The 57,671-nt window shown below is 44.8% G+C and carries 57 protein-coding genes and 1 riboswitch (2 of these 58 running past the window's edge); of the genes, 34 read left to right on the top strand and 23 right to left on the bottom strand.

All coding sequences use genetic code 11. The features are described from left to right. Positions 1-330, bottom strand: partial view of a hypothetical protein gene (locus ACSFXN_RS02300; RefSeq protein WP_437148591.1) — the 5' end (the start) only. Its footprint begins 351 nt before the window's first position; only the first 330 of its 681 coding nucleotides appear in the window; the start codon lies at positions 328-330; its stop codon lies beyond the left edge, outside the window. Positions 331-474: 144 nt separating this feature from the next. Here ACSFXN_RS02300 and ACSFXN_RS02295 point away from each other — a divergent pair, with 144 nt between their 5' ends. After that, on the top strand, positions 475-846 hold the full coding sequence (locus ACSFXN_RS02295; RefSeq protein ID WP_437148590.1) for a VOC family protein: 372 nt from the start codon (positions 475-477) through the stop codon (positions 844-846). Positions 847-1,103: 257 nt separating this feature from the next. Here the strand turns inward: ACSFXN_RS02295 and ACSFXN_RS02290 are convergent, their stop codons facing one another. Further along, entirely contained in the window at positions 1,104-1,748 is a 645-nt protein-coding gene (locus ACSFXN_RS02290; RefSeq protein ID WP_437148589.1) for a hypothetical protein, read from the bottom strand. 1 nt (position 1,749) lies between these two features. Further along, a complete protein-coding gene (locus ACSFXN_RS02285) occupies positions 1,750-2,577 on the bottom strand; it encodes an ABC transporter ATP-binding protein (RefSeq protein ID WP_437148588.1) in 828 nt (275 codons plus the stop codon). Between the two features lie 193 nt (positions 2,578-2,770). On the opposite strand from ACSFXN_RS02285, the gene ACSFXN_RS02280 reads away from it, so the two are divergent. Both ACSFXN_RS02280 and ACSFXN_RS02275 read left to right on the top strand, forming a co-directional pair. Further along, positions 2,771-3,748 carry an ABC transporter substrate-binding protein gene (locus ACSFXN_RS02280; RefSeq protein WP_437148587.1) on the top strand — a complete coding sequence of 326 codons (978 nt, stop codon included), beginning with the start codon at positions 2,771-2,773 and terminating at the stop codon, positions 3,746-3,748. Beyond that, a complete protein-coding gene (locus ACSFXN_RS02275) occupies positions 3,748-5,709 on the top strand; it encodes an iron ABC transporter permease (RefSeq protein WP_437148586.1) in 1,962 nt (653 codons plus the stop codon). The genes ACSFXN_RS02280 and ACSFXN_RS02275 overlap by 1 nt, the downstream gene beginning before the upstream one ends. Positions 5,710-5,846: 137 nt before the next feature. On the opposite strand, the gene hmpA (ACSFXN_RS02270) is transcribed toward ACSFXN_RS02275, so the two are convergent. Beyond that, complete coding sequence (hmpA, locus tag ACSFXN_RS02270; protein ID WP_437148585.1) at positions 5,847-7,028, bottom strand: NO-inducible flavohemoprotein; 1,182 nt, start codon at positions 7,026-7,028, stop codon at positions 5,847-5,849. Positions 7,029-7,189: 161 nt separating this feature from the next. Continuing rightward, positions 7,190-8,410: an NO-inducible flavohemoprotein gene (gene hmpA / locus ACSFXN_RS02265; RefSeq protein ID WP_437148584.1), complete on the bottom strand. Its 1,221-nt coding sequence runs from the start codon at positions 8,408-8,410 to the stop codon at positions 7,190-7,192. Between the two features lie 83 nt (positions 8,411-8,493). On the opposite strand from hmpA (ACSFXN_RS02265), the gene ACSFXN_RS02260 reads away from it, so the two are divergent. Then, a complete protein-coding gene (locus ACSFXN_RS02260) occupies positions 8,494-8,928 on the top strand; it encodes an RrF2 family transcriptional regulator (protein ID WP_437148583.1) in 435 nt (144 codons plus the stop codon). A 33-nt stretch (positions 8,929-8,961) separates the two neighbouring features. Here the strand turns inward: ACSFXN_RS02260 and ACSFXN_RS02255 are convergent, their stop codons facing one another. From ACSFXN_RS02255 to ACSFXN_RS02245, 3 genes are all read right to left on the bottom strand, one after another. Next, positions 8,962-9,384 (bottom strand): pyridoxamine 5'-phosphate oxidase family protein, encoded by a 423-nt coding sequence (locus tag ACSFXN_RS02255; RefSeq protein WP_437148582.1) that lies wholly within the window; start codon positions 9,382-9,384, stop codon positions 8,962-8,964. Between the two features lie 421 nt (positions 9,385-9,805). Further along, positions 9,806-10,699, bottom strand: a complete 894-nt coding sequence (locus tag ACSFXN_RS02250) for an EamA family transporter (protein WP_437148581.1) — start codon at positions 10,697-10,699, stop codon at positions 9,806-9,808. Positions 10,700-10,796: 97 nt separating this feature from the next. Beyond that, positions 10,797-11,027 carry a hypothetical protein gene (locus ACSFXN_RS02245; protein WP_437148580.1) on the bottom strand — a complete coding sequence of 77 codons (231 nt, stop codon included), beginning with the start codon at positions 11,025-11,027 and terminating at the stop codon, positions 10,797-10,799. Between the two features lie 181 nt (positions 11,028-11,208). Between ACSFXN_RS02245 and ACSFXN_RS02240 the strand changes: the two genes are divergently transcribed. After that, a complete protein-coding gene (locus tag ACSFXN_RS02240; RefSeq protein WP_437148579.1) occupies positions 11,209-12,228 on the top strand; it encodes an STAS domain-containing protein in 1,020 nt (339 codons plus the stop codon). Positions 12,229-12,733: 505 nt separating this feature from the next. On the opposite strand, the gene pepT is transcribed toward ACSFXN_RS02240, so the two are convergent. Then, positions 12,734-13,957, bottom strand: coding sequence for a peptidase T (gene pepT, locus ACSFXN_RS02235; protein ID WP_437148578.1), 1,224 nt, complete (start codon positions 13,955-13,957; stop codon positions 12,734-12,736). 240 nt (positions 13,958-14,197) lie between these two features. Beyond that, entirely contained in the window at positions 14,198-14,839 is a 642-nt protein-coding gene (locus tag ACSFXN_RS02230; protein ID WP_437148577.1) for a glycerol-3-phosphate acyltransferase, read from the bottom strand. Between the two features lie 131 nt (positions 14,840-14,970). Further along, positions 14,971-15,086: riboswitch (SAM riboswitch) on the top strand. Positions 15,087-15,189: 103 nt separating this feature from the next. On the opposite strand from ACSFXN_RS02230, the gene ACSFXN_RS02225 reads away from it, so the two are divergent. The 15 genes from ACSFXN_RS02225 to ACSFXN_RS02155 all read left to right on the top strand — a co-directional run bounded on the left by ACSFXN_RS02225 (position 15,190) and on the right by ACSFXN_RS02155 (position 29,150). Further along, on the top strand, positions 15,190-16,479 hold the full coding sequence (locus ACSFXN_RS02225) for an O-acetylhomoserine aminocarboxypropyltransferase/cysteine synthase family protein (protein WP_437148576.1): 1,290 nt from the start codon (positions 15,190-15,192) through the stop codon (positions 16,477-16,479). A gap of 12 nt (positions 16,480-16,491) precedes the next feature. Further along, on the top strand, positions 16,492-17,505 hold the full coding sequence (gene metX, locus ACSFXN_RS02220; protein WP_437148575.1) for a homoserine O-acetyltransferase MetX: 1,014 nt from the start codon (positions 16,492-16,494) through the stop codon (positions 17,503-17,505). 474 nt (positions 17,506-17,979) lie between these two features. Continuing rightward, on the top strand, positions 17,980-18,720 hold the full coding sequence (locus tag ACSFXN_RS02215; protein ID WP_437148574.1) for an SAF domain-containing protein: 741 nt from the start codon (positions 17,980-17,982) through the stop codon (positions 18,718-18,720). Between the two features lie 44 nt (positions 18,721-18,764). Beyond that, complete coding sequence (locus tag ACSFXN_RS02210; protein ID WP_437148573.1) at positions 18,765-19,904, top strand: AAA family ATPase; 1,140 nt, start codon at positions 18,765-18,767, stop codon at positions 19,902-19,904. Positions 19,905-19,931: 27 nt separating this feature from the next. After that, complete coding sequence (locus ACSFXN_RS02205) at positions 19,932-21,296, top strand: CpaF family protein (RefSeq protein WP_437148572.1); 1,365 nt, start codon at positions 19,932-19,934, stop codon at positions 21,294-21,296. Continuing rightward, positions 21,287-22,216 carry a type II secretion system F family protein gene (locus ACSFXN_RS02200; RefSeq protein ID WP_437148571.1) on the top strand — a complete coding sequence of 310 codons (930 nt, stop codon included), beginning with the start codon at positions 21,287-21,289 and terminating at the stop codon, positions 22,214-22,216. Before ACSFXN_RS02205 ends, ACSFXN_RS02200 begins: the two co-directional genes overlap by 10 nt. Positions 22,217-22,225: 9 nt before the next feature. Next, positions 22,226-23,164, top strand: coding sequence for a type II secretion system F family protein (locus ACSFXN_RS02195; protein ID WP_437148570.1), 939 nt, complete (start codon positions 22,226-22,228; stop codon positions 23,162-23,164). 18 nt (positions 23,165-23,182) lie between these two features. Beyond that, positions 23,183-23,404 carry a hypothetical protein gene (locus ACSFXN_RS02190; protein ID WP_301855376.1) on the top strand — a complete coding sequence of 74 codons (222 nt, stop codon included), beginning with the start codon at positions 23,183-23,185 and terminating at the stop codon, positions 23,402-23,404. Positions 23,405-23,500: 96 nt separating this feature from the next. Continuing rightward, positions 23,501-24,904: a VWA domain-containing protein gene (locus ACSFXN_RS02185; RefSeq protein WP_437148569.1), complete on the top strand. Its 1,404-nt coding sequence runs from the start codon at positions 23,501-23,503 to the stop codon at positions 24,902-24,904. 84 nt (positions 24,905-24,988) lie between these two features. Then, positions 24,989-25,372 (top strand): TadE/TadG family type IV pilus assembly protein, encoded by a 384-nt coding sequence (locus ACSFXN_RS02180; protein ID WP_301855374.1) that lies wholly within the window; start codon positions 24,989-24,991, stop codon positions 25,370-25,372. Next, positions 25,369-26,148, top strand: a complete 780-nt coding sequence (locus tag ACSFXN_RS02175; protein ID WP_437148568.1) for a pilus assembly protein TadG-related protein — start codon at positions 25,369-25,371, stop codon at positions 26,146-26,148. The genes ACSFXN_RS02180 and ACSFXN_RS02175 overlap by 4 nt, the downstream gene beginning before the upstream one ends. Positions 26,149-26,157: 9 nt before the next feature. Next, complete coding sequence (locus ACSFXN_RS02170; RefSeq protein ID WP_437148567.1) at positions 26,158-26,346, top strand: hypothetical protein; 189 nt, start codon at positions 26,158-26,160, stop codon at positions 26,344-26,346. 18 nt (positions 26,347-26,364) lie between these two features. After that, the gene (locus ACSFXN_RS02165; RefSeq protein WP_437148566.1) at positions 26,365-27,090 is read left to right on the top strand and encodes a hypothetical protein; all 726 of its coding nucleotides are present in this window, start codon (positions 26,365-26,367) and stop codon (positions 27,088-27,090) included. A gap of 20 nt (positions 27,091-27,110) precedes the next feature. Further along, positions 27,111-28,322 (top strand): hypothetical protein, encoded by a 1,212-nt coding sequence (locus ACSFXN_RS02160; protein WP_437148565.1) that lies wholly within the window; start codon positions 27,111-27,113, stop codon positions 28,320-28,322. Between the two features lie 42 nt (positions 28,323-28,364). Then, a complete protein-coding gene (locus tag ACSFXN_RS02155) occupies positions 28,365-29,150 on the top strand; it encodes a hypothetical protein (protein ID WP_437148564.1) in 786 nt (261 codons plus the stop codon). Positions 29,151-29,197: 47 nt separating this feature from the next. On the opposite strand, the gene ACSFXN_RS02150 is transcribed toward ACSFXN_RS02155, so the two are convergent. Then, positions 29,198-29,428: a helix-turn-helix domain-containing protein gene (locus ACSFXN_RS02150; protein ID WP_300990241.1), complete on the bottom strand. Its 231-nt coding sequence runs from the start codon at positions 29,426-29,428 to the stop codon at positions 29,198-29,200. Positions 29,429-29,538: 110 nt separating this feature from the next. Between ACSFXN_RS02150 and ACSFXN_RS02145 the strand changes: the two genes are divergently transcribed. The 3 genes from ACSFXN_RS02145 (at position 29,539) to ACSFXN_RS02135 (ending at position 33,516) form a co-directional block, all read left to right on the top strand. Continuing rightward, the gene (locus ACSFXN_RS02145) at positions 29,539-30,444 is read left to right on the top strand and encodes a DMT family transporter (protein ID WP_437148563.1); all 906 of its coding nucleotides are present in this window, start codon (positions 29,539-29,541) and stop codon (positions 30,442-30,444) included. 80 nt (positions 30,445-30,524) lie between these two features. Beyond that, entirely contained in the window at positions 30,525-31,214 is a 690-nt protein-coding gene (locus tag ACSFXN_RS02140; RefSeq protein ID WP_437148562.1) for a response regulator transcription factor, read from the top strand. Between the two features lie 142 nt (positions 31,215-31,356). Then, on the top strand, positions 31,357-33,516 hold the full coding sequence (locus ACSFXN_RS02135) for a sensor histidine kinase (RefSeq protein WP_437148561.1): 2,160 nt from the start codon (positions 31,357-31,359) through the stop codon (positions 33,514-33,516). Between the two features lie 124 nt (positions 33,517-33,640). On the opposite strand, the gene ACSFXN_RS02130 is transcribed toward ACSFXN_RS02135, so the two are convergent. The 5 genes from ACSFXN_RS02130 to ACSFXN_RS02110 form a co-directional block, all read right to left on the bottom strand. Then, positions 33,641-34,276 (bottom strand): response regulator transcription factor, encoded by a 636-nt coding sequence (locus ACSFXN_RS02130; RefSeq protein ID WP_437148560.1) that lies wholly within the window; start codon positions 34,274-34,276, stop codon positions 33,641-33,643. Next, entirely contained in the window at positions 34,254-35,297 is a 1,044-nt protein-coding gene (locus ACSFXN_RS02125) for a sensor histidine kinase (protein ID WP_437148559.1), read from the bottom strand. The genes ACSFXN_RS02130 and ACSFXN_RS02125 overlap by 23 nt, the downstream gene beginning before the upstream one ends. Next, complete coding sequence (gene liaF / locus ACSFXN_RS02120) at positions 35,294-35,992, bottom strand: cell wall-active antibiotics response protein LiaF (protein ID WP_437148558.1); 699 nt, start codon at positions 35,990-35,992, stop codon at positions 35,294-35,296. The genes ACSFXN_RS02125 and liaF overlap by 4 nt, the downstream gene beginning before the upstream one ends. Before the next feature lie 65 nt (positions 35,993-36,057). Next, positions 36,058-36,696: a PspA/IM30 family protein gene (locus ACSFXN_RS02115; protein WP_437148557.1), complete on the bottom strand. Its 639-nt coding sequence runs from the start codon at positions 36,694-36,696 to the stop codon at positions 36,058-36,060. Between the two features lie 12 nt (positions 36,697-36,708). Beyond that, positions 36,709-37,050 carry an ABC transporter permease gene (locus ACSFXN_RS02110; RefSeq protein WP_437148556.1) on the bottom strand — a complete coding sequence of 114 codons (342 nt, stop codon included), beginning with the start codon at positions 37,048-37,050 and terminating at the stop codon, positions 36,709-36,711. Positions 37,051-37,224: 174 nt separating this feature from the next. On the opposite strand from ACSFXN_RS02110, the gene ACSFXN_RS02105 reads away from it, so the two are divergent. From ACSFXN_RS02105 to trhO, 5 genes are all read left to right on the top strand, one after another. Then, on the top strand, positions 37,225-38,310 hold the full coding sequence (locus tag ACSFXN_RS02105) for a metallophosphoesterase (RefSeq protein WP_437148555.1): 1,086 nt from the start codon (positions 37,225-37,227) through the stop codon (positions 38,308-38,310). 13 nt (positions 38,311-38,323) lie between these two features. Further along, the gene (locus ACSFXN_RS02100) at positions 38,324-38,941 is read left to right on the top strand and encodes a DedA family protein (protein WP_437148554.1); all 618 of its coding nucleotides are present in this window, start codon (positions 38,324-38,326) and stop codon (positions 38,939-38,941) included. Positions 38,942-39,070: 129 nt separating this feature from the next. Further along, complete coding sequence (locus ACSFXN_RS02095) at positions 39,071-40,021, top strand: 2-hydroxyacid dehydrogenase (RefSeq protein ID WP_437149148.1); 951 nt, start codon at positions 39,071-39,073, stop codon at positions 40,019-40,021. Between the two features lie 11 nt (positions 40,022-40,032). Further along, positions 40,033-40,446 carry a VOC family protein gene (locus ACSFXN_RS02090; RefSeq protein WP_437148553.1) on the top strand — a complete coding sequence of 138 codons (414 nt, stop codon included), beginning with the start codon at positions 40,033-40,035 and terminating at the stop codon, positions 40,444-40,446. Positions 40,447-40,762: 316 nt separating this feature from the next. Continuing rightward, positions 40,763-41,725, top strand: coding sequence for an oxygen-dependent tRNA uridine(34) hydroxylase TrhO (gene trhO, locus ACSFXN_RS02085; RefSeq protein WP_300990229.1), 963 nt, complete (start codon positions 40,763-40,765; stop codon positions 41,723-41,725). Between the two features lie 60 nt (positions 41,726-41,785). Here the strand turns inward: trhO and ACSFXN_RS02080 are convergent, their stop codons facing one another. From ACSFXN_RS02080 to ACSFXN_RS02055, 6 genes are all read right to left on the bottom strand, one after another. Beyond that, positions 41,786-43,312, bottom strand: a complete 1,527-nt coding sequence (locus ACSFXN_RS02080) for a tripartite tricarboxylate transporter permease (RefSeq protein ID WP_437148552.1) — start codon at positions 43,310-43,312, stop codon at positions 41,786-41,788. Positions 43,313-43,330: 18 nt separating this feature from the next. Then, positions 43,331-43,780, bottom strand: a complete 450-nt coding sequence (locus tag ACSFXN_RS02075; RefSeq protein ID WP_437148551.1) for a tripartite tricarboxylate transporter TctB family protein — start codon at positions 43,778-43,780, stop codon at positions 43,331-43,333. 50 nt (positions 43,781-43,830) lie between these two features. Then, positions 43,831-44,841, bottom strand: a complete 1,011-nt coding sequence (locus tag ACSFXN_RS02070; RefSeq protein ID WP_437148550.1) for a tripartite tricarboxylate transporter substrate binding protein — start codon at positions 44,839-44,841, stop codon at positions 43,831-43,833. A gap of 137 nt (positions 44,842-44,978) precedes the next feature. Next, complete coding sequence (locus ACSFXN_RS02065) at positions 44,979-45,656, bottom strand: response regulator (protein WP_437148549.1); 678 nt, start codon at positions 45,654-45,656, stop codon at positions 44,979-44,981. Further along, positions 45,649-47,256, bottom strand: a complete 1,608-nt coding sequence (locus tag ACSFXN_RS02060) for an ATP-binding protein (protein ID WP_437149147.1) — start codon at positions 47,254-47,256, stop codon at positions 45,649-45,651. Before ACSFXN_RS02060 ends, ACSFXN_RS02065 begins: the two co-directional genes overlap by 8 nt. A gap of 249 nt (positions 47,257-47,505) precedes the next feature. Continuing rightward, positions 47,506-48,447, bottom strand: a complete 942-nt coding sequence (locus tag ACSFXN_RS02055; RefSeq protein WP_437148548.1) for a MerR family transcriptional regulator — start codon at positions 48,445-48,447, stop codon at positions 47,506-47,508. 253 nt (positions 48,448-48,700) lie between these two features. Between ACSFXN_RS02055 and ACSFXN_RS02050 the strand changes: the two genes are divergently transcribed. Genes ACSFXN_RS02050 through ACSFXN_RS02040 form a run of 3 tightly spaced genes read left to right on the top strand, consistent with a single transcriptional unit; the run spans position 48,701 to position 52,583 of the window. After that, positions 48,701-50,182: an aldehyde dehydrogenase family protein gene (locus ACSFXN_RS02050; RefSeq protein WP_437148547.1), complete on the top strand. Its 1,482-nt coding sequence runs from the start codon at positions 48,701-48,703 to the stop codon at positions 50,180-50,182. Positions 50,183-50,202: 20 nt separating this feature from the next. Further along, positions 50,203-51,369 carry a saccharopine dehydrogenase family protein gene (locus tag ACSFXN_RS02045; protein ID WP_437148546.1) on the top strand — a complete coding sequence of 389 codons (1,167 nt, stop codon included), beginning with the start codon at positions 50,203-50,205 and terminating at the stop codon, positions 51,367-51,369. A 20-nt stretch (positions 51,370-51,389) separates the two neighbouring features. Further along, positions 51,390-52,583 carry an acyl-CoA dehydrogenase family protein gene (locus tag ACSFXN_RS02040; protein ID WP_437148545.1) on the top strand — a complete coding sequence of 398 codons (1,194 nt, stop codon included), beginning with the start codon at positions 51,390-51,392 and terminating at the stop codon, positions 52,581-52,583. Between the two features lie 432 nt (positions 52,584-53,015). Here the strand turns inward: ACSFXN_RS02040 and ACSFXN_RS02035 are convergent, their stop codons facing one another. Beyond that, positions 53,016-53,930: a diacylglycerol/lipid kinase family protein gene (locus tag ACSFXN_RS02035; protein ID WP_437148544.1), complete on the bottom strand. Its 915-nt coding sequence runs from the start codon at positions 53,928-53,930 to the stop codon at positions 53,016-53,018. Between the two features lie 106 nt (positions 53,931-54,036). Here ACSFXN_RS02035 and ACSFXN_RS02030 point away from each other — a divergent pair, with 106 nt between their 5' ends. The 3 genes from ACSFXN_RS02030 to ACSFXN_RS02020 form a co-directional block, all read left to right on the top strand. Further along, on the top strand, positions 54,037-55,233 hold the full coding sequence (locus ACSFXN_RS02030; protein ID WP_437148543.1) for an alanyl-tRNA editing protein: 1,197 nt from the start codon (positions 54,037-54,039) through the stop codon (positions 55,231-55,233). 59 nt (positions 55,234-55,292) lie between these two features. Continuing rightward, positions 55,293-57,440: a beta-propeller domain-containing protein gene (locus ACSFXN_RS02025; RefSeq protein WP_437148542.1), complete on the top strand. Its 2,148-nt coding sequence runs from the start codon at positions 55,293-55,295 to the stop codon at positions 57,438-57,440. A 164-nt stretch (positions 57,441-57,604) separates the two neighbouring features. Beyond that, positions 57,605-57,671: the 5' end (the start) of a zinc-dependent alcohol dehydrogenase gene (locus tag ACSFXN_RS02020; protein WP_437148541.1), read on the top strand. The gene runs 1,073 nt beyond the window's last position; only the first 67 of its 1,140 coding nucleotides appear in the window; its start codon is at positions 57,605-57,607; its stop codon lies beyond the right edge, outside the window.

The following is a 57,671-nucleotide window of genomic DNA, read 5'->3' as shown; positions in this document are numbered from 1 at the left end:
TTCCCCGGGAACAGAGGTAAAGAAGTGTGAGTCAACATGGGTTTGAAGCAAATTAAATCCATAATTGTGAATGCGGCTGAATTGAAGGTCTTTCCACGAACAAGCAAAATAGCCATTATAATTAGTGAGCAAATCAAATTGTGCTGAAATGAACAGTGCATATTGGCGGAAAAAATAAGAAACTGCCACACCGTTATTTCGGGTGCCGCTCCATTGTTTGATTTCGTTGATCCATTCTTTAAAATCGGGAGAGAGGGGGTGTGCAGGAGGGCGGTCTACTGCGATGGATTGTGATGCTAATGTATATTTAAGCTGAGCAGGAAACTCCATATGCGACGACTCCTTTATTTTTCATGCTACGGGAAAAAGGAACATTTGGAAAGTGATAAGAAAAACTTATGGAAATACATAAAAACAATCATCTTTTCTTTACTTTATAAATTAGCTAAGCTGAAAGCAAGAAGGGGTGATGAGATGAAATTCACAATCGGAAAAATTGACCATGTACAAGTTGCGGCACCCAAAGGCAAAGAAAAAGAGGCTTTCAATTTTTATGCTGGGGTACTCGGGATGAAAGAAGTGGAAAAGCCGGATTCCTTGAAAGGAAGAGGTGGGGCCTGGTTTGAATTTGGAGCATATCAGCTTCATGTCGGGGTAGAAGAACCTTTTTCGCCAGCTAAAAAAGCGCATCCAGCTTTTAAAGTGAAGGGGTTTGAAGAGCTGCAGCAACACTTGGCTGCTGAAGGGATTGAAGTGAAAAATGACGACAGCATTCCAGGAGTCCAACGCTTTTTCATTTCCGATCCATTTGGCAACCGGCTGGAATTTTTGAAAAGCAGTCTTTAAAGTATAAATGGTTATTTAATTTGAACTAAAGAATAATCCTTTGCTACACCGCTTCGGTCGCTTTGGACATGGCTTCCGCAAGGAGCTAGGAAGACCACCTGTCTTTTTCCTTCGATATGGAGCAAAACAGCTGCGCTGGCGGCATGCAAAACTGTTTTGCGAAATATATACAGCTAAAATAATTAGTTCAACTTATATGGTGAATAGTGGTTCAGCTATTTAAAACTGCACAAAAACGCCCCGCAGCTGCGGAGCGTTTATTTTTTTACGGGGCAATAAGGGCATTTGCCAGTGTCGGGCAACTCTTTATACAAACAGCATGTGATGCGTTTATAATCAGCTTTTGCCTCGCTATAACTGCGTCCGCCCAAAAATTGATGAAAAAACGATTTGCGCATCTCCGGTTGCCAAATATCAGCATCCAACAAAACCTGCACGTCCCGTTCAGCTTGTTCCGATTCCAGCATGCCATACATCCAGATGGCATATCCCCAGATATTTTCCCAAAGAATCAGCTTGGAGACATGCCCGGCTTTCCGGACCGCTTCAACGACGGGGAACGCGTAAACCTTCAAAACCTTTTCCAAATCGCCTTCACTGCGATCTCGGACAAAGCGCTCATCCAGCTCGAATGCAATGCCGCTTTCGGTTTTTACCAATTGGGCCGCTTCAAGCGGACCGTCCCACATTTTGCCATGCGCTAATAAGTACAATTGAGCTGTTATAAAAAAACCGAAGCGCCGCATGAAGATAGACGTTGCTACTGCTTCAGAAGGTGCTCCGGTTTGTAATTGAATGCCGGTAATCAGTTCAGAAAAGCGATGACCAATGCTTTCTTGCAATGTCATGAAACCACGTGTTTGTTTGTGGACTTTCACTTGGAAAAGCTCCAATTCCTTCATCTTAAGAACCACTTAGTGATTCCCGGATTTCTGGAACAATACAGCGTCCTCTGCCGAATGGCACGCAATGCGGCGTCCCGAATAGCGGATCTTTGGAAACTTGGCATTCCATTCCAAAAACAGCGCGAACAAGATCACAATTGATGACTTTTTCAGGCGTTCCTTGGCCAAAAACAGCGCCATCTTTAATGGCAATGATGTTATGGGCATATCGAGATGCTAGATTTAAATCATGCAGCACCATGATGATGGTGCGGCCTTGCACTTCATTCAATTCGAATAATAAATCCAGTATTTCAATTTGATGCGTCATATCCAGGTAAGTCGTCGGTTCATCCAAAAGAATGATGTCCGTGTCCTGGGCGAGTGTCATGGCAATCCATGCCCGCTGCCGCTGTCCGCCTGACAATTCATCGACAGGCTTGTCGCGGAATTCATCGACACGTGTCGCTTTCATGGCTGCTTCCACTTTCTCAGTATCTTCTGCGGTCCAGCGCTTGAGCCAAGACTGGTGCGGATAACGCCCTTGTTTTACGAGGTCATGGACAGTCAAGCCTTCCGGAGAAACCGGAGACTGGGGCAGGATGCCCATTTTCTTTGCCACTTCACGTGAAGACATGCGATGGACTTCTTTTCCTTCTAATAATATAGAACCTTCTTGAGGTTTAAGTAAACGCGCAATAGAGCGAAGCAGCGTTGATTTGCCGCAGCCGTTGCTGCCGACAAACACCGAAATTTCGCCGCGCGGAATGGATAAGTTCAGATTTTCAAATAATAAGTGATCGTTATACCCAATTGACAAGTCGTTTGTTTGGACAGCCGTCGCCATTGTGTAATTCCTCCGCATCTTTTTCCATAAGTCCAACTGATACAATTTCTCATTACCGCTACTATATCATAATTTCATGATAAATGAGAACGGTTTTCAATTTATTTTCCAAAAATCCTTTACAATATAGCGAACAAGAACTAGAATTGAATTTATTGAGAATCATTATCAAATGGCTAGGAGGCTTACATATATGAAACGAAAATGGATGTTATTATTAACGGCGATCCTGCTGGTTCTGGCAGCTTGTTCTTCGGCTGAGGAAGATGCAGCAACTGAAAAAGAAACGGCTGGCAATCCTGTTACAATCACAGGGACGAACGGAGAAGTGACGCTGGATGCGCCTGCTAAAAAAGTAGTCGTACTGGAATGGACATACGCGGAAGATTTATTGGCTGTAGGTGTCCAGCCAGCTGGGATGGCGGATATTGCGGATTATGGCAATTACGTCAATATTGAACCGCAATTGGATGAAACGGTCGTGGACGTCGGTGGCCGTCAAGAACCGAATCTGGAAGCAATCGCAGCAATCGAACCGGATCTGATTATAGGGGTAAGTTTCCGCCATGATGCCATGCTTGCGGAATTGGAGACCATTGCGCCAACAGTCATCTTTAATCCATATCCGGAAGATGAAAGCATTGATTTGTATCAGGAAATGGAAACAACATTTAAGGAAATCGCAAAAGCGGTGGATAAAACAGCCGAAGCGGAACAAGTTCTGGCTGATCTGGAAAAAGAATATAAGGAAAGCGCGTCGGCTATCGAAGCGGCAAACTTGAAAACGAAAGACGTTATTTTAACGCTGGCTTATACTGGCCCGCAAGCTCCGGAAATCCGGGTATTTACGCCCAATTCAATGGCTTCAATCATATTGGAGCGCATCGGTTTGAACAATGTCCATCAGCCGGATCAGTTTGAAGTATTCGGATCGAGCACATTCAATGTAGAGGGATTGGTCAAGTATGAAAATGCCAATTACTTATATACGGTTCCTGATGAAGACAATATTTACGAAAACCAGCTGAAAGGCAACCCGGTCTGGGAAAACTTGGCGTTCGTAAAAGAAGACCGCACATATGACTTGGGTGCGGATACCTGGTTATACGGCGGACCGTTAAGTGCTAAAACGTTGATGGACCAAATTACAACTGTGATGGTGAATAAATAATGCCCGGAAAATTAAAACAGAAGTCCTTTGTCTCGCTGACAGGGGGCTTTTTCCTGCTTCTTGCGCTGTCGGTTATCCACTTGACACAAGGGCAGGCGGATTACACAATTTCAGAACTTTTGACTGGCGTCTGGACGGAAGGGCGCATCCAGGATATCGTCACGTCTCTGCGTTTGCCTCGCTTAGTAATCGGCATGATTGCCGGTGGAGCGCTTGCAGTGTCGGGTGCTGTCCTGCAGACATTGACGAATAATCCGCTTGCTTCACCGGGAACGCTTGGAATCAATGCCGGAGCCTTTTTCTTTGTTGTGATTTCGACTATTTTCTTTCCAGGCGCTTTGGGGGATTTCCCGTTTATCACCGCCTTGCTTGGGGCCGTTCTGTCATCCGTATTGGTAGTAGGGCTGGCCGGCAAAGCTATGGAGCCGGTGCGTGTGGCTTTAACAGGAATGATCATCTCGCTATTGTTTTCTTCTTTGACCGGCGCATTGCAGCTGCTGTTCGAAAATGAAACAAACGGCTTATTCTTGTGGGGTTCAGGGACGCTGGTCCAGTTGAACTGGGAAGGGGTCCAGTTTGCTGCTCCCGTGGTGCTGATGCTGTTTATCGGCGCGTTGCTGCTGGCGAAGCCGATGGATATATTATCGCTGGGCGAAGATATTGCTTCTTCGCTTGGCCAGAATGTCCAAGCAGTAAAACTCATTGCTTGGGGAGTAGCGATTGTTCTATCCGCAGCTGTTGTCAGCGTGGTCGGACCGATTGGTTTTATCGGGTTGATGGCTCCGCATATCGTCCGCATGATGGGCATACGCGGCCATCTGCAAGTTTTCATCCATTCGTTCTTATGGGGCAGCGTTATGCTGATCGGAGCGGATGTACTCGGGCGCTTGATCCAGCCGGGGCAGGAAGTGCCTGTTGGAGCCATGACCGCGCTTGTCGGAGGCCCTTGGCTTTTGTACCTGGCCTGGAAGACGGCAAAATCACTGAAGCGCGGAGACCGTCAAGTGGGCGGGACGACAAAACCGATCCGTTTAAGTGTATTAACCCCTATTTTAATCGTCATTATTGCAGTTGTTATGATTTTGGCTCTCAGCTTTAACGGAGCTGCCTGGAATTTTGCCTGGCTGGAACCGGTTGTCTGGAACTTCCGGGTGCCGCGGGTGCTGACTTCTTTCATCGTGGGAGTCATGTTGGCTATAACGGGGGTGATTTTGCAGGGAGTGCTTCGAAATCCTTTAGCAGATGCCAGTGTTCTCGGAGTCACTTCAATGGCTGGGGCAGGGGCGATGCTGCTGCTTGTCATTTTCCCAGCCATACCGGCAGCCTATCTGCCGCTCGGCGCTACACTTGGCGCTGCTTTGGCACTTGGCACTATCCTGGTCACGGCTTGGAAAAATAACTTCCAGCCGATGCTGGTCGCTTTAATGGGAATTGCCATTTCCGCTTTCGGTTCAGCCGCGACTCAAGTGTTCGTTGTCAAAGCGAAACTGGCTGTAGCAAGTGCACTTGTCTGGCTATCAGGCAGCACATACGCCAAAGGCTGGGACGATGTGCAATTTGCCTTGCTGCTGTTTGCGCTATTTATTTGGCCCGCGATTTACATTACCCGCAGTTTGGATACCCTGACATTCGGAGATGACGTTGCGGCAGGCCTTGGCTTGGATATCCGGTCAACGCGCGTGTGGGCGCTGGTTATCGGCGTAGCCATATCAACGGCAGCCGTATCGATTGTCGGCACCATCGGCTTTATCGGATTGGTGGCTCCGCATATAGCGCGCCGGCTTGTCGGTTTCCGCCATTTGCCGCTGATGCTGTCATCCGGTTTGATCGGCGGCTTGCTGCTCGTTACAGCTGATTTTATCGGCCGCATCCTGATTGCCCCAAAAGACATTCCAAGCGGCTTGATTGTCGCATTGATCGGAACGCCGTATCTACTGTATTTATTGCGGAAAATGAAATAGATGAAAGAAAGGACCTGCCAATGCGGCAGGTCCTTTCTTTTGGAGCATATAAAATTTCTAAGAGCGTTCAGGTAAGTTCTATGATCACTCATGCAAAAAAGCTGTCCGCTACTAAAAGCGGACAGCTTTTTAATTTCTTATACGGTTTGCAATGCGACAGCAGGGCCGAAGAATTCAAAGTGGATTTGTTCTTCAGTCATGCCAAGGGCACGCAATTCCTGGATCATCTGTTCCATGAAAGGCACAGGACCACAGACGTAAACGTCGCCGGTCACATCGATCATTTCTTTTAATACATCCCGAGTAATATAGCCGTTCGGCTGGTCGGAATACAATGTTTTATAAGCTGCATTTTCCATGCTAGCTGTATATTTTTGAATGTCCTGATCGAAAGCGTGCAATGATTCATTACGGGCCGCATGCAGGAAAGCAGTCGGGCGATCTGGAGTAAGCGTTGCAACTGTTTCAAACATGCTCATCATTGGCGTGATGCCGCCGCCGCCACTGACGAAGGCAATCGGAGATTTTTTATTGGCATCCAGAACGAATTCGCCTGCCGGAGCGCTGACTTCGATCTTGTCGCCGACATTAACTTCTTCATGAAGGTAAACAGAGACGCGGCCGTTCGGGTCGTTGTCCGCTTCCCGTTTAACGGAAATACGGAATTCATCTGATTGTGCGGCTTGGGATAAGCTGTATTGGCGGTTGAATAAGTATTTTTCACCTGGAATTGCCAGGCGCACTGAAATGTATTGGCCAGGCTGGTAAGTTGGAACGTTTGATCCGTCCGCCGGTTTTAGATAAAACGAAGTGATGTTATCACTTTCTTTTACTTTACGGGCTATCACGAAATCTTTGAAGAATTTCCAGCCATTTTCCTGACTTTCGGCTTTCGCATACATTTCATCTTCAACACCGATGAAAGCATCTGCGATCACGCCATAAGCCTCTGCCCATGCGCTGATGATGTCATCTGTTGCAGCATCACCCAGCACTTCTTTGATGGCTTTCAATAGGTATTCTCCGACAATCGGATAATGCTCAGGTTTAACGCCGAGACTCACGTGTTTGTTGGCAATCTGCACCACTGCCGGAAGAATGGCTTCCAGGTTGTCAATGTGGACTGCTGCCGCATAAACGGTATTGGCCAGTGCTGCTTGCTGGCGTCCTTTTTTCAGGTTGGCATGATTAAAAATATTTAAAAGTTCAGGATGCGCTTCGAATAAGTTTTTATAAAATACAGTAGTAATCGCTGTTCCATGTTCTGCTAAAACCGGTACTGTGGATTTAATAATTGATCTTGTTTGTTCTGATAACATAGTCAATCTCTCCTTTTGTTTTCTATAAATCAACTATATTCCAGAAAACATTTTAAAGATATATTTAAAATACATCTTTAAAATTTAGACACAAATTGCATTCACAGAACAGCTGCAAAAGGCCCACGATTGCATCGAGGGCCTTAGGAAGAAAGTAGGTGTTATTGCTGGATGGTGCGTTCTTCTAAATCCATTGCTGGACCAAAGAATTCATAATGGATCTGCTCATCTTGCATTCCAATATTGCGCAGCTCGCGGATCATGCTGACCATAAAAGGAACCGGGCCGCATACATAAGCATCACCGGAAGGGTCGACAAATTCTTCAAGCATTTCCCGGGTGATAAAGCCATTTTCCTCATCCGAATAAACGGTCTTGTAAGAGGCATTTTCCATGCGTTCTGCAAAATGGCGGATGTCTTCTTCAAAGGCATGCTGGTAGCGATTGCGGGCCCCGTGCAAGAAAACGGTCGGACGTTCAGGTGTAGAAGTTGCCACTGTTTCAAACATACTCATCATTGGAGTAATGCCGACACCTCCACTAATAAAGGCGACGGGAGTAGTTTTGGCGGCATCCAGCACGAATACTCCTGCAGGTGCACTAACTTCAAGCCGGTCGCCTTCTTTAATTTGCTTATGAAGAAAAATGGACACAATGCCGTTGGGATCATTGTCTGCTTCACGTTTAACGGAAATCCGAAACTCATCCGGCTTGGATGCCTGGGACAAACTGTACTGGCGGATCATCATATATTCTTCACCTGGTATGGAAACCCGTACTGAAATATACTGGCCTGGAATATAAGTGGGCACGTGTGAACCATCAGCCGGCTTTAAATAGAACGAAGTGATAATTTCGCTTTCTTTTACTTTGCGGTCGACGATAAAATCCTTAAAGTAGTTCCAGCCATTTTCCTGCTCTGCAGTATGTTGATACATGCTTTTCTCAACGCTGATAAAAGCGTCTGCTATGACGCCATAAGCATCCGACCAAGCTTGAATAATTTCGTTTGTTGCTGCATCTCCAAGCACTTCCTTCATGGCAATCAGTAAATGAGCGCCGACAATCGGATAATGTTCCGGCTTCACGCCTAAACTCACGTGTTTATGGGCAATCTGGATAACGGCTGGCATAATTTCTTCCAAATCATCAATATGCACTGCCGCTGCATAAACCGTTTTCGCTAAAGCAGTCTGCTGCCGGCCCTGTGCCTGGTTGGCATGGTTGAAGATATTCAGCAATTCTGGATGCTCTTCGAAAAGCCGTTTGTAGAATCTGGTGGTAATCGCCACGCCATGTTCTTCCAAAACCGGTGCGGTCGATTTGACAATCATTTTTGCTTCATTTGATAGCATAATGCAACTGCTCCTTTCATTTTGCATGCCATTAATCCAAAGCTTCGGTCTCAATTGCTTTTCCAAAAATCGGTTCACCAGTATAATGAAATTGCAGGGAAGGTGAAATAATGAGACTGACAATGTACACCGACTACTCATTGCGTGTATTGATATACTTGGCTTCGAAAGAAGAAAACAAGCTTTCGACCATCCAGGAAATTTCAGACGCTTATAACATATCGAAAAACCATTTGATGAAAGTAACATTTGAGCTGGGCAAGGCCGGCTTTATCCATACCGTCAGAGGACGGGGAGGCGGCATACGCCTGGCAGATATCCCCCAGAACATTAATATTGGTACTGTAGTCCGGCGTATGGAAGATGATTTCCATTTAGTTGAATGTTTCGACATGGAGCATAACCGCTGTCCGATTGCACCTGTCTGCGGACTCCGCGGTGTGCTGGGAAAAGCATTGCATGCTTATCTCGCGGTTCTTGATGAATATACTTTAGAAGACTTGTTGTTCAATAAAGAAGGACTTCAGGCAATATTGCAAACATAAAAAACGGCTCAAGTAAATGAGCCGTTTTTTGTTTTACAATTGAAGTGTTTGCGGCTCTTGGCCTTTTTTATTGATAAGTCGAGCACGGGTTGGCTGGATAGCTAAAATGACCAAATCGGGATCATCCGGTCCTGTGAACCAGCCTTCTAAATGTTCGTTCCAAACTTTATCAATGATGCTTTGATCATCATGTACGCCGATTGTTCCTTCGATTTCCAGGAAGGCATCGCCTACGCCTTGGCCCTCATAGCCTAATAGGATATGTGCATTTGGATTAGCTTCCAATTCATCAACTTTTTGCGTTTGTTTGTGTGACGCTGTGTATAAAGTGAATTCGTCATGGAAAAACGTCATGTAGCGGGAATGCGGCTTATTGCCTTGCACCGTCGATAAAATGCCTACATGGCTTTCTTCTAAAATCTTCAAAGCGTTTTGCTTCAATTCTTCCTGATTCATCCTCTTCACTCCTTTGATAGTTAACTGCTCCCTTTATATATTCCTGTTTAAACCCAAGCTAAACATAAAGTGAAACTTCAATCCGTGGGGGTTCACCCCACGGATTGTTAGTTGAACCAATCGGACTTTTAAGGCCAGTCGGTTTCCGCTTGAAAAGCGGGAGCCATACTGGGCGTTAAAGCGGGATAAAGTGAAACTTCAATCCGTGGGGGTTCACCCCACGGATTGTTAGTTGAACCAATCGGACTTTTAAGGCCAGTCGGTTTCCGCTTGAAAAGCGGGAGCCATACTGGGCGTTAAAGCGGGATAAAGTGAAACTTCAATCCGTGGGGGTTCACCCCACGGATTGTTAGTTGAACCAATCGGACTTTTACGGCTACTAAAAAAGAATGAAAAAAAGGCCCACCAAAGAGGCGGACCTTTAAACGGGTTCTATAATTTTAGGGTTGCGGCTGAATATACTTGGCAGCACCATGCCGAACAGAATAACAAAGATGCCGACAATTTGAAGAACCGTCAATGTTTCATTTAAGACAAGGACCGAGGCAAAAACAGCAACCGGCAATTCCATGGCACTTAAAATTGAAGCCAGACCGGATCCAACATGCGGTACAGCGATCGAGAAGAAGCAAATCGGCATGACGATACCGAAGAATCCAAGCAACAGGCCGTATACCCAGAGGCCTTCATCAAAGAGTTTGCCATTCCACACCACTTCAGGTGTTTGGAAAAAGGCGACAACAATGGCAGCGACAAAAGAGACATAAAACAAGCGGGTAGTAGTATCCATGCCTTCGACTTTTATGCCGTTGACAAACATAAAAGCAGAAAAACAGAAAGCCGCTCCGATTCCCCAAGCCCATCCTTGCCAAGGAATGCTGCTGAGGTCTGCATCAATCACTCCTGCAGCCAATATAGTCCCGCCGAATAATAAAACAAGTGAGATGGCTTCAGTTCGTTTCAGCCATCTGCGGTGTACGATGCAATCCAAAAACATGCCGATCCAAGTAAATTGAAACAGCAATACGACTGCCAGTGACGCTGGCAAGTATACCAAAGACTGTCCGTAAACCATACCGGTGGCAGCGGTAAATGAACCGGACATTACTAAAACTTTCCAACCGTGCAAGCGGGGAATTCTCCGTTTTGTAATTAAAAGCAAAAGAGCTGCTAAGGCAAATCCGACAAAGTATTGGCTGGTTACCGCTTCTGCGGCTGTAAAACCGTTTTCCATTGCTACTTTGATAATAGTGGAAAGAATGCCATAACAACTGGCTGCTACTACTACCATAAACGGGTAAATCATATTTTTCATATTTAGGTCACTCCTGTTCCAACATGAATCATAACATAAAAAAAACAGCTTGGCGGCAGCCATGCTGTTCTTCAGAAAAGTAGGTTTATTCTGCTGATTAATCAGGATAGATTTCTTCGCTTGCCGAGTTGTCTTTGGTAGAACGTTTATTTTCTTCATCTTCCATATTTTGCTTCAAATCTTCCAATGGAATTGCATCGACAGTCTGTTCTTCTTTAAACATTTCATGCATTGTTTCTTTGTCTGTTTTAATCTGTTCCGGATTGTCCATGGGGCGACTATCTCTTGTTTCGCGATTTTCTTCGTTAAAAGGTTTTTTGTCTGACACAAGGAGCACCTCTTTCTTTTTGTATGGTTATTTTTGTATTCCTTTAATTATCGAATCTCAAACCTGAAGATGTAACCACAATCTTGTATCATAGAAAGAGTGATTACATAAGACTGCAGATTATTAAGTGAAAAAAGAGGATTATGGTAAAATAAATTTCAATAGTGGGAGGAGTTGCAATATGGAAACTAAACCATCAATAAATGTAGGCGGACTAGAATTTGCATGGGATTTGGATGAAGGCAGATTCTTATTCGAAGGCCAGGATGCTGTGCTGTTTTGGACGGCCAGTGCGATGAAAACATTTTTTGATTCAATAGAAGAAATATCAGGAGAAGACGCAGCAAACGTAGTGATGGAGTCCACCGGGTTCCGCCAAGGTTTGATAGTGGGCGACTATTTCACGAGCATGAAAAATGTCAGTATCTCAGAAGCGGCAAACTTAATAACAAATACATATGCTTCTGCAGGATGGGGAAAAGCCGAGATTCAGAAAATGAATGAATCGGAAAGCACGCTCCAAGTCAATTTGAGAAATAGCTGGGAACATAAAATCAATGTAGCTCAAGGGAAAAAGCAGGGAGGCAGTTACCTGGCAGCCCATTACGCTGGAATCTTCACGTCGCTTTTCGGGCGCAATGTTTGGTATCATGTCATTCACCATCAAATTGAAGGCTACCCTGAAACGATTATTGAATATTTTCCTTCAGAAAAAAACGTTGAAGAAAATATTCATCGGCTGGCTCGCTTGAAAGAAGCAGAGCAGATCAATCAGCTTGAAAAACTGGTCGAGAAAAAAACGGCAGAACTGAATGCATTAATTCAGGAAATCTCTTCGCCGATTATTCCAGTGCTCGAAGATATCGTCGTTGTGCCGCTTCTCGGAACTTATGATGAAGCGCGTGCAGAAGAATTATTGGTAAAAACCCTGCAAAATTTACCGACTTATAAAGCAAAATATTTGCTGTTGGACTTAACAGGATTGAACGATAATTTCACACAGCACGCCGCGAGTTTAATTGAGAAATTAGGGTCCACGGCATCTCTGATCGGAACTTATACGGTCTTGGTGGGCATTTCCCCGCAAATGAGCATGGTCATTACCGAGTCGGGCATCAATTTATCAAAATTCAACTGCTTCCAAACTTTGCAGCACGGCATCCACTATGCGCTTGCGCAAAATGGCCGCAGCATCATCTAAATATGAAAAGTGACAGCGTCTCTTAAGCGTTGAAGCTTGTTGAGAAAGTTGAAATTCGTATTAGGTATCAGCCCTTAACCGATATTCCGTCAACCAGCTGCGCTTGCCGCGGGCGAGCGCCAAGCCGCTTCGTCGCATGCGCTCCTGTTTCTGCATCGCTGCGCTAGCTTCGAAACATGAAAGGGCGTTGCAGGGTCTTGGCTGTCTCGCTATCCCGCAGGCGTCTCCGCCGGTTGGCTCCATATCTGAAGAGCAGGAACAAACATTAGAAAGCTTTCCAAAACCATCACACTTTTAGAGAGTCTCTAAAAGTGGTGAAAGAGAGCTGAATGCAGCGGAAGGTGGGCGACTCCAGCGGAAATAACATGAGCTGAAGACCCTGGACTGAGCAAAGCGAGGGAAGCGGCTGAAGCCATGTCCGCGGAAAGCGTCCCGCCTGGAGCGAAATGAGAAAAGACTGCCGAGAGTTTCTCGACAGCCTGAAAAAATAAGCGCCCGCGGGCGCTTATTTTTGTTCCATCGATTTCGCGATTTCTATAATGACTTGTGTAGCTTTTTCCATGTTCTGCACAGAGATGAACTCGTACTGGCCATGATAGTTTTCACCGCCAGTAAAAATATTAGGTGTCGGCAAGCCCATATAAGATAATTGGGAACCGTCTGTACCACCTCTGACAGGCACGATGTTCGGTTCAATCTCAAGTGTCTTCATAGCTGTTTCGGCTGCATCGACAATTTCCATTGCTGGTTCAATTTTCTCACGCATATTGTAATATTGATCTTCAATCTCAAGTTTAATGGCTTCATTGCCATACTGCTCTTGCAGCTTAGCGGCCACGTTTTTCATATGGCTCTTTTTCGCTTCGAAAGCCTCTTTGTCAAAATCGCGAATGATATAGGAGAGAACCGCTTGATCAACATTTCCATTAAAACTGTTCAAGTGGATAAACCCTTCGTAGCCTTCGGTCAATTCAGGTACCTCATTTTTCGGCATTTCTTCCTGGAAGCGGATAGCGACCGTTTGGGCATTGATCATTTTATCTTTGGCTGAACCGGGATGAACGCTTTTCCCTTGGACCGTCAGTTTGGCAGCAGCTGCGTTAAAGCTTTCATACTGCAGTTCGCCAAGAGGCCCGCCGTCCATTGTATAAGCAAAGTCAGCTGCGAAACGCTCTACATCAAACTTATGTGGTCCGAGGCCAATTTCTTCGTCTGGTGTAAAAGCTACACGGATTTTTCCATGCTTAATTTCAGGATGTTGAACCAAGTATTCCATGGCGGTCATAATTTCGGCAACACCCGCTTTATTGTCGGCACCAAGCAAAGTGGTGCCGTCAGTAGTAATCAAAGTATGGCCAACATAATTCTTCAAGTCAGGAAAGTCGGCGACTGCCATAGTAACGGAAGAACTCAATTGAATGTCGCTGCCATCGTAATTGTCGATGCGCTGCGGATTGACGTTTTTTCCTGTGAAATCCGTAGCGGTGTCGACATGCGCCAGAAAGCCGACAACGGGAATTTCTTTTTCTGTGTTGGCAGGCAAGGTGCCGAACAAATAACCGAACTCGTCCATGCTGACATCTTCCAAACCGATTTCCTTCATTTCGTTTTCGAGTTCATGCAACAAATCCCATTGCCCCGGCGTAGAAGGTGTTTCAGTGCTCTCAGCATCCGATTGTGTATCAATTTTTGCATAGCGGACAAGGCGCTCAATCAGCTTTTCAAACATATACAGTTCCCCCTAAGTATGTAATCACTTTATTTTAGCATGAAAATAGGGAATTTTGGCAATACGCCCAAATGCTGCGCATTCGGCTCGGAGGAAAAATGAAATACGACCAGCAACGGATAAAATACGAACAGTAGCAGACGAAATACGACCAGCAAAGATAAAAATACGACCAGCAAGACAAAAAATACGATTCTAGACAATAAAAAAGACAGCGGATCCGCTGCCTATGCCGGCTTCTTAAGCAGAGCCGGCAGGTTTTTTCCGGAAAACAGAAGAAACTTTGTTTTCTGTTCCGTTTTTAATGCGCGTGATGTTCTCGAGATGCTTCCAGACTGCCATAGCAAACAAAGCGAAGGCGGTGACTAAAGGCCATATGCCTTCGGCCGGCCAAAAGGCAATGGCAAAAAACATGCCATATAATACGAGAACCCCGACCACTAAATAGCCGGTAGCCAGTGCTGCCAGCACCAGCAGCAGACCGCCGGCAAGGCCAAGCTTCCAATCAAGGGCCAGCATGGCGCCGATAACTGAAGCTGTTCCTTTTCCGCCATCAAAGTTCATATAGAACGGGAAGTTATGGCCGAAAACGACAGCGGCCGCTGCGAGAAATAGCAGCATCCAAACCATTTCATCCGGCAGAGAAGCGCCGCTTAGCAAAAAGCGGAATCCCATAACAACAGCTGCTCCTTTAAAAATATCAAGAACAGCAACAAGCGCCCCGTATTTCCAGCCGAGAACAATAGCTGCGTTTGAAGCCCCTGAATTTTTGACGCCTTTATTTTTGACGTTTACGCCGGACAGCAGCTGGGCAATAACAGAACCATGAAGACAACCGATAAAATAACCTGAAAAGAGTGCAAGTGCAATCCATAGAATCATTATTGTTCACCTCTATACAGTAAACGTATTCAATAAGTCATAGGTTTCAAAATCTTTTGAAAAAATGCGCTTGACAAATTTCTCTGTTTTATTCTATACTACTCAACATGATGGAAAACTAAATCTGAATACTCTTATCAAGAGAGGCGGAGGGAATAGGCCCTATGATGCCCGGCAACCAACAAGCAATGCTTGGAAAGGTGCTAAGTCCTACAGATCCGGCAAGACGGGATCTGGCAGATGAGAGGAGGCAATCCGTATATCACGGCCCTCTTCTTAATTGAAGGGGGCTTTTTTCTGTTCCTCCTCAACCATGGTTTCCATCAAAAAAACCTTAGGAGGAAAACAAAATGACAAACTTTAAACCAGAAACGCTTTTATTGCACGGAGGACAACAACCGGATCCAGTTACTGGAGCAAGAGGTGTAGCCATCCATAAAACGACTTCTTATGTGTTTAAAAATACGGAGCACGCCCAAAATCTATTCGGTTTAAAAGAAACAGGAAATATTTATTCACGCATTATGAACCCGACGGTTGATGTTTTCGAACAGCGCGTGGCGCTTCTTGAAGGCGGAACAGCTGCTGTAGCCTTGGCTTCAGGAATGGCAGCTATTGCATTTTCTGTTTTGAACGTAGCAGAAGCGGGCGATGAAATTGTTGCGGACGCCAATTTATACGGAGGTACATACAGTCTCTTCGCCAACACATTGCCGCGGTATGGCATCAACGTCAAATTTGTTGACGGTACAAATCCTGAAAACTTCCGTGAAGCCATTACTGATAAGACAAAAGCGATTTTTGGAGAAATTATTGGAAATCCAAGTTTGAATGTTCTGGATGTAGAAGCAGTGGCCGCAATTGCCCACGAAAATCAGATTCCTTTATTGATCGATAACACATTCGCATCGCCATATGGCAGCAATCCAATTGAGTTTGGTGCTGACGTCGTTATCCATTCTGCAACAAAATGGATTGGCGGACACGGAACAACTATCGGAGGGGTTGTTGTAGATGGCGGTAAATTCAACTGGAATAATCCAAAGTTCCCGAGCTATACACAACCGGATGAAAGCTACCATGGAATCCGCTACGGCATCGATGTGGAAGGTGCGTCTTTCGCGACGAAACTGCGCGTTCAATTGTTGCGTGATTTCGGTCCATCACTCAGCGCCGAAAGTGCCCATGCCTTTTTACAGGGATTGGAAACCTTGCACTTGCGCATTCCACGCCACAACAGCAATGCCCGTATTGTAGCGGAATACTTAAAAGCTCATCCTCAAGTCGAATGGGTCAATTACATTGGATTTGAAGACCACCCATCTCATCAATTGGCACAAAAGTACTTAAAAGACGGATACGGTTCAATTGTCAATTTTGGTGTCAAAGGCGGACGGGAAGCAGGGCGCAAAGTGATTGACAGCGTTGTGTTATGGTCTCATGTGGCAAATGTTGGAGATGCGAAATCGCTGATTATTCACCCGGCTTCGACAACGCATCAGCAATTGAAGAAAGAAGAACTGGAATCATCAGGTGTTACGGAAGAATTGATCCGTTTATCGATAGGGTTGGAAAATCCAGAAGACTTAATCGCCGACCTTGAACAAGCAATTCAGGCAGCGGTACTCGAGAACGTATAGGAGGGAACGGAAATGACGACAGTATCCATAGGAACACTTCCCCTGGAGTCGACGGAAGTCTTGCATAACGTAGAACTTGCCTACGAACGGTGCGGCAAAAAAGATGCTCCTGTGATTCTCGTCTGCCATGCTTTAACAGGCGATCAATTTGCAGTCGGCAATGCTGAAAATCCGGGCTGGTGGTCAGGATTGATCGGACCAGGGAAAGCCGTGGATACAAACGTTTTTCAAGTCATTACATTTAATGTGTTGGGTGGCTGCAATGGATCAACCGGTCCATTGTCCCTCAATCCGGAAACGGGTCAGCCATACCGGGCTTCGTTTCCAAATCTTACAATCCGCGATATGGTCCGGGCGGAGCATGCGGCGTTAAAGGAATTGGGTATCTCTCATTTGACCGCGGTCCTAGGAGGATCGCTGGGAGGGATGAAAGCACTTGAATGGGGGCATTTGTACCCGGATTTTGTTGATGCCATTCTTCCGCTTGCTGTGACCCCTGCTTACAGTGATTATGGTGTGGCTTTCAATTGGATTGGCATTCAGGCAATAGAAAATGATGCGCTCTTTAAAGATGGAAATTATACGGATTCCTCCGAGCTGAAAGGCTTTGAATTGGCGCGCATGGCCGCCATGGTCACTTACCGGAGCGGCAATCTATTCGATCAGCGGTTCCGCCGCTGTTCCAATGACAGCCGTTTTGAAGTGGAGTCCTATCTCGATTATCAAGGGAAAAAATTGGCCAGGCGTTTTGATGCCAATAGCTACTTGACCTTACTGAAAGCGATGAATACCCATGATGTATCTAAAGAAAGAATAGAAGTAGAAATCTTTTCCTTGTCATTTACAAAAGATTTGCTGTACCCAAGCGAGCAATTGATTCCTTGGCTTCAAGGCTTGCCGAATGCATCCTGGGAAATCATTGAAACGAATTTCGGGCATGATGGCTTCCTTGTTGAATTTGAGAAATGGAGTGGCCATATCCGAAAGAAATTGAATAATTTAGTAGTTCCCCAACTCATGCGATAAGCATGAGTTTTTTTATTTTCTCATGAAATTGGAAAGCCTTCAGACCTATGTAATTCTCTCTATTTAAACAATATTGAAATCAAGATTTTAAATTTTGAAAATAATCAAAAATGAATAAAAAGAACCGATTGGAAAGAATGAAGGATGATAAATTGGTTTCAATAAATACCTATTTAAGGTTATTAAGTCCTAGAATTACCGTATGAAGAATAGGTTTTATTTGAAAAAAAGCGTATAAGGTATTTAGGCTCAAGAGACTTTAGAATTACTAAATCTCATTTTATTTGCTGTATTATTTTGACAAGTCTTTTAAAATAATGGTAAGCATAAGTAGGGAATTTCAATATGAATAAAAAGTGAACTAAATTCTTCTCTTATTAAGAACCAAAATTTTTATGCATCATCATCAGTTTTTTATTTCTCTACTATAAAAGCAGAAAAGAATTAATAGGCTTATGCCGAGGGAGTGCCAACATGATCGAGTCTAAGAGAAAAGCAATTATCTTTTTCCTGCTTGCTGCAATTTTAGCAGGAACAGCCGGGTTTTTAACTTTGCAAAAAGTTAAAGCGCTGAACAATGACCTGGGGACCATGGTGAACGTTTATGCAGCAAGCGGAGACATTGCCTCACGGAGTGTGATAACGCCAAAAGACATTACCGTGGAAGAAATCCCTAAAAAGTTCGTAACGGAAGAGCATATTGTCAATACGGATGATTTAGAAAACAAAGTATCAGTAATACCTTTGTCTGCTGGTGATTTAATAACAAAAAATATGTTGAAACAAGCTTCAGCCGTTATGGAAGAAAACAACCGTCTCATTACTTTGATGGCTTCCGAACGAGTGTTTTTTGATGAACAGCTTGAAGCATTGGACCGCGTGGATATTATTGTTTCCTTGAAGGACAAAGATGAAAATAAAACCGAGATTTTCATGAAAGACGTGAAAGTTGCCAGAGTGGCAAACGACAATAAAAAGTTTGGAGGAGTGCAAGTAGAAGTAGCACTCGATCAAGCTCCAAAATTAATACATATGCAAAATTACGCAGACAGTGTGCGAATCATAAAAGCAAATGTCGGCAATGGAAAAGCTGCTGCCCCGCAAGTAAAGAAACAAAAACCTAAAGCTGAAGAAAAACCTAAAGCCAAAGAAAAATCTAAAGCTGAAGAAAAGCCTAAAGCTGCAGAAAAAAAGGAAGCAGATAAGAAAGAATAGGATGGCGCCGTTGAAACGCCTACAGAGAGCTGAGGGAACTTAAAATGAAACAATCCAATTTACTGATAGTAGGACAACAAAACGAGCTGTTTGCATCGCTTACTAGGCAATTTGGAGAAGAGTTTGACTATACCTGGTTAGACCCGAGCCACTTAAGATCCGAATTGAAAAACGTCGAACCCTCGATGGTTCTTCAACTTCATGACCCCGGCCATGATTTGGAAACGCATGCTTATTTACAGCAAGAACTGAACAATGTCCCAGTGGTATTCGTACACGAAAGCCATGATTTTCAGTTGTTCCGTGATTTAGTCAGAGCAGGAGCAATTGATTATTTTGTTATCCCGGAAGACTTGAATGGATTGGAAAACCAAATTTCCATCATGCTGGCCCGTTTGCAAACAACGCCTGAAAAAGAAAAGCAACTGAGCTTTAGAAGAGGCAGCGGCCAAGTCTTCGCTTTCTACAGCGGCAAAGGCGGAAGCGGAAAAACTTTATTAAGCACAGCTTTTGCCCAGACTTTGAAGTTCGAATCCACTGCTCAAGTACTATACATAGATCTCAACTTGCAATATGGCGGCGGAGAATCTTATTTGGGAGTCGAAACAACCCGCAATATTTTGGATCTGGAGCCGGTTATTAAAGAAATGACTGAGCAGCATTTACGCAATGTCACTGAAAAAGAACCTTTGTCAAAAATGGAACTTCTCATCAGTCCATGCGATGCGGAACTTGCCGAATACATAACAGAAGATTTTGTCACCAGGCTTTTACGAGTTTGCCGAAGAGCATACGATTTTATCATTGTTGATTTGCCAGTCAATATGGATGAACGGACATATACGGCACTCATCGAAGCGGATCGCATTTATTACACCACTTTGCTCGACACTCCATCCATCCGGGTTTTTAAACATACAGAAGAATTGTTTCAGAAGTTAGGCATTCCTACCACTGACCGACTGGAATTGGTAGTGAACGAGGTAGGAAGAGAAAATGAGTTAAGCAAAAAAGATATTGAGCGGTTTATCGAGTATCCGGTTGCTGCTGAAATCAGACGTGATATAAAAGGAGTGCAAGCAGCCATTAACAAAGGAGAGACCCTCCGCAAAATGCCAAAAGAGAAAAAACTGACCCCGGCCGCTAAAGACATAAGGAAATGGGTCGTTTCAATGTTAAAATAATCGTTTTTTTAGGAAGGAAGGAAAGCGATGTCGCTCTTTCAAAGAAAAAGAACCGAATCGGCAGCAGCGGTCAGCGACACTATTTCAACGCAGACTTCACAATTTTTAACTCCATTTTTGGAGGAGCTGCTGGAACATTATAAAAACCGGCTGCTGGCCGAAACCAATTTGGAACCTCTTATTGCAGCTGAAGAAATTGATCGACGCATCTCGATTGAACGGTTGATCAGCCAATTTATGCTTGAGGAAAAAGTGGTTATTTCCAAAATGGACAGAGAGACGCTGCTGACTCGCCTAATTGATGAAACAGTCGGTTTTGGACCGATTGAGCAATTATTAAAAGATCCTTCGATTACAGAGATTCTGGTGAATGGACCGAAAGAGATTCATATTGAGCGGAACGGACGGCTGGAAGCTTCACATGTAACTTTTAAAAACGAAGAGCATGTCCGCCACATTGTGGATCGGGTCATTGCGCCTCTTGGGCGGCGAATTGATGAAAGTTCGCCAATGGTCGATGCAAGGCTTCCGGATGGCAGCCGGGTCAATGCAGTCATTCCGCCAATCAGTTTGAATGGAACGCTTTTGTCCATTCGGAAATTCCGAAAAGAACCTTTCGAAATGGAAGATTTGCTGCGGCTAGCTTCTTTAGATGAGCGCATGGCAGAGTTTCTTCAAGCGCTTGTGAAAGCAAAACTGAATATCTTGATTTCAGGCGGAACGGGCAGTGGGAAAACCACATTGCTGAATGCAGTAGCTAAGGCTATTCCGATAAATGAACGTGTCATCACCATTGAAGATTCTGCAGAACTTCGATTGAACCGTGGAAGCGTCGTGGGTATGGAAGCCCGCCCTGCGAATGTGGAAGGGCAGGGAGAAATCAGTATCCGCCAATTGGTGCGGAACTCACTCCGGATGCGCCCGGATCGTATTATTGTTGGTGAGGTGCGCGGTGCTGAAGCCTTTGATATGCTGCAGGCGATGAATACCGGCCATGAAGGCTCGCTTACGACTGTCCACTCGAATTCCCCGGTCGATGCCGTCAGCCGGGTGGAAGGAATGGTCATCATGGCGGGAATGGACTTGCCAAGTGAGATTATCCGTGAATACATCGTCGGAGCTTTGGATTTTATTATTCAGGCAGACCGGCTGGGAGATGGCCAGCGGAAAATCGTCAACATTTCAGAAGTTTATGTAGATAAAGACAAAGGTGTGAAAATCAGGGACGTCTTTATTTTTAAACGCACGGGAACCGGAAAAAATGGAGAAGTGCAGGGGTACTTTACGCCGACAGGCTATATCCCGCAATGCTTGAACCATTTGAAGATGTTTGGCATTGAACTCGATGAGTCCATCTTCAATATGCGCGAGGAGGTGGCGCAATGGACTTAAGCATTGCTGTTTTATACGGTGCCGCAGTTCTGGCGCTGCTGTTCGGCGGTTATTTGTTTCTTGATTACCGACGGAACAAGCAGGAATGGAAGAAAAAGCTGAAAACTTGGTATCCGGAGGAAAAGCGCAAAAGTGCGATCAGTGTCTGGGGCGACCGTTTTGATGAATCGGATGCATCGCAAGGGCTAACCAGAAAGCTGAAGAGCGCCAATGTCAATTTGCTCGCTTCCGAGTATATCGGTATGCACGCACTTGGAATTTTGATGTTTTATGTCGTATTCAATATGATTTTCAATATGGCGCCATTGCCGAGTCTCCTTCTGACCGCAGGTATACTGGCAGGAAGCCATTTTCTGTTGTTTTATATCCGGAAGAATAAATACGAAGATCGCCTGAATGGGCAATTAAGTGAAGTTTGCCGTTTGCTGGCGAATGCTGCAAGGTCAGGAATGACCATAACGCAAGGAATCGATATGGTGGCCAGGGAAGTCAACGAGCCGGCAAAAGATGAATTCAAACGCTTGTCAAATGAACTGAAACTTGGGGTGCCTTTTGAAACTGCTCTGCGCGCGGTCCAGAAGCGAAACGATTCAAGGGATTTCCAATTGTTTATTGCGACACTGTTAATACAAAAAAGAACGGGCGGAAACTTGGCAACGACACTTGAGACAATGTCGAATACCTTGGAGGACCGTAAGATACTGCACCAGACTATCCAGACTATGACGTCTGAGCAGCGCTATATTTCACTCATTGTCCCGGCGATGCCGATTTTTATCTTATTGTTCATGAACAATATTATAGAAGGCTTTACCGATCCGCTGACAACGCCCATCGGCATTATTTTAATGATTGCTTTCGGACTCGGAATCATCTTATCGTTTTTCCTGATACGTCAAATTACAAATATTAAAGTGTAGGTGAAGGGTTTGGATGCTCTCATAATTTTTATCATCATCGCCTTTTGGTTCATGGTGGTGCTTGGAATCAGGAACTGGTCAGTTTATATACAGGAAAAACGTGATGTGCTGGTTCATGTTTCAGAACTTACCAGCATTGATGCTTTTAATAAAAAGAAGAAAAAGCGAAAGCAGAAAGCGAGCTTATTTCAACGAATGACCGGTTATGCAGATGAATTTGCAGAGCTTGGCCAGCGCATCAATTTTTTTAGTGAAAACATTGAAGTAGCTGATTGGCTGAAAAAGTCCGGTAATCCTTATAATCTCACATTATCCCGCTTTCAGGGGCTGAAAATCCTGTTGTTTGTAATCGGTTTTTTTGCGGCGATGCTGTTTTTCATCATCGGCTTCCCGTTTTCTAAATATGGTTTGGTATTTTTACCGCTGCTCGGCTATTTCACGCCGATTTACATCGTTAGACGCCAAGCAAAAATGCGGCAAGAGAAACTGAGCCGTGACCTCCCGGATTTCCTCGATACAATCAGCACCAGTATCCAGGCGGGTGTCAGCATGGACCAGGCATTAAGGGAGGTGATCCGCTTTTTCGACGGTCCGCTCCAGGAAGAATTTATGCGCTTCATGCAAGAAATAGACTTAGGCGTGCAGCGTGAAACGGCTTATCGAAATTTGCTGGAACGAAACGACAACGAAGAATTCCAACAGCTGATCAAATCCTTGCTGCAAGGCATGAAGTTGGGTGTTCCGATTGCAACGACATTTAAAATCCAGGCAGAAGACATGCGTCAACTGCGTCAAGAACGCGTCAAGGAACTGGCAGCCAAAGCTTCGCCAAAAGTGACGCTCGTTACGACCTTTGTCGTTGCGCCGGTTTCAATCATGATGATTGCCGGTTTGATGTTATTGAACATGATTTATGGTGAAAATAGTATATTCAATATTTTGGACTAAAAATTAGGAGGAATTGACATGAAAAAGAAATTAAACGAACTTAGCTTGCAAATGGTGTCTTCAGTACAAACGAAAGTAGCGAACGAAAGAGGATCTCAAACTTTGGAATGGATCGGCATTGCAGCGGTCATCGTTATTGTAGTGGGTGTCGTTTCCCAAGCTTTCTCGGGCGGCGGATTCGGAGATACATTGGTTACTAAATTTGAAGGCTTTATCAACAAAATCGGCGGAGGGGCTTAATGCCTCCCTGCTTTTATTGGTGTAGCGGCACATTCCAGGACAGATAAACAGAACTTTTTCTTGGAAAAAGGATAAGCATCAAGAAAGGAGCATACGATGAAATTAGTCAAATTCATGGCGGCATCGTTGCTTGCAATGGGATTAGCAGCCTGTCAGCAAGATGAACCGGAAGAACCAGGGTCAACTGGCGAGCAAACTGAAGCGGAAAACAGTAAAGAGAAATCTGTAAAGCCGGCAGAAGAAACAAATAAAAAACAAGCGGCAGAGGCAGCTATCCAAAAGCTGGAATTGATTGCGCTGCCAGAAACAGATGAAGATTTGATTCAACAGCCTGTTGGAAAAATAGGTCATCTGGATTTAGCAGGAGGCGATGAAAAAGAAATCGAACCGGCTTTCTTGGAAGCCTTCGGAGATGTACCTCCATTAACTGAAGTTGCAACCGATGAAGAAATGGATTTGTATTTTAACTATCTGTATTCCTTAGTGGCACATGATTTTCAAAACCCTCAAGATGTGCTGGATCAATTGGAATTCGCATTGTCTGGGACGCCCGAGGCAGATGAACGCTTTGCCTTCAAAGAGAACTACAATGTTGAAATCATCTTGGATGCCAGCGGTTCCATGGCCAATTACGTAGGCGGTGAAACCCGGATGGAGCTTGCAAAAGATTCAATCCGAAAATTTATGGCTGAAGTTCCAGAAGAAGCAAATGTTTCCCTTCGCATCTACGGACATGAAGGTACAGGATCTGAAGCGGATAAAGCGGCTTCTTGTGCAGCTGTAGAAGAAATCTACGAACGTGGCACTTATGAAAAAGAAAAGTTTGAAAAAGCTTTGAATGCTTTTGAACCGGCTGGATGGACGCCGGTAGCAGGCGCATTAGAGTCGGCCAAAGAAAGTTTTGCCGGCTTGGATAGCAAGACAAATACCAATCTGATTTATATGGTCAGTGACGGCATTGAAACATGTGGTGGAAATCCTGTTGCAACAGCGAAAACGCTGGCAGCAAGCGATATATCCCCCATCATTAATGTGATTGGCTTTAATGCAGATGCTGAAGCGCAGCAGCAATTGAAAGATGTTGCGGAAGCGGCAAATGGAATATTTTCGAACGTAACTGACGGCAAAGAACTGAGCGAACAATTCGAACAGTCAGAAGAGGTTCTAAGAAATTGGGAGAATTGGAAAATGGATTCAGAACTGGATGTCTTAAAAGCCAGCAATGCCAGTTGGCTTGCCATTCAAAAATTCGAAAACCATTGGAGTTCCGCTTCTCAAAAGCAAGAATTGGCACTAAGCAGAGGCGTCCGGTATCTACAGCAAGCCGGTTACATTACTTGGGATCAAGTAGATTATCTGGAGAAAAAAATCTTTGCAATCAGCGATTTGGCGAATGCCTCAAGAACACCTCTCGTCACGGAGTTGAATGAAGTGAAAGAAAAAGGTTTGAGTGAAATGCGCAAGCAAATAGAAGAGAAGTATCCTGATGAAGCAGCATAACAGTAAAAGGGGACTCCCCTTTTTCCAGCTTATTTATGCTAAATAAGTTGGAAAAGCGGGAGTCTATCAGCAGAGGTGATGGCGATGAAAAAGATGATGAATGAAGAAGGCTCAGCGACAATTGAATTTTTAGGAGTTGTCCCGCTGATTTTTACGACGATGATGATTGCCTGGCAGTTCATCGCTGGGTTTCATGGCTTAATGATTGCAGAATCCGCTGCAAGTGAAGCCGCTAAAGTCTATTCAGTAACTGCGGATGCCGGGGAAGCAACTGCCGCGGCGCAAAACATAGTGGACGCCGGCGGCAGTTACATCAGCTTTGCAGGCGCACCTATTTCAGGAACCAATGAATTTACAGCGGCAGTCAATGTTAAGATTGATTTTGTGTTTTTGCCGGCTAAGCTGTTCGCTGGAGGAAAGCCTACTTTTTCGTACAGCGCTGATACATCAGGCAAGGTGATCAAATGAAGAAAATTCGCATCCGTCTAAAAAACGAACAAGGCAATGTCGCACTTTTCGTTTTGGGCTTAATCAGTATTATGATTGTCCTGTTTTTGCTGATCTTGAATCTGGCAGGAGCGTTGATCGCGAAAGAACAAGCAGTATCTACTTCTCAGCAGGCAGCACTTGCGGCTACAGCCACTCTTTACGAAGAACTTCCGGGATTCATTCTTTCATACGAGAAAGACTTAAAAAAGTTCATTGAAGAAGAGGAGGCAGCAAAAGAAAAAGAAGAGGCAGCACAAGAAGAAGCGTCGCCTGAAGAACCCGCTGAACCGGAATTACCTGAAGCACCTGTCGAAGAAAAGAAAGAAAAAAGCATTGATGAGTTGATCGATGAAGAATCCGAGAAACTATCAGGCGAGATGGCAGATTATACACTCAATGAAATCCGCAATGAAGCGATTGACCGCATTTTGGCCAAAGAACTGGACAAAGGGCTTGGAAACGGCATGATGAAGGAAAAAATGAGTCTTGAACTGGAATTTGATTGGATCAAATCCATGAAGGAAAGTGCGAGGAATGCAATTTTAGCAAATGGCGGGGAACTCGATGGCGCTGTTATGACCGTCTTTGAAGACGGCCAAATTGTTGTGGAATCTTCCCGCGAAGTAGGCGCAATTGGCTATAACGGATTTTTTGCCGGCATCAAGGAAAGTTTGTTTAAATCTTCGAAAGGCCCGGAAGTGAAGTTTGTTCAAAAGTTACCCGGTTGGGAAGGGAGAACTTATTCCCTGGAATAGAGGTTTACTATGAAGAAAGAGAAAAAATGGCGCAGGATTTATTTTATATTAATGATTTTCTTTTACGGAATTTTTGTTCCTGTCACGATAGCAGAATGGCTATTTGCAGAAGGAAGCTTTCCATTTACAGCATTTGCTGTAGGACTGGCACTGCCCTATATGAGAAAGAACCATTTGCTTCAGCTTCAGAAACAATAAAAGGACGGAGGTTATTTTATGGAACGGCCAATCCGGTCAGCATTGACTTTTTTCGGACAGAAATACGAACGGATTCTGCTGCTTGTAATCTTTATTCAATTACCGATTATATTGATTCAGTTTTTTGCCTCCAATTATATTTTGGCAGCTACCCCGGCATTCGGTTCTCTTTTTACAATTGCAGACGTCTATAATGCATATATTGTCTTTACATTATTTTTGTTTGCTCTCGTGCCATTCGTTTATTTTTGGCATTACGAAGAAATGGGCCAGGAACAGCCCTTAAGGCTAGCATTTTTTCAATTCGCTTTAAAAGGCTTCCACTTTTTCTTATTTTCTACAGTGGCCGGTGCATTGATTATTATTGGCTTTAGTTTATTCGTGGTACCGGGCGTCATTCTGCTGGGAATATTTTCGATGACACCGATCATAGCTGTCATAGAAGGACAGTCGGTTTGGGCATCAATAAAAGAGAGTGTTCGGATTTTTAAAACCCAGCATTGGAAGATTATACTGCTGATTGCAGTTTTCGGCTTTGCTGAATTAATCGGATCTTATATGCTTCAATTGATTATTTTAGATATAACTACATCTTTTCTGGCAATAGCAGTTTGCCATATTTTCTTGAATACCATTTTCCTGCCTTTGTTTTACTTGATACTGGCTTCATTTACGGTGAAATGGAAAGAAGATTTAAGTTTGTTGACGATTGAAAACAACAACGACTTTGCAGTTTCGAAATAAGTAAAAAAGGAGGGGAAGTTATGGAGCTGTTAATGAAGAGGATAGTTATTTCTACAGTGATTTTATTGATCATCGGACAATCTTTCTTCTTTTCGGTCGCATCTGCAGTTCAACCCTGGACTGGAAATACATGGACAGGTGATACATGGACTGGCGATACATGGGAAGGAACGCCTTGGGAAGGGAAAAGTTGGACCGGAGATACGTGGGAAGGCGAGAGCTGGGAAGGTGACGGCACGAGCGGCGACGGAACTTCGGGCGAAGGCACAAACGGCGACGGAACTTCCGGCGAAGGCACAAACGGCGACGGAACTTCCGGCGATGGCACGAGCGGCGACGGAACTTCCGGCGATGGCACGAGCGGCGACGGGACTTCCGGCGACGGCACGAGCGGCGACGGAACTTCAGGCGACGGCACGAGCGGTGACGGAACAGCCGGAGACAGCACGAACGGTGATGGCACTTCAGGCGACGGCACTTCCGGCGATGCCACAAATGCCAACGGAGCAACTTCTTCAGGTCCTGATGGATTTGAAGTGTTCAACTATGTAGCTAAAGACGTAATTCTTGGCCAAGTGAGTTTGGCTGGAGATTCATTGACTTCAAGCAGCGGAGAAATGGGCCGGGGCTCCGCATTCTTCTTATCAGGACTTTTATTGAATGGTTTAAAACTCGGAATCGACAGCCCAATATTGGACGGAATATCTGATGCCAACGATGCAGCGGCAAATAGTTTCACAGCTGCCCAGTCCATCAATACAATACAAAGCGCGAGAAACGCTTCCCAAGCTTCCACAGTCGGGGGGGCAATGAGTGGGGCGGCTACCGCAGGCTCGACAGCGATGGGAGCCTTGGGAAAACTGAATGTAGTAGCAGCAGCAGGTGGTGCTGTACTAGGTGGAATTGAAACATATAATGAAACCTTCGGTGAAGGAGGGGCAATTGATACGCTAAATAGTTCAACTGCCAGCGGTGCAGAAAAGACTGCCGAAGTTTCTGATGCGACGGCCAGTCTGGGATCTACTTTGATGAGTGCGGGTGTAGTTGCCGCTGCGATACCCGGCGGCCAAGCCATTGGAGCTGGAATAGTTGTTGCAGGTGCCGCATTATGGGGAGCTTCAAAACTTACTGGCTACGTTGCAAGAAATTGGGGTGGCATTAAGAGTACTGCTTCGAAAGCTACTGACGCCATCGCTAAAGGATGGAATTCTTTTACTGGATTGTTCGGCTAATGCTATTATTTAGTAAGACTGTTTAAAAGGAGAGATTCATCGATGAATGACCAGACTACTCAGCTGCTCCTGAAAAAAGTTAAGAAGCATAAAAAATGGACAGAAGGCATATTTGTAAATCCGATTTATTGGATGGTGAACGGCAAGCCTTATTACATGGCTGGATTCACCAAAAACAATGCGTCTGTTGCAACTGCTTATGTAACCCCTGGTGAAGAAGACCGGGACGAAGCGCTGGAAGCACAACGCCATTTAGCTCTTTTCGGTGATTTGAGCAATAATATTTTCAATATTGGCATGGATTATTTGAAAATAAATGCCGCTTATTTTACAAAACCTTTAAGCATCCCTGTTTCTACATCGGATCCAGCTGTTTTAGAAGGAAGAGAAGCTTTTGCGGAGCTATGGAAAATACAGCAAAACTTGACTTCATTAATAAAAGACTACAAGAACTATTATGAAAATGACGTATTAGTCCGCAAGGAAATCGTTGAAGCAGACGTCATGAAGACACAGGAAGCAGCAAACCTGCTGACCTTGTATCAGTACTTGAATTTACAGCTGCTCCTGGAAAAAAATGCTGAAATCAAAGCTTTTGCTTCTTTTCTTAAAAAATCTGAAGGCTGGAATGGTCTTGGGCAAGAACCGCAGAAGTTTGTTCTAGGAATCACCGATAACGCAGAAAAAATGCGCAAGAACCTGAACGGCTTGAATGTGATTGCAGATCAAGACTTCGAAAACATGAAAAAGCTGAATTACGATAAAATGATCGAAGACAATAAGAAAATCATCGAAGGCCAACGGCAATATATCCGCTATCCAAAATAAGAAACAAAAAAGCATCTTAGCCTGAAAATCGGCTAAGATGCTTTTTCTTAATCTTCGTCTTGAATATCCACATCGTCCGGAATAGGGATGGCACGCCATTCTTCAAGAGCTTGTTTAGCTAACTCAAGCTGCTGGAAATGCGTTTCGAACTGTGAGGTATTGATCAAGTACTGTTCTCCGTCATTGACTGCGCGAATACGGCCTTCAAGCACGTAACTCATCACTTGTTCTTCAGGCATTGATAGAAAAACGGCAGTTTCCGGGATTGTCATATACATATGATCATCTCCTCTCTTTTCTTTTATTATAATTGATGGAACAGGCTATCTCAAACTATAAAATTCATGATAAGGTTTACTACATTGATAAAATACAGGGAGTGTTTAATGTGAATTATTGGCCATATATTTGGGTTTTGCTAGGAGCGATGCTGTGGGGAACAACTGGGACCGCCCAAAGTTTCCTTGACGGGACTGCGCATCCTTTGACGATTGGGGCTCTGCGGTTGAGCATTGGAGGATTTACGCTTTTGGCATTTGTTTTATGGACGAAAAAGTTAATGTTCCGGTCGATTCCTTGGAAAGCGGTCTTTTTATCAGCAGCCACGATGGCCCTGTTTCAGCCATTGTTTTTTTCTTCGGTCCAATTGACAGGTATCGCGATCGGTACAGTTGTAGCTATTGGCAGTGCGCCGGTTTTTTCAGGCATTCTTGAATGGGCTGTATTAAGAAAAAAACCGGACCGTGTTTGGGCCATGGCGACCGGCTTGGCAATTGTCGGCTGCTTGCTGTTGTTTGCCGACAAGGACGCACCGGCGGTCAATCCTATGGGCATTTTGCTGGCGCTTAGCGCTGGCTTGTCGTTCGCCGCCTATGCGCTTATCAGCAAAAAAGTCTTGGAAAGAATGGATGCCGTTCCTTCAGTGGCTGTGATTTTCTCGTTAAGCGCTTTGTATTTGATGCCGTTCTTATTCTTTTTTGATTTGTCATACATAGCGGCACCTGAGAACTTAGGGGTTATTTTATACCTCGGCCTAGGAGCTACGAGTCTTTCGTATATTTTGTTCTCAAGCGGATTAAAAATCATTCCTTCTTCTTCTGCAGTGACGCTGTCACTTGCTGAACCGATGACAGCAGCGCTTTTAGGCGTTTTCATTGTCGGTGAAGTGCTTACAGGAATCGCTTGGCTAGGCGTTTTGCTGCTTTTGGGCGGAATTCTGGTGTTAACATTCGGCAGAAAAAAGAGCTATCCGAACAGCAAAGCTGCCTCTATGGAAAAAACACCTCTTTCTTAAGAAATTCTTCATATTTTTGATAAGCTCGGCTTAAGAATTTCCATTTACAATTAGGTTCATAGAGGGAAGAGGTGCAAGAAATGAGGCATACAGTGCTGGTGACAGACGATGACCAGGATATCCGGGACGGTATTGAAATATATTTGAAAAACGAAGGCTATAAAGTACTGAAAGCGGCGAATGGCCTTGAAGCAATGGAATTGCTTGAAGAAAATGAAGTGCATGTCATGATTCTCGATATTATGATGCCGAAAATGGATGGAATTTCGGCAACTTTTAAAATTAGGGAAACACGCAATATTCCGATCATCATGCTAAGCGCGAAAGTGGAGGATTCCGATAAAATCCATGGCCTGTCAGTAGGAGCGGACGATTATGTGACAAAGCCGTTCCACCCGATGGAGCTGGTTGCCCGTGTGAAATCACAACTAAGACGCTACGTCACTCTTGGCAATTACCAAGATAAGGCTCAGCATATTGAAATAGAAGGTCTTGTGCTGAATACAGAAGCGAAGGACGTGTCGCTTCACGGAGAGCCAATCAAACTGACGCCGATTGAATTTAAAATAACGGAATTATTGATGGCTAATGCCGGGCGCGTGTTTTCCATCCATGAGATTTATGAACGTGTCTGGAACGAACCTGCTTATAACGCTGAAAATATCGTGGCGGTACATATACGCAAGATTCGCGAAAAAATCGAGGCAGACCCAAAAAATCCGAGGTATGTAAAGGTGGTATGGGGCATTGGCTACAAAATGGAAAAATGATATATGGTCGGTAGTTGCGATTGTCTGTGCTTTGTTCAGCCTGCTCTACTGCTTTACCTTTATCTTTGAATTTTTTATAACTTCGCCGGTTGCTGAATTGCTGGCTTCTCTCAGAACCTTATCGAGAGGGGATGCTTAATCAGTGAAGAAATGGCTATGGCTATTCATTGCTTCATTTATCATAATTGGCTGTTTTAGCATTTTGGAACTGGGTTCGAAGTATTTTGGGAAATCCTATTTGGACACGGTTGATTTCGAGACGGATTTCGTTTATTTTACCGATCGTCTTATTGCCTTGGAATTGGATCCACTGATCGATGAGACTGCTGTACCGGTCACTTCATCGGAAATAGAGGAATACCGCAGCCGGAATGGTACATTAGCAGACCAACTCTTCAGTATCCGCAATCAGTATGAATCGGATATTGAGGAAGCCATTTCTGCTGGCAATAAAGATTTAGAAGAGGCACTTACTCAAGAACGGGAAAAGAAAGTGGAGGAAATTCGGAATAACTTCTCCGATGATGAAGCGGTTGTTCGAAAAATACTGATGGAACGGAAAGAGTCGATCGAACAAATAAGCCGGGATTCAGGAAACGAGAAAACGGATTTTTTAAAAGACACCGCGTATTACGTATACGAACTTACTAATCTTGAAACCGAAGAGACGTTTACAAAAGGGCAGCTGAAAGAGCAGCCGTATTTCGAAAAAACATATTCGAAAGATAATCCGTTGAGTTCGACAGGAGAGTATTCGGTAAATACGAATTCGGCATTTTTTAATACCGAATCGTCTGCTCTTCCGAATTCGAGTGCTGATTTCGTTGGGACCATACAGATTGATCGATCTTTGCTGGCGTCTTCGGGACAAGGTGTGAATTTCATGCAATTTACAGTTGTGAAGAGCATATTATACGCATTCGGCGCTTTGGTGATTGCTGGAATTGTCGTTCTGTGGACACATCTTCGATTTGAGCTGGAATGGTTCATTAAAACGCCCTTCTATGTAAAATGGTCGCGTTTGACAATGGATAGCCGCTTTCTGCTGGCTGCCATCTCTATTGTATTTGCGCTTTTTGCCAGTTCGGAGCTGTTCTGGACAATGGCAAATACTTGGACCGATAACTATATTGGTTACGGATTCGATTTGGCTTGGAAGTTGATTGCGGCGCTCGGTTTAACGGCTTTAAGCTTGCTGCAGATCATTTGGCTGTTCGCCTATTACAGAAAAGGGCAAGTGTTCAAATATGAATTCCAGCAAAGCTTTATGCTGCGCAGCATCCAAAATGCACGTCAGGCTTTTTTGAATAAATCCATCGGCATCCAGACTCTTATGTTGTTGATTGTCGTCTTTTTCTGGGGAGCAGGGACACTGTTGCTGTTCATATACCCACAGATGGTTATTTTATGGCTGCCCGCTTCGGCATTGCTTGGACTTCCAGCTGTTTTGGTTATGCTGAACCGATTCGGCTATCTGAATGTACTGATGCTGGAAACAGAAGCGATGGCAAGCGGCCGGCTAAACCAAGAACTGCCGATTCGCGGCAAATCCCCGCTCGCACAGCACGCCAGACAATTAAACCGCCTGAAAGAAGGCGTCAAAATGTCCATGTTTGAGCAAGCCAAAAGCGAACGGCTGAAAACGGAATTGATCACCAATGTCAGCCATGATTTGCGCACACCGCTGACCTCGATCATCACGTACACGGATTTGATGAAAACACCCAATTTATCGGATGAGGAACGGCTGGCATACGCGGAAATCCTAGACCGTAAGTCACAACGCCTGAAAACATTGATCGAAGATCTGTTTGAGGTTTCAAAGATGGCCAGCGGCAATATAGAGCTTCAGCGCACACGAATAGATTTGAACCAATTGCTGCAGCAAGCGCTCGCTGAACATGCGGAAGACATCGGGCTTTCAGGGTTGGATTTCCGGGTAACCAATCCGAACAAGCCCGTTCATGTGCACGTCGATGGCCAAAAATGGTGGCGTGTTTTTGATAATCTGATTTTGAATGCCATCAAGTATGCATTGCCAGGCACTCGCGTTTATTTATCATTGAGTGAATCCGATGGACAGGCTGAATTCGTCATCAAGAACATTACCCGCTATGAACTCGGTGAAAATACCGATGAACTGTTCGAACGCTTTAAAAGAGGAGACGCATCACGGCAAACTGAAGGCTCTGGCCTTGGCCTTGCGATAGCCCAATCCATTGTCGATCTGCACGGTGGAGTGATGAAAATTGAAGTGGACGGCGACTTGTTTAAAGTGATGGTTTCGATTCATACTATATAAATAAAAACGAGGCTGTCCCGAAAGTCGATTTCACTGACTTTGAGGACAGCCTCTTTCAATTATACTTAGTGCATCAAGTGGCAATTGTAAAAGATTCGACTTAATATAAACAAAAAACCTCCCCTCACTGTGGAGGAGAGACGAGTTTATGCTGGAAGGCGTAGATGACGGCTTGTGTGCGGTCATGGACTTCCAACTTCGATAGCAGATTGCTGACATGGGTTTTGACGGTTTTCAAGGCGATAAACAGCTCATCTGCAATTTCCTGGTTGGTGTAGCCGTTTGCCAGCAGCAGCAAAATTTCCATTTCGCGGTCTGTCAGGTCTTCATGCAAGACATGGTCATGGCGCATCTGCTTCATCATTTTGCTCATCACTTCAGGTTCCAGTACAGACGTGCCGTTCATTGTTTCCCGAATTGACTCTGCGATGCGGGACGCCTTGGACGTTTTCAATATGTAACTGACCGCTCCTGCTTTTAATGCCGGATAGACTTTGTCGTCATCCAAAAAACTGGTAACAATCATGATTTTCGCTTCTGGCCATTGCCGGATAATGGCATCGGTTGCTTCCGCTCCGTTCATGCCCGGCATGACCATGTCCATCAGAATGACATCCGGGCGAAGGTCGAGCGCCATTTTTACCGCTTCTTCGCCGTTCACTGCTTCACCGACGACTTCCATGTCGCTTTGCGACTGCAAGTAAGCAGAGACGCCGATGCGTACCATTTCGTGGTCATCAACCAATAAGATTCGTATCATCGGAAACCATCCTTTCGATAGGGACTTTTACTTCTACGATTGTGCCTTCTGAAGGCACTGAAACAATTTTGCTGGTAGCACCGATTTCGATGGCTCTTTCTTCAATATGCTTTAGCCCATAGGAAGTTGACTTGGACTGTTCGCTTTCAAAACCGACTCCGTTGTCCTGGATGCGTAAAATAGCAAAGTCATCACGTTCAATAAATAAAATATGAACTTCGGTCGCTTTGGAATGGCGCAGCGTATTCGACAGTGTTTCTTGGGCAATGCGGAATAAGTGGTCTTCAGCCCCTTTTGGCAAATGAACTTCTTCCAACTTATGCTCAATGGTGAAATATACTTTTTCCTTTAACTCAGAGACCAGTTCAAACAACCCTTGGCGCAGACTTTTGTCATGGAGTGCAGCAGGGCGCAGATGCAGGAGCAAGGCACGCATTTCAAGCTGGGCTTGCTGCACCATTTTTTCAGTTTGCAATAGACCGGGAGATGCCCCTTCTTGTTCGGTCATCGAAGACAGCAGCATCGAAGCCGCAAAGAGCTGCTGGGAAACCGAATCGTGGAGCTCGCGCGCCAGGCGCTGGCGTTCCATGATCAGCCGTTCCTGGATGATCTGGTCTTGGGTTTCTGCCCGTTCATTGGAAATGCGCGCTAAGCTTTTGCGCTGGGATTCCAATAGCTTCTGCAATTTCAAAATTGAAGCGGATAAATGATTCGGCAAAGTTTTCATATGGGCCGCTTCAATGACGGTCTGGTCTTCGTTGCGGAGGAGGGCCTGGAAAATATCGTCGAGTTCCTGCACTTTCGAGCGCGTTAACGATTCAGACCACCAGGCGATTCCGGAAGACAAAGCGAGCATCAAGACGAAAAGCCAAATACCAAAAGGAAGACCGGCCACAAAATCTTCCCACAGGACTGACCATGTGCGTTCGGTGGGGAGCCCCAGAAGCACAATCAAAATACCGAAAATGATGATTGCAAATAAGCCCACGAAAAACAGGCCGCGCGGAAGAATCTGTTTCATCGGCGAATCACCTCGACATCTCCCATCCAAGTTGAAAGAGATATGATCAATTCGGTTTTATTGTAATCGTCTTGGCTGTACCCGTCTTCTGCATGAATGGTGCCGTTCCAGATGCGCTTTTTTTCGCCGCTGAAAAACTGGGCGTCGCCAAGAAGCGTCGTGTAATAAATGCGTACAGGAATTTCATAAGGCAAAACAATTTTGACTTTGCCAAATCCTTGCCGGATGGAAATTAAGGAAGTCTTTTTCGGTAAGACGGTCTGCGTTGCATCCACAAGCAAATCGCCGACAAATCCTTGTACATGGATGTCTTTCCATTCATAAGCTTCAATTGGGGTGCTTTGGGCAGAGAGGAATTTGTTTTGGATCAGGCCTTTATCGACCGCTCCTTGAATCGGGACACTTTGCTGCCATTCATCACCTTTCCAAAGGCGGATGAGTAAATAAACCGCTATTGAAAAGATCAGCAGCCGCAAGCTCCACATTGATAAGACGGAGATGCCAATCAGGATTATTCCAGTCCAGATGTAAGATTTTCGCGTTTTCGCACTTTTATTAATTGCATAGTAAATCAGTCCGATACCAAGAAGAACCAAAAATACACTGCCGTTTCCGAAAAAAGCAGCTTCCACGAAGATGAGAAGTAAAGCGCTCAGAATGATCAACGCCTGTTTGTTAGTAGTGAACTGTTGCATCGCAGTTTTGCCTCCTTCTTTGTATCGGAAAAGTGAGAAGAAGGAATCCTTCTTCTCATGTTAGTTTACCCAATTTCCTTTTGTTGTGCGCTGTTTTTTTCTAAAGCTTCCAGCCGGCGTTCCATTGCAGAGCGTTCATGTTCCTGTTCAACTTTTGAACCCAGTGTTTGGATGTAGGACGCCATGTCGTCATAAGACCCGAGACGCTCTGCTGCAAGTTCCGGATTTAAGACTTTGTCCATCTGGTGATGGGCACGCGTTGCATTTTCTTTGCCCATCAATTGAAGCTGGCGTACTTTCATGTCTTTTACTTTATGTTTCATTTCCTCATAGCGCTGCTCCAGCCCGTTTAATTCGGCCAGATTTTCTTCGATTGTCCGGTTTAACTGGGCTGTACGGTTGGAGTAAGCCGCCACTTCCATTTCAGCAAATGCTGACAAGTCGCTTTCACCTGAATTCTGCGCCAGTTGGAGCTGTGACTGCCGTTTTTCAAGCATGGATAGCGCTTCAGCTAATTCTTTTTCCAGCTTGCTGTTCAACTTAGCTTGGCGCTCCACCCATTTCCCTGTTTCCTCCGTTTGCTTTTCAGCTTCCACGATATAACGGTTCAAGACGGCCAGTGGATTTTTTTCTTCTTTCTTTGATACCAGTGTATCTACGTCTGTTGCTACTGTGAATTTAAACCGTTCCCATAAAGATGCCATTTGTATTCCTCCTTATTTTGTAAGTTTGTCCCATTGTCTTTCGAAATTTGTGAACGGATCATCTTTTTTCGTGACAGTGACGGGGCGGTCATTCCAGTTGCGGTAAATCCACCATAATCCGGCAGCTGCTGCGACACCAATCAATGCCGGTACGTTGGAGATGGCTGACAGTACGCCCACGGCTCCAACAAATCCCCACCAGATTTTTGCTGCTGTCGATGTGCTTTTCAAGTAAAAATGCACACCCATGTAGAGAATCAAACCAGAGACTGCCAATCCCATGATGGCACTGAGATTGGATAGTACGATGATGCCGGCGACGATGCCCAGTGTAATCATCCAAAACTTATTCAATTTAATTCCTCCTCTCAATTTGTATCTTCATCTTATCAAGTGCTGAATCTTTTCAATACGGTCCCTGACTGCATCTTTTACTAAGACTTGAGGCGTAGTTTCGTTTAGGTAAGGTGGATTGAAATGTAAAATGCTATAATGTCTTTTATATAGTATGAAGAAGGGGGCTGCTCAATGAGAATAATCACTTACAGCATTACGGCATTAAGTATTTATCTGGCCATTGTCACTTATCTGGGCTGGAACGTATATGTATGGTTTGAATCATGGGCAGAATGGATTTATCCGGTGCTATTCGGCGTCATCTGGTTTATCCTTGCTTTCAGCTTTTTCATCGGGCGTCTGGGGCATAGATGGCTGGCATTTTCAGTGATTGGCGCTTATTGGTTCGCTTTCCTGGAATACGGCATTATTTTCTTTCCAATTGCGAACATAGTCAGCCTATTTGTGGAATGGGATCAAGAAGCTCTTATTCTTGGAAATGCAGTGGCGATCATTTTTGCTTTGATTTTTATTGCTGGTACATTTCTGGCTTATAGCCCGGTTGTCCGTGAATTGGAGATAACTGTCGACGGTCCTGTTTCAGAACCTCTTCATATAGTAGTAGGGTCGGATTTTCATCTGGGTGTATTATCAGGCAGACGGCATCTTAAGCGTTTTGTCACAAGATCCAATAAATTAGAGCCGGATGCCGTCTTGCTTGCCGGAGATTTAGTGGACGATGACCCGGTATGGTATGCACGTTACGGAATGAAAGAAGAGATGGAGAAACTGGAAGCTGAATTAGGCGTCTATGGCGTTTTGGGGAACCATGAGTATTACGGCAAAAAAATCCCTCTGCTGGTAAAGCTAATGGAAAGTTCCGGTGTGAATATTCTGCGGGATGAAACCATTTTGGTTGGAAATCGTTTCTATTTAACAGGGCGTGAAGACCGGACAAACGGCAAGCGCCATGCATTGGAATTATTGAAACCAGGAACTGAATTGCCGTGGATTATCCTGGACCATACCCCATCCGATTTAAAGACGCCGGTAGACTTGCGGGCAGATTTACATATATCCGGCCATACCCATAAAGGGCAAATGTGGCCGAACCGTTTTATAACGAAAAAAGTATTTGAACTGGATTATGGCCATCGCTTGACAGAAAAAACCCATTTCCTTGTGTCATCGGGTTTTGGATTTTGGGGACCAGCCATCCGTATTGGAAGCCGCTCAGAATTATGGTCGATCAAGATGAAATTTGAGCAAACAAACTAAGAGGAGCAATTAAATGGAACAGTGGATTACAACAATTATGTCTGACTATGGTTACATCGGAATCTTTTTACTTATTATGCTGGAGAACGTGTTTCCGCCAATTCCGTCCGAAGTGATTTTGACATTAGGCGGATTTATGACAACAACGACGGATATGACCATTCCGGGAGTGATTCTGGCTTCTACTGCCGGTTCAGTATCGGGTGCGTTAATATTATATGGAATTGGACTCCTTTTGGACGTCGAGCGCTTAGAGAAAATTGTGGAGAAATATGGCCGCATACTACGCATCAAAAAAGCCGATATCCACCGTGCTGATGCCTGGTTTGACCGCTACGGCATCTGGACCATCTTTTTCGGCCGGCTGATTCCACTGGTCCGCAGTTTAATCTCAATTCCAGCAGGGATGGCCAATACGAAATTTTGGCTGTTCCTGACATTCACTACACTGGGAACCCTTCTATGGAATACGGTCCTTGTCTTTGTAGGGGAAGCAGTAGGAGAAAACCGCGATCAGATTATGGAGCAGCTCGATATTTATTCGAACGTGGTCTATGCTTTGATTGCACTGGGCGGAATTGCAGCTATTTGGTTTTATGTTAAGAAAATCAGAACACGCGAAATAGATTGAATCTAATGTGGAAAAACTGCCGGTTGTTTGCCGGCAGTTTTTTTTATTGTTATAATTGTTTGATAATGGAAAAATGCTAGCACCTGTTAAGGCATAGAGGTACATACAATGGAATTGGAGAGGATCGGCATGAAACCAATCGTTTACATTACACAGAAGTTGCCTGATGAAGTTGTAGCAGGCTTACAGCAATCCTATGAAGTACGGATGTGGGAAGATGCGGAAACATCCGCTCCGCGTGAGGAATTATTAAAACAAGTGAAAGACGCGCAAGCGCTTTGGACGATGCTGCCGGATCAAATCGATGAGGAAGTCTTCGAAGCCGCCCCGAATTTGAAAATCGTCACAAATCTGGCGGTGGGCTACAACAACATCGATTTGGAAGCCGCCCATAAACATAAGGTGTTTGTCACGAATACGCCGGATGTATTGACCGAAACAACAGCAGATTTAACGTTTGCACTGCTGTTGGCAACGGCACGGCGCATCGTGGAAGCAGATAGAACAGTGCGATCGGGTGAATGGAAATCTTGGAGCCCGATGGGGATGACCGGCCAGAATGTCGGTGGAGCAACACTTGGAATTATCGGCATGGGGCGAATAGGAGAAGCGGTGGCGAGGCGTGCTCAAGGTTTCGGCATGAACGTACTTTACCACAACCGGACACGCCGAAGCCTGGAGGATGTAAAATATGCGGCATTGGATGATCTTCTGAAAGAGTCGGATTTTGTGGTGATTTTAACGCCGCTTACAGAGGAAACAAAAGGCATGATCGGTGAACGGGAATTGTCACTGATGAAAGAATCTGCTTGTCTGATCAATGTGGCACGTGGCGGGATTGTAGATGAAGCCGCTTTATACGAAGCGTTAAAAGCGAATAAGCTATGGGGAGCGGGTTTGGATGTTTTTGAACAAGAACCGGTTCCGACGGACCATCCGCTGCTTAGTTTGCCGAATGTGACGGTATTGCCTCATATCGGCAGTGCTACTGTCCAGACGCGGCTCGCGATGATGGCAATGAATGCAGAAGCCATTGCATCGTGTTTTGAAGGGCGCTCTGTAAAAAATCGAGTATGTTAGGGGATGTTTAAATGAAAGGTTCGATTACACCATATCTTACATTTTATGGCCAAGCAGGCGAAGCTTCATCTTTTTATGAGGAGGTTTTTGGCTTAGAAAGAATAGGAAGCCAAACATACGGGGATTCCGGCTTTCCAAGCCCGGATCATGCCAAAGACTATCTTCTGCATTGCCTTTTGCAAAAAGGCGATTTCCGGTTAATGATGGCTGATTCTGTAGAGGAACAACCGGAACTGCCCCGTTCAGGCCTGGCGCTTGTCGTGGAGTGTGAAAGCGAAGAAGAAGCCACAACTATTTTCAGTAAACTGTCTGAAGGCGGGCAAGTGATCATGGAACTTCAAGACACTTTCTGGGGGGCCAAATACGGAAAAGTGAAAGACCAATACGGATTTGTCTGGGATCTCAACGTGGAAAAAGAAAAGTGAAGGCGATCAAGAAAGACCCGAAAGGCATAAGTCGAACCGGCGGAGCGGCGCTCTTTGCCGCACAGCCGGGTTGGCTTATGACCCCGAGGGTCTGATCGCCGCAACTGGACAAAAGAAAAGTGAAGGTGCCGATCCATTCTCCGACAAGTGCTGGAGGACATGGCATAATAGCCTAATTATAAAAGACAGCTGTTCTGCACAGCTGTTTTTTCAATTCTGCAAAAGTTGAATTTTACCGGTTTTTATTGTAAAATGATTTAGGTTTTTGAAGTCTTTGGGGCTTATGAAACAAATTGAAGAATAGGGGGTATGATTCATGCAAAATCATACACACAATGTTTTACTTTATTATTTATATACACCAATCGAAGATCCTGAGGCTTTCGCAGCTGAACATTTGGCAGCTTGCAAGGAAATCGGGCTTAAAGGCCGTATCCTTGTTTCCCATGAAGGAATTAACGGTACATGTTCAGGCACGATCGAACAAACAGAAGCATACATGGAGATGGTGAAAAGCGATCCGCGTTTTTCAGAAATCGTCTTCAAAATTGATGCAGCAGACGGCCATGCATTCAAAAAAATGCACGTGCGCGCAAAAAAAGAAATCGTTCACTTGGGCCTCGAAGATGACATCGACCCGAACGAATTGACTGGAACTTACTTAGAGCCTGCAGAATTCTATAAACGCATGCAGGATCAAGATACAATCGTGCTTGATGCACGCAACGACTATGAATATGACTTGGGCCATTTCCGCGGCGCAGTGCGTCCGGATATCGAAAACTTCCGTGATCTTCCGGAATGGGTCCGTGAAAATAAAGAAATGTTCGAAGGTAAGAAAATTTTAACTTACTGCACAGGCGGAATCCGCTGTGAAAAATTTTCGGGCTGGCTGAAAAAAGAAGGCTTTGAAGATGTAGCACAATTGCACGGCGGCATCGTGACTTACGGAAAAGATCCGGAAGTCCGCGGCGAACTTTGGGACGGACAGCTTTACGTGTTTGATGAGCGCATTGCGGTTCCTGTAAACCAAGTAGAGCATGTTGTGGTTGGAAGAGACCATTTCACTGGCGAGCCATGTGAGCGCTACGTGAACTGCGCAAATCCGGAATGCAACAAGAAAATTATCGCTTCTGAAGAAAACGAACATAAATACATGCGTTCATGCTCTGACGAGTGCCGTGAACATCCACGCAACCGCTATGCCTTTGAACACGGCTTAACGGGAGCAGAAGTTCAGGAACGCCTTGATGCATTAAAAGAAACAACTGAAGTATAAGCAATCAAAAAAACCGTCCTTTAGGGGACGGTTTTTTTGTATGGCTGAAGGTCATATCAATCATCCTTCTTCATTCAGTACTACAGAACGGCCTTTCAATTTCAAGAGCAGCGGAATCAGCAGCCAAGCAGCAGCTACTAACAGCAGCACCAGCGAAATCGGATTGGTGACAAAAATTGAAAATTCACCGTTTGAAATGGTAAGTGCACGGCGCATATTGTTTTCAATCATTGGGCCAAGGACCAGCGCCAAGACCAGCGGTGCAACCGGGAAATCGTTTTTGGTCAACAAGTAACCAAGAACACCGCAAGCAAGCAGCAAGTAAAGATCGAACGTCGTATACTGCACAGCGTAAACACCGAAAAACGAAATGGCAATAATGATCGGCAATAAATACTTTTTCGGTGTTTGAATAATCTTAGCAAACACTTTTACAAGAGGCATGTTCAGTATAAGAAGCATTAAGTTTCCGACAAACATACTGGCGATCAGCCCCCAGGCTACTTCAGGATGATCTTCAAATAACAAGGGGCCAGGCTGGATGTTATACATGATTAAAGCGCCCATAAGAATAGCGGTTGTACCGGATCCGGGAATCCCTAAAGTCAAAAGGGGAATCATGGCTCCTCCTGAAGCTGCGTTGTTGGCCGATTCAGGTCCAGCAACACCGGCAATTGCCCCTTTGCCGAACTGTTCAGGATTTTTGCTGAATTTTTTCTCGCCGATATAGGAAAAGAACGATGCCAGAGTAGCTCCTGCACCGGGCAAGACACCGATAAAGAATCCTAAAAACGAGCCGCGCAATATAGGGGCTGCACTATCTTTCATATCTTGTTTGGTTGGCAGGATACGGCCGATTTTAGCCATTGTGCCATCTTCATGATCTCGTTCCAGAACAGTTTTGAAAACTTCACCTAAAGCGAAAAGGCCGACAGCAATGGTAAGAAATTCTAGCCCGGAATATAAGACGGGAATATCATAAGTAAAGCGGGCAATGCCTGAAACAGCATCGATTCCGATAGTGCCCAGCATTAAACCAAACACGGTCATCATCAACGCTTTGGTCATCGATTTTCCAGCAAGGCCGCTGACTGCTGCAAGCCCCAAAAGCATTAAAGAAAAATACTCGGCAGGCCCGAATTCCAAAGCTATATTTGATAAAGGCTCAGCTAGCAAAACGAGACCGATCAAAGAAATGATGCCTGCTGCAAACGAACCGATGGCAGCAATTGATAAAGCTGCTCCGGCACGCCCTTGCTTGGCCATTTGATAACCGTCAAGAGTCGTGACAACTGACGAAGATTCACCAGGCGTGTTCAGCAGGATGGAGGTGGTTGAGCCGCCGTACATGGCGCCGTAATAGACACCAGCCAATAAAATAATCGAACTTGCCGCCGCTGCCTCCGCCGGCAGCCCAGCTGTCAAAGTAGCGGTAACAGGAATGAGAAGCGCCACGCCGCTCATTGGCCCAATGCCAGGCAATACCCCTACTGCGGTCCCGATTAGGACTCCGGCAAATGCAAAGAGGATGTTTTGCCATTGAAACGCGATGCTGAATCCATCCATCAGAAATTGTAAGGTATTCATAATACTCCACCTCTCAAGTTAAAATACCGGGAATCCTGGCAGCGAGCCTCCAAGGAATTCGGCAAAAAAGTAATAGACGCCAAATGAGAACAAACTGGCGATCAAAATGGATTTGACCCATTTGCCGCGCTCCATTGTCTGAAAGGCGATTAAAAGAAATGCGAAAGTCGTGATGACATAGCCAAGCGGCTCCAGTAATATGGCATATAAAAGTGCACTGACAAAGATTATGATAAATTTCTTATACTGGACAGTTTCGCCGTTTTTAGTTCCTGTTTGGTAACGGAACGTTTCGTATAGCAAACGCAGACTCAACAAAATTAATATTGTACCGAGGCCAATAGGGAAGATATCCGGACCGACTGCTGAACCGTATGAGCTTTCGGAAATCCGCTGGCTCTCAATGACAAACAGAAGGCCAATCAGTAAAAAAGCGATTCCTGCAAAGCGATCGAACGTTTTACTCATTGTCTTTCACTCCTTTTTAAAGTAAGAAAGCGGCCGAAGCCGCTTTCGCATTATTTTTGCATTTCAAGAGCAGTTAATAATTCAACAATTACTTTTTCTTGATTTGTAAGGTACTCTACAAAGTCTTCGCTATTTTTATATTCACTTTGCCAGCCGTTTTTCTCCAACTCTTGTTTCCACTCTTCAGAAGCAGACATTTCTTCTAATTTCGTAGACCAATATTCTTTTGCGCCATCCGACATATTTTTAGGACCGAAAATTCCGCGCCAGATAGTAAACTCGGCATCAATTCCTTCTTCCATGAATGTCGGCACTTCACTCAGTGTACCTTCCAAACGTTCTGGTGAACTTACAGCAAGTACCCGGACATCTCCGGATTTCACATATTCAGCAATCGTCGACGCGTCTGTAGCGATGACATCTGCATTAGATCCGAGCAAAGCAGCAACAGCTTCACCGCCGCCGTCATAAGAAACATATTTTACTGACTTAGGATCGATGCCGTATTCAAATGCCGGCAAGATACCTACTAAGTGGTCCATTGATCCAGGAGCTGAACCTCCAGCAAGCGTCACTGCAGTAGGATCGGCTTTAATGGCATCCAAGACGTCTCCCAATGATTGGAACTTAGAATCTGCTTTCACAACAATGGCGCCGTAATCGCGAGTCAATTGCGCAAGCGGTGTTGTATCTTTATAGCCGTAAGGGCTATTTCCTTCAGCTTTATTGTTATTGATCAGGATTGGCGGTGATTTTACCATCATCATGTAATCATTATCAACTTCTTTTGTTGCATATTCTGCCATATAAACTGCTCCGCCGCCGCCGGGCTTATTCTCCACGGTGATAGGTTCTTCAACCAATTTAGTGGCGTTCATCGTCTTAGCGATCGAACGGGCAGTCAAATCCCAGCCGCCTCCAGCGCCTGATGGAGCTACGATGGTGATCCCGCGTTCAGGATATTTCTCAGAACTAGCACTTGAACTTTCCTCTGAAGAACAAGCCGCAAGACCAACCGCCAATACACCGGCCAATGAAACTGACATTAATTTTTTCAACATATAATTCATCCCCCTTTAAAATGATAAAAAGACAGCGCTTTCATCTGCTGTCTTCAATTTATCAGAACTTTTATGAAATTCAATGTTTGTGGTCATAAGAGGGATAATGTCCAAATTGTGGATAATGTTCATATTGTTCACGGCCGCGGAAAATACCGCCGTTCTGGCCTTCCGATGGTTCCGTAAAGCAGCTCAGCATGAGCCGTTTGCTCGGACACCAAGTGCTCCAAGTAGCGCCGGGCTGTCGAGCGGCTCATTCCACAAGCTGCCCCCATTTCTTCTGCCGTAATTCCGTTTACTGATGCAGAAAGTTTCTTTTGAATACGGGACATCGTATTCGGGTCGATACCTTTTGGTGTCACTAACGGCTCTGCAGAAGCAGAGCGGCTTTTATTCCAAAGCAGTTGAATCGACTCTTCATTCAATGGCCCTTCTGTCTCCAAGGAACGCCGTTTTGCCTCATACGTAAGAAGGCTTTCTTTAAAACGGTCGAAGGTCAACGGTTTTAATATGTAATCGGTGACGCCACTTCTGAATGCTTTTTTTACAATATCTGTTTCCGAAGCAGCGGTAATAAAGATAACATCAGAATCCGGGCTTTCGAGCTGGATAAAAGGCATTAGGTCTGTACCTTTAATATCCGGCAAATACACATCAAGCAAAATAAGCTGCGGTTTTAATAATTGAATCCAATCTTTTGCTTCTGCCCCGGTATATGCAGAACCGACCACTTGAAACCCTTCGATTTTTTCAATAAACCGTTTATGAATATCGGCTATTCGCTTGTCGTCTTCAATAATCAGAACTTCAATCATGGACATATCCTCCAATTTTTATGGAAATAATGAATAGAGCTCCTCCAAGGTCGCCAGTTTCCATAGCGATTTCGCCTTGCAGATCTTTTACATTTTCATAGACTTTAAGCAACCCGAATCCGCGGTCATTGCCGGCTTTGGTCGAAATGCGTTTTTTGAATAATGTGGAGAGGATTTTGGCGTCGACTCCTTCTCCTGAGTCTTCTACTTCAATCAAGATTTCACTCCCGTTATCCGATAATAGAAGCCGGACGATGCGTTCAGACTCTGGAAGGTTCCCGACTGCCTCGAAAGCGTTGGTCACAAGATTGCCGAGAACAGATACAAACAAACTTTTTTCAAGATGGGAAGGAAGCTTTTTCAAGGAGCTTTCTTCATCCAAAACTAATTTCACTTTTAATTCACGTGCCCGGTTGAAGAGGCCGATAACGATGCCTCCAAGAAACGGGTCTTGCAGACGCTGAGTGACAAATTGCACGAGTGATTGCTGTTCTTCGGTTTCATTATGAATCAGCTGCATCGCTTCCTCGAGAGAATTTAACTGGATCAATCCTGAAATAGTGTAAAGAAAGTTTTGGTGTTCATGGGTCTGGGCCCGCAAAGCATCAGCGTATTGCCTGACTTGCGTAAGCTCATTGCGAAGTCCTTCTATGTCTGATTGCAGCCGGAAACTGGAAACAGCTCCGATGATTTCATTTCCAAGATGGATGGGAATTCTGTTGACAATCATCTTTTTTCCGCGAATAGTCATCAACCGGTCAAGTTGTGCTTCGCCTGTCTGCAGAACCTGGGGAAGCAGCGTATTAGGCAAAACTTCATCTACAGGCTTGCCAATAAGCTCGGTTTCTTTTGGTAAAGACAGGAATTCATATGCGGAAACGTTGGCCATTGTAATATCACCGGCTTTGTCTACCATAAGAATACCTTCCCTGACTGATTCTATTAAAGCATTGCGTTCAGTATATAAATTAGCAATTTCTTCTGGTTCAAGCCCAAAAAGTATCTTTTTAATGTTGCGCGCCAAAAACATAGAGCCAAGGGCGCCGATCAGGATGGCGATAAGGACAATGGCAATGATGGAATCAGCGTATTCAAGAAATATGGAAGTTATATTTGTTTTTAGAAAACCTACGGAAATAACGCCAATAATAGCTCCGTCTTCATCGGTTATTGGGGCTTTCCCTCGAAGTGCTGGGCCAAGTGATCCAGTCGCTTCTGAAATATAGGAATCGCCGAATGAAAGTGCGCGCGCATTATCATCTCCGACCATCATTTTCCCGATGCGCTCTTGAATGGGATGGGTATAGCGGATGCCATTTTTATTACCGATTACGATATATTCGGCACCGGTTTGTTTCCTGATGTGTTCAGCAATTGGCTGGAGAACTGATGAGGGATCATCCTCTTTAAAACCATTTTTGATATCCTGGCGGTCGGCTGAAGTTACGGCGATAGCCAAGGCCCGCTTTCCGACTTGTTCTTCAATGGCTTCAGAAATCGTGAAGTAAAACGAGATTCCAGCCAGTACCATGACAGTCGAGATGAACAAAGCTCCATATATAAAAATTCTTCCCTGCAATGGCATGCCGAAGTCACTCATTTCCTTTTTGATACCTATTCTATCCAATTTTTATCGCTTTAGAAAGAGGGCGAGTGAAAGAGAAAGAGGTCTAAGCGATTATTAGGCATAAAAAAACGCAAAAGTTTTCACTTTTGCGTTTTTTCTTCTTGATCTTCCTGCGCTTCAGCGCATTCAAAGCAGAAGAGCTGGCCTTCTATATGAACTCCATCCAAAAAACCGTCACGGCAATAAATGTCTTTTCCGCAATTGCTGCAAGGCCCGATGAGTTCACGCATTTTGATGGGCTGCCGCGTATATGTACATGGCTTCTTTCAAATAAGTTGACAGTCCTTTTCCGTGCTGGTCAATGTTATTCGCAAACCGGCTGTCCGATGCATACAAATCTGCAAGGCTGCGGAACATTTTCGGCGTACAATCATAAAAACGGTCCAACAGATTATAATAAGCCTTCATTTCAACTTGAACATTCGGGGAAGCGGGGGAATGATTCATCAGAGATGCTACCGCCTTATAGATGCGATTGCCTTCACGGTTGATTTCTTCCAAATTCTCTTTCTCTTTTTCCTGCTTGGGTTCTTCGTGCACCGCTGTTTCTTCAATAGGATCAAGCTGAGGAGTGGCCTCGGATTCTTCTGCAGGATTAGTTTCTTCAACTGACTCCATCGTTCCGGTAAATCCTGTTTCTTCAGCAGGCACCATCTCTTCAACCGATGCTGTGCCCTCAGCTGGTTTTAAGTCAGAAGCTAAAGACGGTTCTGGCAGATCTGCTTGTTCAGCAGAAGTTTTTGGTTCTTCAGAAAATGCCGCTTTATACTTTTTGATATCATCGTCTGATTTTTTAATCGAAAAAGCAGCAAAGCGGTCTTTATCGGACAACTCTTCGCCGTCTTCAAGTTCAAGGCGAGTTCGTTCAGCATTTTCAATCAGCTTTTCAATGCGCCTTTTTTTCTTGCCTAATAATTCAATATGCTGGACCAAAGCAAATTTCGAATCAAAACCTTCAGCCACAATCTCTTGAATTTTCTTCAATGAAAAACCAAGCTCTTTAAAAAATAAAATATGCTGGAGCAATTTTAAATCTTCATCGTTGTAATAACGATACCGATTGGAACCGATATTTGACGGCTTTAACAATCCGACACTGTCATAATGGTGGAGTGTGCGGACACTGACTCCTGCGATTTTCGCTACTTCTTGTACTTTGTACATCTTGATCACCTCTCCATTATGATTAGACTATTACGAACCGTTAGTGTCAATAGATTTCCAGGATTTCTTTATAAATGGCTCATTTCTCACAGAAAGAAAATTGGAGAGTCTCGATTAACGGGTCCATTCTCTTATACTGTTAACAAAAAAAGAAAGATTGATTTTTCTAACAACTCCTAGAAGTTTCCTGAGTAATGTGAAATAATAGAAATGAAAGCGTTTTCAATAATGTGAATTGAAGGGGGAAGCGTCTGTGAAGTTAACAAATTTTATTAATGGGGAATGGCAAGACGGTTCAAATGCGAAATACACTCCAGTGTTAAATCCCGCGACGGGCGAAGAATTGGCTCAAGTCCAGCTGTCCACAAAAGAAGATGTGGACACAGCGGTTCAGGCAGCAAAAGCGGCACAGAAAACATGGGCAAAAGTTCCGGCTCCAAAAAGGGCCGATTATTTGTATGAAATCGGGCGTTTAATGAAGCAGAAGAAAGAACAGCTGGCCCAGGTACTGACCAAAGAAATGGGCAAAGTAATCGAAGAAGGCAGAGGAGAAGTGCAAGAAGGAATTGACATGGCTTACTATATGGCAGGTGAAGGGCGACGGCTGTTCGGTGAAACCACTCCTTCAGAACTTGCTGATAAATTTGCGATGAGCGTCCGTGCACCGATTGGTGTTGTCGGATTAATCACGCCTTGGAACTTCCCCGTGGCTATTGCCACTTGGAAGTCCTTCCCGGCAATCGTAGCCGGCAATGCTTTTCTTTGGAAACCGGCCACTGAAACACCAATGATGGCTTATGAAATGGCGAAGATCTTTAAAGAGGCTGGATTGCCAAACGGTGTAGCGAATATCGTGTTTGGTTCCGGATCTGAAGTCGGGACCGCCATGATTGAGCATAAAGACATCAAAGTCATTTCATTTACCGGCTCTACAGATACGGGCCGTAAAGTTGCGGAAGCAGGCGGACGCAATTTGAAAAAAGTTTCTCTTGAAATGGGCGGGAAAAATGCGGTGATCGTCATGGAAGACGCCGATTTAGACTTAGCGGTTGAAGGAATTTTATGGAGTGCATTTGGCACTGCTGGACAGCGCTGTACAGCTTGCAGCCGGGTGATTGCCCATAAAGACATTAAAGAAGCGCTACAAAACCGCTTGCTGGAAAAAATTCAAACCTTGACAATTGGAGACGGAATGGACGAATCCGTGAAAGTCGGACCGGTAATCAATAAAAAAGCGTTGGAGAAAATCCATTCGTATGTCGGAATCGGGCAGCAAGAAGGGGCAACCTTGCTTGTAGGAGGAGAGATTCTAGCGGAGGCTCCATACGACAAAGGGAACTATTACGCACCGACAATGTTCACTGACGTTACCCCGGATATGCGGATTGCGCAAGAAGAAATCTTCGGGCCGGTTATTTCAATCATCGAAGTCAGCAATTTTGAAGAAGCCATCGAAGTAAATAACGGCGTAATTTACGGGTTATCAAGTTCGATCTACACAGCGGATGTGAACCGTGTATTCAAAGCACAAAGAGATTTAGATACCGGTATCGTTTATATCAATGCCGGAACCACAGGAGCAGAAATCCATTTGCCATTTGGGGGAACTAAAGGAACCGGCAACGGACACAGAGATTCCGGAGTGGCTGCACTTGATGTATTTACTGAATGGAAGAGCATCTATGTGGATTACAGCGGGAAATTGCAGCGCGCTCAAATTGACAATGAGATCTGAGACAGAGAGGGGCAATGGAGATGAAAGTTGCAGTTTTAGGTGCAGGTTTAATGGGCAAACAGGCAGCAGGCGATTTAATCGCAAGTGCTGAAGTGGAGAAAGTTTATTTGGCGGATGTAAATATCGCGCAAGTAAGCTTGTTCAAAGAATATATTGGCAGCGATAAGCTGGAAGCTGTGTATTTGGACGTCAATGACGATGAAGAACTGGCGGCTGTAATTTCTAAAGCCGATGTAGTCATTAATGCTTTGTTTTATACTTTCAACGAAAAAGTGGCAAAGGCTGCACTTGCATGCGGTGTTCACTCTATTGACCTCGGCGGGCATATTGGCGGTGCGACAAATGCAGTGCTTGCTCTGCATGAAAAAGCGAAAGAAAAAGGAGTTACGTTAATTCCGGATTTAGGCGTAGCGCCGGGAATGATCAATATTCTAACCGGATATGGCGCTGGCAAACTTGATAAAGTGAACGAAATCAAGATTTTTGTCGGCGGCATCCCGGTAGAGCCGGAACCGCCGCTTGAGTATAATCACGTATTCTCGCTCGAAGGGGTTTTTGACCATTATACCGATCCATCCCATGTAATCCGGAAAGGAGAGCTGCTTGAGGTAGCTTCTTTATCTGAAATTGAGCATGTGGAATTTGAAGGGTTTGGTGAATTGGAAGCTTTCCATACTTCTGGCGGAACATCAACTTTAACTGATACATTCAGCGGCATAGAAACGCTTGAATATAAAACTTTGCGCTATAAAGGCCATGCTGAGAAATTCAAACTGCTTGTCGACCTTGGATTTACAGACCGGGAAAAAACGGTTACAGTCAATGGCCAAACAATCAAGCTGCGGGATGTGCTCCGGGAAGTATTGACCCCGATTACCGAACTGGGAGATAAACAAGATGCAGTGCTGCTGCGTGTATTGGTATCTGGAACAAAAGGGGAAGAAGATTTAACGTATGAATACAATATGATCACCATTAAAGACGCTGAAACCGGAGTAACAGCTATGGCTCGGGCAACTGCCTATACCATTTCTGTGATAGCCCAAATGATTGGAAATGGGAAAATCGATAAACGTGGAGCTTATCCGCCGGAACTTGTTGTTCCAGGGGATGAATATATTAATGAGATGACCAAACGGGGAGTCCAAATTAAAGAAACTGTGCACCGTTCGGCATTTCAGAGTTAAAAGAGAGCGGAGGTAAACAGATGAACTTTGAATTCTCGGAAGAACAGGAGCTTCTTCGGAAAACAGTCAGGCAATTCGTGGATAATGAAATTCTTCCACACATTGCTGATTGGGACACAAAAGGAGGATTTGATCCGATTATCTGGAAAAGGCTGGCCGAGCTTGGGTTGATGGGAGTTTGCATTCCGGAAAAATATGGCGGCAGTGGGATGGACTACAATTCGCTGGCAATCGTCTGTGAAGAACTGGAGCGAGGAGATACGGCATTCCGTACGGCCGTATCTGTCCATACCGGTTTGAATTCTATGACTTTGTTGCAATGGGGAACAGAGCAGCAAAAACAGCGGTTTTTAGTGCAGCAGGCTAAAGGGGAAAAAATTGGCGCGTTTGCTTTAACGGAGCCGGGTGCAGGCTCGGATGTTGCGGCCCTTTCAAGTACAGCAGTCCGTGATGGCGATGAGTACATTTTGAACGGCCAAAAAACCTGGATTTCTTTATGTGACATTGCCGATCACTTTATCGTTTTCGCGTATACCGACAAAGCAGAAAAACACAACGGCATCAGCGCCTTCGTTGTTGAACGGACGCGGGAAGGTTTCTCTTCCAAAGCAATCAAAGGAAAATACGGAATCCGGTCAGGCAATACAGGGGAACTGTTTTTTGATGATGTCCGGATTCCAGCCGAAAACCGTCTGGGCGAAGAAGGGGAAGGATTTAAAATCGCCATGGCTTCGCTTGATAATGGAAGATTTACAGTAGCGGCAGGAGCTTGCGGTTTGATTATGGCTTGCTTGGAAGAAAGCGTGAAATATTGCCAGTCGCGTTCGACTTTCGGGAAGCCGATAGGTGAGCATCAGCTGGTCCAGCAAATGATTGCAAATATGGAAGCCGGGTTTCAAATGAGCCGCCTGTTAGTATACCGGGCCGGTGAAATGAAAAACAAAGGAATTCGCAACACGAGAGAAACTTCACTTGCGAAATGGCAGTCATGTGATTTCGCCAATAAAGCAGCAGATGACGCGGTCCAGATTCACGGAGCTTACGGCTATTCAGATGAATATCCGGTAGCACGCTTTTTGCGGAATTCCAAAGCACCCGTAATTTACGAAGGGACCCGGGAAATCCACACTATCATGCAAGCGGAATACGTTCTCGGAAAACGGCAAGATAGAAAACTGAACCGAATGCTGCCGAAATGGCCATTTGAAGACTAAGAAAGCTGGGAAATCGTTTCAGTGTCGGCTTACTTAACCGATATTCCGCCAATCAGCTCCGCTTGCCGCGGGCGAGCGACAAGCTTGCGCAGGAGCAGCGCACTTTCATGTCTCGAAGCGATGCAGAGACAGTACGGTTTTCTCCTCTGCTTGGCTCCATATCTGGAGAATCGGAAAAACAAGAAAGAGCTTTCTTGAACCGTCCCAATTTTAGAGCGTCTCTAAAAGGGATAAAAGCGAGCTGAATGCAGCGGAAGGCGGCGACTCCAGCGGGACAGCGCGAGCTGAAGACCCTGGACTGAGCAAAGCGAGGGAAGCGGCTGAAGCCGTGCCCGCGGAAAGCGTCCGTCCTGGAGCGCAATGACAGAAGAACATACGAATTTCTCAACAAGTTGAAAAGGATGACCGCTTTGGCGGTCATCCTTTTTGGCGTTAAATAGCTGTTTCTTCCGCTGTTTTTGGCACAAGCATTTGCAGTCTTTTTGGCTGGATTTGAATAGTTACAGGCGTTTTCAAATAAATCTCTCCGTCAGTATCCACTTCCATTTCCTGTTCTGTCCGGATGGTGATGTGTTTTCCTTGATGATGCGTGATATGGTCCAGTTCTTCCGGGGAGACATCCGGCTGGGAAAGCGAGAACCATTCCCGAATCGCTGCAAGTGAGGATGTCTGGATGATGAAAATATCAAGCAAGCCATCAGCAGGATCAATTGTGGCGAGTGGAAATGTGTGGGTGCCAATCGATTTTCCATTCATCACCAGCACTGCCACTCCTTCCTCGATATAATGAACGCCATCAATTTCCATAAAGATAGAAAAAGATTCAGATTGGCGCATCGTTTGAAGGGCGCTCATAAAATAACTCAATTTACCGTAGCGCTCTTTCAAATCCGGATCAATATTCAACGAAGCATCAGCAATCAAGCCGATGCCGGCAAAGTTTAAAAACGAATGTTCATTGATCTGAGCGGAATCGATTTCTTTAATCTCCCCGCTGACCAACTCTTCGGCAGCTGTATCGAGTGCCATTGAAATAGTAAGTGTACGCGCAAAATCATTGCAGGTACCGCTTGGAATGATGCCGAGAATAGGTGGTTCTTCTACACTGGAAAGTGCTTGGACAGCTGAATGGACAGTTCCATCTCCTCCGGCAACAAAAAGGACTTCTGCAGCACCAGATGAATTTTTACAGGCTTCTTCAAATTCCTCTTTAGAATGTGTTTGGATGAGTTCCAGCTTTTTTGAAGCCCTGGCGAGAGCCGGTACGGCTAAAGGAAGTACCGCCTCGGACGTTGCTGCTCCTGCCGCTCCGTTATACAATAAGACCGAACGCCCAAATCTCGGCATGCATTAAACCTCCTTAAATCTCTTGTTAATATTCATTTTCCACTAATCACTCAATCATAAACTATGCAGTGCAATCAGTCATTCAAAAGAAAGAAGGTATATTTTCATGACATCAAAACTTTATTACGAGGATTCTGAGCTGGCCAAGGCGTCTGTTACAGTCACCCAGACAGGTGAAGATGCAAAAGGGATATTTGTTATTTTGGACCAGACTTGTTTTTACCCTGAAGGTGGAGGCCAGCCGGGGGATACCGGCACAATTGGAGATGCCAACGTTCTGGATGTTCAGACAGTCGATGGAGAAATTCGCCATTATACGGACTCTAAGCTGACTGAAGGCACTTTTCCGGCTGAACTGGACTGGAAACGAAGATGGGATCATATGCAGCAGCATGCCGGCCAGCACGTTTTGAGTGCAGTGTTTGATGATGGCCATGACATGAAGACTTCCAGCTTCCATTTGGGAGAGGAAAGGGTCTCAATTGACTTGGATACCCCTCAAGTTTCCAAAGAACAGCTGCTGGAAGCGGAGACCGCGGCAAATGAGGTCATTCGGCAGCATCTGCCAATCAGCACGGAATGGGTTTCCGATGAGCAGGCAAAAAACTTGGAGCTGAGAAAAACTCCTGCTGTGACTGGGGAGATCCGGTTGGTGAAAATTGAAGGTGTGGACCTTAATGCTTGCGGAGGGACCCATCCTAAAAATACAGCGGATATCGCGATGATTAAAATCATCGGCACGGAAAAAGCGAAAGGCGGCACACGCGTATATTTCTTATGTGGAAACCGGGCAATGGATTATTTCCGGCAGCTGGTTGAAACGACGGACGAATTGGTCCAGCAGCTGAATGCCCCGGTACAGGAACTTCCGGAAGCTGCAGCTTTGCTGCTGAAAGAAAAAGTGGGAAATGAGAAAGTGCTGAAAGAACTTCGAACCCAATTGCTGGAAGCGGAAGCAGCGGCCATCCAGCCGGAAGATGATACGGGACTGATCCAGCAAGTATTCCACAATCGACCGGTAAAAGAAGTTCAGCAGCTGGCGCGTCTGGCAATCGCCAAACAGCCTTCAGCGGTTTTACTGTTTTTGATTGCAGAAGAAGAAAACATCCGCTTTGTTTGCGCCAAGGGTGAAGAAGCGGAAGGAGACATGAGAAACGTATTGAAAGAACTGCTGTTGCTGACGGATGGAAAAGGCGGCGGCAATGCACAGTTTGTCCAAGGCGGCGGAAAAACAGAACATTCTCCTGAAATGTTCTTTCGTGCTTTTCAATTGAGTTTGAAAAATATCCAAGGAATTCTGTAACTTTTTCAGATTTTTCCTGTCTAATGGAAAAAGAGCGGATTGAAAGGATGTAGGCGAAAATGAAGAAAAGGAGTATTTGGCTAATAGTTGCAGCAGCTGTTGCAGCAATTGCTTTGTCACTTGTTTTTATCGTCGATAAAGTATCGGTAAGTGCATCTTCCATTGCCTTGGCGGAACAAGGATGGCAGGCGAACTTTTCTTCTGCGCTTCATCCCGATGCCGTCAAAGACGGGGATCTGTATATCACAAATGAAAATGGTGAACCGGTTGATGTGGAAATGGCTTTGAATAACAATGGCAAGACCATTGAAATTCCGCAAATCCCAGTGGGAGAGTACAAGCTTCATATCAAAAAGTCTGCATTAAAGGGGAATTTATTGAAATCGCTGGATGTAAAAGAAATCGCTTTTAGCGTCCAGGAAGAAATTACTGCCTTGACCAGTGAAGAAGAATTGAAAGCTTACTTTGCTCAATTGCTGGCTTTGCAAAAGAATAGCCAACAGCCGGGATTATTCAATAATGAAGGCGGAGCTGTAGAGGAATCCGCTGAAAGCGGCGATGCCAGCCAGGATTCTGGAGGCGGCGGGGAACATTCGACGACAAACAATCAAGTTGAAGGCGTGGATGAAGCCGATATGGTGAAAACGGATGGTTCTTTTATCTACTCAATCAGCGAATCACAGGTCATCATTTCAGACGTCCGCAAACCGGATGCAATGACGGTCGCAAGTAATATAAAATTTCAAGAGGAAATGTATCCGCAGCAGCTGTTTTTGTCGGGAGATACCTTGATAATAATAGGTAGCCGGTATTCTGCCATACCGTTTGAAGACACGGTTAGAGAATTCCAGCCTCATATTGGTTTAACCTCTGTTTTCCTTTATGACATCAGCAATCCAGCAGCGCCGCAGCTGATCCGGGAATTTGGGACAGAAGGAAGTTTGAACAGCGCGCGTCTTGCCAATGACATCTTATACTACGTCACAAATGTTTACCCTGATTTTTGGACATTGGAAGAGCAAAGTGGCGTTGAATTACGTCCGCATACCTATGATTCTAATGACAACAATAATCTTAAGCCCATGCCTTATGAGAACATTTCCATCCTTCCAGGAACTATGGAAGGCAGCTACAGCGTTATATCGGCAATCGATTTGGCTGAACCGGCACAGAATACTGTCTCAACAAAAGGTTTTTTAGGAGGCAGTGAACAACTCTATATGACAGAAGAAAGCATGTATTTGACTGCAGCGAAATACATGCCGGTGGATGAAGAGAATGTAGAAGATGATGTGCGCATGTCGATTTGGCTTCCACAATTGGCCAACACGGAAATCTTTAAATTCACATTAGACAGAACAGATGTGCAGTTTCTGTCTTCAGGCGAAGTAACAGGAACTTTACTCAATCAATTCTCAATGGATGAACACAATGGATTTTTCCGGATTGTTACGACGGAAGGAATTGCGTGGGATGAGGCAGCGCCTTCCAAAAACCATTTGTTCATCTTGGATAGCGGCATGAAACAAGTGGGATCTGTGGAGGACTTGGCTAAAGGAGAGCGGATTTACTCAGCCCGTTTCATCGGAGACAAAGCTTATATGGTGACGTTCAAAGAAACGGATCCTTTGTTTGTCATCGACGTTTCGGCTCCAACAGCCCCGAAAGTATTAGGCGAACTGAAAATTCCAGGATTCTCGAATTATTTGCATCCACTGGATGAAAATCATTTAATCGGCTTTGGTTATGACACCAAATTGGAACCGGTAAAAGGTGGAGAGCCTCGAATCGTAACAGGAGGAATGAAGATTTCCCTATTTGATGTCAGTGATTTTTCAAATCCACTGGAAAAAGATACGGAAATCCTTGGTGGCCCGGGGACCTATTCGCCGCTGCAATATGACCACAAAGCCTTGTATATCCATCCCGCAACCGATTTGTTCGGCTTCCCGGTTACTTTATACGGCGAGTCAGATGGTACAGAAGTGAACTTTGAAGCAGCCGGAGCTATGATTTATACGATTACTCCGGAAGGCATCACCGAAACCGCCAATCTGATGACAGCATCTGAAATGCCCTACGAAGACTGGGAAACCAGCGTGCAGCGCATCGTCTCCATTGGAGACACTTTATATACGGTAGCGCATAGTGAAGTGAAAAGTTATAGTGCTGATACGTTCGACTTGCTGCAAACTTTAAATTTCTAAAATAAGGACTGGACCGCAGATACACTCGAGAAATCCGAGTGTATCTGCGGTCTTTTATACGTGGTTTGAAGCCGAAAAATACAAGAGCAATTTTTTTTCTAACGTTTTTCATTAGCAGAAAAAGGGAAGAAGAAAAGTATTCTGAAAATAACGGAGGGATACGGATGAAAGCTGTAACTTTTCAAGGCACGAAAGATATGAAAGTCAAAAATGTGAAAGATCCAGAAATCC

Origin of the sequence: Planococcus sp. 1R117A (assembly GCF_051417975.1) — a bacterium.
Lineage (GTDB): Bacteria > Bacillota > Bacilli > Bacillales_A > Planococcaceae > Planococcus > Planococcus shenhongbingii.
The sequence above is the reverse complement of the archived record's forward strand: the minus strand, read 5'-3'. Positions and strand labels throughout refer to the sequence as shown.

Coding starts and splice junctions, on each gene's coding strand:
- ACSFXN_RS02095 (WP_437149148.1), top strand. CDS start 39,071: ATGAAACCAATCGTTTACATTACACAGAAGTTGCCTGATGAAGTTGTA.
- ACSFXN_RS02070 (WP_437148550.1), bottom strand. CDS start 44,841: ATGTTGAAAAAATTAATGTCAGTTTCATTGGCCGGTGTATTGGCGGTT.
- ACSFXN_RS02065 (WP_437148549.1), bottom strand. CDS start 45,656: ATGATTGAAGTTCTGATTATTGAAGACGACAAGCGAATAGCCGATATT.
- ACSFXN_RS02045 (WP_437148546.1), top strand. CDS start 50,203: ATGAAAGTTGCAGTTTTAGGTGCAGGTTTAATGGGCAAACAGGCAGCA.
- ACSFXN_RS02285 (WP_437148588.1), bottom strand. CDS start 2,577: ATGGCGACGGCTGTCCAAACAAACGACTTGTCAATTGGGTATAACGAT.
- ACSFXN_RS02250 (WP_437148581.1), bottom strand. CDS start 10,699: ATGAAAAATATGATTTACCCGTTTATGGTAGTAGTAGCAGCCAGTTGT.
- ACSFXN_RS02260 (WP_437148583.1), top strand. CDS start 8,494: ATGAGACTGACAATGTACACCGACTACTCATTGCGTGTATTGATATAC.
- ACSFXN_RS02150 (WP_300990241.1), bottom strand. CDS start 29,428: ATGTATATGACAATCCCGGAAACTGCCGTTTTTCTATCAATGCCTGAA.
- ACSFXN_RS02025 (WP_437148542.1), top strand. CDS start 55,293: ATGAAGAAAAGGAGTATTTGGCTAATAGTTGCAGCAGCTGTTGCAGCA.
- ACSFXN_RS02210 (WP_437148573.1), top strand. CDS start 18,765: ATGAAACAATCCAATTTACTGATAGTAGGACAACAAAACGAGCTGTTT.
- ACSFXN_RS02100 (WP_437148554.1), top strand. CDS start 38,324: ATGGAACAGTGGATTACAACAATTATGTCTGACTATGGTTACATCGGA.
- ACSFXN_RS02040 (WP_437148545.1), top strand. CDS start 51,390: ATGAACTTTGAATTCTCGGAAGAACAGGAGCTTCTTCGGAAAACAGTC.
- metX (WP_437148575.1), top strand. CDS start 16,492: ATGACGACAGTATCCATAGGAACACTTCCCCTGGAGTCGACGGAAGTC.
- ACSFXN_RS02180 (WP_301855374.1), top strand. CDS start 24,989: ATGAAAAAGATGATGAATGAAGAAGGCTCAGCGACAATTGAATTTTTA.
- pepT (WP_437148578.1), bottom strand. CDS start 13,957: ATGTTTGAAAAGCTGATTGAGCGCCTTGTCCGCTATGCAAAAATTGAT.
- hmpA (WP_437148585.1), bottom strand. CDS start 7,028: ATGTTATCAGAACAAACAAGATCAATTATTAAATCCACAGTACCGGTT.
- ACSFXN_RS02280 (WP_437148587.1), top strand. CDS start 2,771: ATGAAACGAAAATGGATGTTATTATTAACGGCGATCCTGCTGGTTCTG.
- ACSFXN_RS02200 (WP_437148571.1), top strand. CDS start 21,287: ATGGACTTAAGCATTGCTGTTTTATACGGTGCCGCAGTTCTGGCGCTG.
- ACSFXN_RS02115 (WP_437148557.1), bottom strand. CDS start 36,696: ATGGCATCTTTATGGGAACGGTTTAAATTCACAGTAGCAACAGACGTA.
- hmpA (WP_437148584.1), bottom strand. CDS start 8,410: ATGCAAAATGAAAGGAGCAGTTGCATTATGCTATCAAATGAAGCAAAA.
- ACSFXN_RS02295 (WP_437148590.1), top strand. CDS start 475: ATGAAATTCACAATCGGAAAAATTGACCATGTACAAGTTGCGGCACCC.
- ACSFXN_RS02290 (WP_437148589.1), bottom strand. CDS start 1,748: ATGAAGGAATTGGAGCTTTTCCAAGTGAAAGTCCACAAACAAACACGT.
- ACSFXN_RS02080 (WP_437148552.1), bottom strand. CDS start 43,312: ATGAATACCTTACAATTTCTGATGGATGGATTCAGCATCGCGTTTCAA.
- ACSFXN_RS02165 (WP_437148566.1), top strand. CDS start 26,365: ATGGAACGGCCAATCCGGTCAGCATTGACTTTTTTCGGACAGAAATAC.
- ACSFXN_RS02075 (WP_437148551.1), bottom strand. CDS start 43,780: ATGAGTAAAACGTTCGATCGCTTTGCAGGAATCGCTTTTTTACTGATT.
- ACSFXN_RS02215 (WP_437148574.1), top strand. CDS start 17,980: ATGATCGAGTCTAAGAGAAAAGCAATTATCTTTTTCCTGCTTGCTGCA.
- ACSFXN_RS02170 (WP_437148567.1), top strand. CDS start 26,158: ATGAAGAAAGAGAAAAAATGGCGCAGGATTTATTTTATATTAATGATT.
- ACSFXN_RS02060 (WP_437149147.1), bottom strand. CDS start 47,256: ATGAGTGACTTCGGCATGCCATTGCAGGGAAGAATTTTTATATATGGA.
- ACSFXN_RS02155 (WP_437148564.1), top strand. CDS start 28,365: ATGAATGACCAGACTACTCAGCTGCTCCTGAAAAAAGTTAAGAAGCAT.
- ACSFXN_RS02225 (WP_437148576.1), top strand. CDS start 15,190: ATGACAAACTTTAAACCAGAAACGCTTTTATTGCACGGAGGACAACAA.
- ACSFXN_RS02275 (WP_437148586.1), top strand. CDS start 3,748: ATGCCCGGAAAATTAAAACAGAAGTCCTTTGTCTCGCTGACAGGGGGC.
- ACSFXN_RS02190 (WP_301855376.1), top strand. CDS start 23,183: ATGAAAAAGAAATTAAACGAACTTAGCTTGCAAATGGTGTCTTCAGTA.
- ACSFXN_RS02230 (WP_437148577.1), bottom strand. CDS start 14,839: ATGATTCTATGGATTGCACTTGCACTCTTTTCAGGTTATTTTATCGGT.
- ACSFXN_RS02055 (WP_437148548.1), bottom strand. CDS start 48,447: ATGTACAAAGTACAAGAAGTAGCGAAAATCGCAGGAGTCAGTGTCCGC.
- ACSFXN_RS02255 (WP_437148582.1), bottom strand. CDS start 9,384: ATGAATCAGGAAGAATTGAAGCAAAACGCTTTGAAGATTTTAGAAGAA.
- ACSFXN_RS02185 (WP_437148569.1), top strand. CDS start 23,501: ATGAAATTAGTCAAATTCATGGCGGCATCGTTGCTTGCAATGGGATTA.
- ACSFXN_RS02105 (WP_437148555.1), top strand. CDS start 37,225: ATGAGAATAATCACTTACAGCATTACGGCATTAAGTATTTATCTGGCC.
- trhO (WP_300990229.1), top strand. CDS start 40,763: ATGCAAAATCATACACACAATGTTTTACTTTATTATTTATATACACCA.
- ACSFXN_RS02160 (WP_437148565.1), top strand. CDS start 27,111: ATGGAGCTGTTAATGAAGAGGATAGTTATTTCTACAGTGATTTTATTG.
- ACSFXN_RS02240 (WP_437148579.1), top strand. CDS start 11,209: ATGGAAACTAAACCATCAATAAATGTAGGCGGACTAGAATTTGCATGG.
- ACSFXN_RS02030 (WP_437148543.1), top strand. CDS start 54,037: ATGACATCAAAACTTTATTACGAGGATTCTGAGCTGGCCAAGGCGTCT.
- ACSFXN_RS02175 (WP_437148568.1), top strand. CDS start 25,369: ATGAAGAAAATTCGCATCCGTCTAAAAAACGAACAAGGCAATGTCGCA.
- ACSFXN_RS02130 (WP_437148560.1), bottom strand. CDS start 34,276: ATGATACGAATCTTATTGGTTGATGACCACGAAATGGTACGCATCGGC.
- ACSFXN_RS02205 (WP_437148572.1), top strand. CDS start 19,932: ATGTCGCTCTTTCAAAGAAAAAGAACCGAATCGGCAGCAGCGGTCAGC.
- liaF (WP_437148558.1), bottom strand. CDS start 35,992: ATGCAACAGTTCACTACTAACAAACAGGCGTTGATCATTCTGAGCGCT.
- ACSFXN_RS02140 (WP_437148562.1), top strand. CDS start 30,525: ATGAGGCATACAGTGCTGGTGACAGACGATGACCAGGATATCCGGGAC.
- ACSFXN_RS02090 (WP_437148553.1), top strand. CDS start 40,033: ATGAAAGGTTCGATTACACCATATCTTACATTTTATGGCCAAGCAGGC.
- ACSFXN_RS02035 (WP_437148544.1), bottom strand. CDS start 53,930: ATGCCGAGATTTGGGCGTTCGGTCTTATTGTATAACGGAGCGGCAGGA.
- ACSFXN_RS02125 (WP_437148559.1), bottom strand. CDS start 35,297: ATGAAACAGATTCTTCCGCGCGGCCTGTTTTTCGTGGGCTTATTTGCA.